Annotated in this window: 58 protein-coding genes (2 of these 58 cut by a window edge); 28 read left to right on the forward strand and 30 right to left on the reverse strand. The window is 72.3% G+C overall.

The genetic code is table 11. The annotated features are described in order from the left end of the window. Positions 1-1,249, forward strand: the 3' portion of a protein-coding gene (locus tag ACIPYW_RS05110) for a glutamyl-tRNA reductase (protein WP_290133270.1). The gene continues 71 nt to the left of window position 1, outside the view; the window shows 1,249 of its 1,320 coding nt (coding positions 72-1,320); the start codon falls outside the window, past its left edge; its stop codon occupies positions 1,247-1,249. 26 nt (positions 1,250-1,275) lie between these two features. Then, positions 1,276-1,674, forward strand: coding sequence for an NUDIX domain-containing protein (locus ACIPYW_RS05115; protein ID WP_400411367.1), 399 nt, complete (start codon positions 1,276-1,278; stop codon positions 1,672-1,674). A 15-nt stretch (positions 1,675-1,689) separates the two neighbouring features. Here the strand turns inward: ACIPYW_RS05115 and ACIPYW_RS05120 are convergent, their stop codons facing one another. Continuing rightward, a complete protein-coding gene (locus tag ACIPYW_RS05120) occupies positions 1,690-1,962 on the reverse strand; it encodes a hypothetical protein (protein WP_290133272.1) in 273 nt (90 codons plus the stop codon). 113 nt (positions 1,963-2,075) lie between these two features. Between ACIPYW_RS05120 and ACIPYW_RS05125 the strand changes: the two genes are divergently transcribed. Both ACIPYW_RS05125 and ACIPYW_RS05130 read left to right on the forward strand, forming a co-directional pair. Then, positions 2,076-2,735, forward strand: a complete 660-nt coding sequence (locus tag ACIPYW_RS05125) for a DUF4232 domain-containing protein (protein ID WP_400411371.1) — start codon at positions 2,076-2,078, stop codon at positions 2,733-2,735. Positions 2,736-2,754: 19 nt separating this feature from the next. Further along, positions 2,755-3,168 (forward strand): GNAT family N-acetyltransferase, encoded by a 414-nt coding sequence (locus ACIPYW_RS05130; RefSeq protein ID WP_400411374.1) that lies wholly within the window; start codon positions 2,755-2,757, stop codon positions 3,166-3,168. A gap of 81 nt (positions 3,169-3,249) precedes the next feature. Here ACIPYW_RS05130 and ACIPYW_RS05135 read toward each other — a convergent pair whose 3' ends face one another. From ACIPYW_RS05135 to ACIPYW_RS05145, 3 genes are all read right to left on the reverse strand, one after another. Then, complete coding sequence (locus tag ACIPYW_RS05135; protein WP_400411377.1) at positions 3,250-3,930, reverse strand: hypothetical protein; 681 nt, start codon at positions 3,928-3,930, stop codon at positions 3,250-3,252. A gap of 207 nt (positions 3,931-4,137) precedes the next feature. Further along, complete coding sequence (locus ACIPYW_RS05140; RefSeq protein WP_400411379.1) at positions 4,138-4,938, reverse strand: serine hydrolase; 801 nt, start codon at positions 4,936-4,938, stop codon at positions 4,138-4,140. 158 nt (positions 4,939-5,096) lie between these two features. Beyond that, positions 5,097-7,061: a M13 family metallopeptidase gene (locus ACIPYW_RS05145; RefSeq protein WP_400411382.1), complete on the reverse strand. Its 1,965-nt coding sequence runs from the start codon at positions 7,059-7,061 to the stop codon at positions 5,097-5,099. A 126-nt stretch (positions 7,062-7,187) separates the two neighbouring features. Between ACIPYW_RS05145 and ACIPYW_RS05150 the strand changes: the two genes are divergently transcribed. Further along, positions 7,188-8,525, forward strand: coding sequence for a uracil-xanthine permease family protein (locus ACIPYW_RS05150; protein WP_400411385.1), 1,338 nt, complete (start codon positions 7,188-7,190; stop codon positions 8,523-8,525). A 146-nt stretch (positions 8,526-8,671) separates the two neighbouring features. Further along, positions 8,672-9,982 carry an MATE family efflux transporter gene (locus ACIPYW_RS05155; protein WP_400412515.1) on the forward strand — a complete coding sequence of 437 codons (1,311 nt, stop codon included), beginning with the start codon at positions 8,672-8,674 and terminating at the stop codon, positions 9,980-9,982. A 264-nt stretch (positions 9,983-10,246) separates the two neighbouring features. Here the strand turns inward: ACIPYW_RS05155 and ACIPYW_RS05160 are convergent, their stop codons facing one another. Further along, the gene (locus ACIPYW_RS05160) at positions 10,247-11,368 is read right to left on the reverse strand and encodes a LacI family DNA-binding transcriptional regulator (RefSeq protein WP_400411387.1); all 1,122 of its coding nucleotides are present in this window, start codon (positions 11,366-11,368) and stop codon (positions 10,247-10,249) included. A gap of 104 nt (positions 11,369-11,472) precedes the next feature. On the opposite strand from ACIPYW_RS05160, the gene ACIPYW_RS05165 reads away from it, so the two are divergent. The 5 genes from ACIPYW_RS05165 (at position 11,473) to ACIPYW_RS05185 (ending at position 17,893) form a co-directional block, all read left to right on the forward strand. Further along, entirely contained in the window at positions 11,473-12,891 is a 1,419-nt protein-coding gene (locus ACIPYW_RS05165; RefSeq protein WP_400411390.1) for an MFS transporter, read from the forward strand. Positions 12,892-12,900: 9 nt separating this feature from the next. Beyond that, on the forward strand, positions 12,901-13,596 hold the full coding sequence (nucS, locus tag ACIPYW_RS05170) for an endonuclease NucS (RefSeq protein WP_400411393.1): 696 nt from the start codon (positions 12,901-12,903) through the stop codon (positions 13,594-13,596). A 144-nt stretch (positions 13,597-13,740) separates the two neighbouring features. Next, a complete protein-coding gene (locus ACIPYW_RS05175) occupies positions 13,741-14,397 on the forward strand; it encodes an HAD hydrolase-like protein (protein ID WP_290133284.1) in 657 nt (218 codons plus the stop codon). Then, positions 14,394-15,647 carry a CynX/NimT family MFS transporter gene (locus ACIPYW_RS05180; protein WP_400411395.1) on the forward strand — a complete coding sequence of 418 codons (1,254 nt, stop codon included), beginning with the start codon at positions 14,394-14,396 and terminating at the stop codon, positions 15,645-15,647. Before ACIPYW_RS05175 ends, ACIPYW_RS05180 begins: the two co-directional genes overlap by 4 nt. Before the next feature lie 161 nt (positions 15,648-15,808). Further along, the gene (locus ACIPYW_RS05185) at positions 15,809-17,893 is read left to right on the forward strand and encodes an ArnT family glycosyltransferase (RefSeq protein ID WP_400411398.1); all 2,085 of its coding nucleotides are present in this window, start codon (positions 15,809-15,811) and stop codon (positions 17,891-17,893) included. Here ACIPYW_RS05185 and ACIPYW_RS05190 read toward each other — a convergent pair. After that, on the reverse strand, positions 17,844-18,677 hold the full coding sequence (locus tag ACIPYW_RS05190; RefSeq protein ID WP_400411400.1) for an NmrA family NAD(P)-binding protein: 834 nt from the start codon (positions 18,675-18,677) through the stop codon (positions 17,844-17,846). The two genes, ACIPYW_RS05185 and ACIPYW_RS05190, sit on opposite strands and share 50 nt — an antisense overlap. Positions 18,678-18,729: 52 nt before the next feature. Continuing rightward, positions 18,730-19,410 carry a nucleoside/nucleotide kinase family protein gene (locus tag ACIPYW_RS05195; protein WP_400411402.1) on the reverse strand — a complete coding sequence of 227 codons (681 nt, stop codon included), beginning with the start codon at positions 19,408-19,410 and terminating at the stop codon, positions 18,730-18,732. On the opposite strand from ACIPYW_RS05195, the gene ACIPYW_RS05200 reads away from it, so the two are divergent. Then, positions 19,409-19,774 carry a VOC family protein gene (locus ACIPYW_RS05200; protein ID WP_400411405.1) on the forward strand — a complete coding sequence of 122 codons (366 nt, stop codon included), beginning with the start codon at positions 19,409-19,411 and terminating at the stop codon, positions 19,772-19,774. The two genes, ACIPYW_RS05195 and ACIPYW_RS05200, sit on opposite strands and share 2 nt — an antisense overlap. A gap of 114 nt (positions 19,775-19,888) precedes the next feature. Here ACIPYW_RS05200 and ACIPYW_RS05205 read toward each other — a convergent pair whose 3' ends face one another. From ACIPYW_RS05205 to ACIPYW_RS05215, 3 genes are all read right to left on the reverse strand, one after another. Further along, positions 19,889-20,335 (reverse strand): NUDIX hydrolase, encoded by a 447-nt coding sequence (locus tag ACIPYW_RS05205; protein ID WP_400411407.1) that lies wholly within the window; start codon positions 20,333-20,335, stop codon positions 19,889-19,891. 108 nt (positions 20,336-20,443) lie between these two features. Continuing rightward, positions 20,444-21,031, reverse strand: coding sequence for a TetR/AcrR family transcriptional regulator (locus tag ACIPYW_RS05210; RefSeq protein WP_400411408.1), 588 nt, complete (start codon positions 21,029-21,031; stop codon positions 20,444-20,446). A 164-nt stretch (positions 21,032-21,195) separates the two neighbouring features. Continuing rightward, positions 21,196-22,512 carry a carboxylesterase family protein gene (locus ACIPYW_RS05215; RefSeq protein ID WP_400411411.1) on the reverse strand — a complete coding sequence of 439 codons (1,317 nt, stop codon included), beginning with the start codon at positions 22,510-22,512 and terminating at the stop codon, positions 21,196-21,198. Positions 22,513-22,725: 213 nt separating this feature from the next. Here ACIPYW_RS05215 and ACIPYW_RS05220 point away from each other — a divergent pair, with 213 nt between their 5' ends. From ACIPYW_RS05220 to ACIPYW_RS05235, 4 genes are all read left to right on the forward strand, one after another. Then, positions 22,726-23,541, forward strand: coding sequence for a sugar phosphate isomerase/epimerase family protein (locus tag ACIPYW_RS05220; protein ID WP_400411414.1), 816 nt, complete (start codon positions 22,726-22,728; stop codon positions 23,539-23,541). Continuing rightward, positions 23,538-24,653: a Gfo/Idh/MocA family protein gene (locus ACIPYW_RS05225; protein ID WP_400411415.1), complete on the forward strand. Its 1,116-nt coding sequence runs from the start codon at positions 23,538-23,540 to the stop codon at positions 24,651-24,653. The genes ACIPYW_RS05220 and ACIPYW_RS05225 overlap by 4 nt, the downstream gene beginning before the upstream one ends. A 170-nt stretch (positions 24,654-24,823) precedes the next feature. Beyond that, positions 24,824-25,240, forward strand: coding sequence for a DUF1801 domain-containing protein (locus tag ACIPYW_RS05230; RefSeq protein WP_400411418.1), 417 nt, complete (start codon positions 24,824-24,826; stop codon positions 25,238-25,240). Positions 25,241-25,354: 114 nt separating this feature from the next. Next, complete coding sequence (locus ACIPYW_RS05235) at positions 25,355-26,227, forward strand: metal-dependent hydrolase (RefSeq protein ID WP_400411421.1); 873 nt, start codon at positions 25,355-25,357, stop codon at positions 26,225-26,227. 12 nt (positions 26,228-26,239) lie between these two features. Here the strand turns inward: ACIPYW_RS05235 and ACIPYW_RS05240 are convergent, their stop codons facing one another. The 6 genes from ACIPYW_RS05240 to ACIPYW_RS05265 all read right to left on the reverse strand — a co-directional run bounded on the left by ACIPYW_RS05240 (position 26,240) and on the right by ACIPYW_RS05265 (position 31,962). Beyond that, positions 26,240-26,848: a TetR/AcrR family transcriptional regulator gene (locus ACIPYW_RS05240; RefSeq protein WP_400411423.1), complete on the reverse strand. Its 609-nt coding sequence runs from the start codon at positions 26,846-26,848 to the stop codon at positions 26,240-26,242. Between the two features lie 90 nt (positions 26,849-26,938). Further along, positions 26,939-27,478, reverse strand: coding sequence for a MarR family winged helix-turn-helix transcriptional regulator (locus tag ACIPYW_RS05245; protein ID WP_400411426.1), 540 nt, complete (start codon positions 27,476-27,478; stop codon positions 26,939-26,941). A gap of 18 nt (positions 27,479-27,496) precedes the next feature. Then, positions 27,497-27,679, reverse strand: coding sequence for a hypothetical protein (locus tag ACIPYW_RS05250; RefSeq protein WP_400411429.1), 183 nt, complete (start codon positions 27,677-27,679; stop codon positions 27,497-27,499). A gap of 135 nt (positions 27,680-27,814) precedes the next feature. Then, positions 27,815-28,369: a hypothetical protein gene (locus ACIPYW_RS05255; protein ID WP_400411431.1), complete on the reverse strand. Its 555-nt coding sequence runs from the start codon at positions 28,367-28,369 to the stop codon at positions 27,815-27,817. 1 nt (position 28,370) lies between these two features. Then, positions 28,371-30,344 carry a primary-amine oxidase gene (locus ACIPYW_RS05260; protein ID WP_400411433.1) on the reverse strand — a complete coding sequence of 658 codons (1,974 nt, stop codon included), beginning with the start codon at positions 30,342-30,344 and terminating at the stop codon, positions 28,371-28,373. Positions 30,345-30,465: 121 nt separating this feature from the next. Further along, a complete protein-coding gene (locus ACIPYW_RS05265; protein WP_400411436.1) occupies positions 30,466-31,962 on the reverse strand; it encodes an APC family permease in 1,497 nt (498 codons plus the stop codon). Between the two features lie 193 nt (positions 31,963-32,155). Here ACIPYW_RS05265 and ACIPYW_RS05270 point away from each other — a divergent pair, with 193 nt between their 5' ends. From ACIPYW_RS05270 to ACIPYW_RS05285, 4 genes are all read left to right on the forward strand, one after another. Beyond that, on the forward strand, positions 32,156-33,682 hold the full coding sequence (locus ACIPYW_RS05270) for an APC family permease (protein WP_400411438.1): 1,527 nt from the start codon (positions 32,156-32,158) through the stop codon (positions 33,680-33,682). Continuing rightward, entirely contained in the window at positions 33,679-34,329 is a 651-nt protein-coding gene (locus tag ACIPYW_RS05275; RefSeq protein WP_290133306.1) for a helix-turn-helix domain-containing protein, read from the forward strand. The genes ACIPYW_RS05270 and ACIPYW_RS05275 overlap by 4 nt, the downstream gene beginning before the upstream one ends. A 111-nt stretch (positions 34,330-34,440) precedes the next feature. Then, a complete protein-coding gene (locus ACIPYW_RS05280) occupies positions 34,441-34,881 on the forward strand; it encodes an Hsp20/alpha crystallin family protein (protein ID WP_400412517.1) in 441 nt (146 codons plus the stop codon). A 12-nt stretch (positions 34,882-34,893) separates the two neighbouring features. Then, entirely contained in the window at positions 34,894-35,193 is a 300-nt protein-coding gene (locus tag ACIPYW_RS05285; RefSeq protein WP_400411441.1) for a hypothetical protein, read from the forward strand. A gap of 205 nt (positions 35,194-35,398) precedes the next feature. Here ACIPYW_RS05285 and ACIPYW_RS05290 read toward each other — a convergent pair whose 3' ends face one another. Further along, positions 35,399-36,280, reverse strand: a complete 882-nt coding sequence (locus ACIPYW_RS05290; RefSeq protein ID WP_400411443.1) for a manganese catalase family protein — start codon at positions 36,278-36,280, stop codon at positions 35,399-35,401. A gap of 32 nt (positions 36,281-36,312) precedes the next feature. Then, the gene (locus ACIPYW_RS05295) at positions 36,313-37,146 is read right to left on the reverse strand and encodes an SDR family oxidoreductase (protein ID WP_400411445.1); all 834 of its coding nucleotides are present in this window, start codon (positions 37,144-37,146) and stop codon (positions 36,313-36,315) included. A 191-nt stretch (positions 37,147-37,337) separates the two neighbouring features. Here ACIPYW_RS05295 and ACIPYW_RS05300 point away from each other — a divergent pair, with 191 nt between their 5' ends. The 7 genes from ACIPYW_RS05300 to ACIPYW_RS05330 all read left to right on the forward strand — a co-directional run bounded on the left by ACIPYW_RS05300 (position 37,338) and on the right by ACIPYW_RS05330 (position 43,629). Continuing rightward, the gene (locus tag ACIPYW_RS05300) at positions 37,338-38,024 is read left to right on the forward strand and encodes an SDR family NAD(P)-dependent oxidoreductase (protein WP_400411447.1); all 687 of its coding nucleotides are present in this window, start codon (positions 37,338-37,340) and stop codon (positions 38,022-38,024) included. A gap of 112 nt (positions 38,025-38,136) precedes the next feature. Next, on the forward strand, positions 38,137-38,649 hold the full coding sequence (locus tag ACIPYW_RS05305; protein WP_400411450.1) for a DinB family protein: 513 nt from the start codon (positions 38,137-38,139) through the stop codon (positions 38,647-38,649). Positions 38,650-38,842: 193 nt separating this feature from the next. After that, on the forward strand, positions 38,843-39,976 hold the full coding sequence (locus ACIPYW_RS05310) for a hypothetical protein (protein ID WP_400411452.1): 1,134 nt from the start codon (positions 38,843-38,845) through the stop codon (positions 39,974-39,976). A gap of 103 nt (positions 39,977-40,079) precedes the next feature. After that, the gene (locus ACIPYW_RS05315; protein WP_400411454.1) at positions 40,080-40,565 is read left to right on the forward strand and encodes an AAA family ATPase; all 486 of its coding nucleotides are present in this window, start codon (positions 40,080-40,082) and stop codon (positions 40,563-40,565) included. A gap of 253 nt (positions 40,566-40,818) precedes the next feature. After that, positions 40,819-42,027, forward strand: coding sequence for a sensor histidine kinase (locus tag ACIPYW_RS05320; RefSeq protein ID WP_400411457.1), 1,209 nt, complete (start codon positions 40,819-40,821; stop codon positions 42,025-42,027). Continuing rightward, the gene (locus ACIPYW_RS05325) at positions 42,024-42,767 is read left to right on the forward strand and encodes a response regulator (RefSeq protein WP_400411460.1); all 744 of its coding nucleotides are present in this window, start codon (positions 42,024-42,026) and stop codon (positions 42,765-42,767) included. The genes ACIPYW_RS05320 and ACIPYW_RS05325 overlap by 4 nt, the downstream gene beginning before the upstream one ends. Positions 42,768-42,873: 106 nt before the next feature. Continuing rightward, complete coding sequence (locus tag ACIPYW_RS05330) at positions 42,874-43,629, forward strand: SDR family NAD(P)-dependent oxidoreductase (protein ID WP_290133317.1); 756 nt, start codon at positions 42,874-42,876, stop codon at positions 43,627-43,629. On the opposite strand, the gene ACIPYW_RS05335 is transcribed toward ACIPYW_RS05330, so the two are convergent. The 9 genes from ACIPYW_RS05335 to ACIPYW_RS05375 form a co-directional block, all read right to left on the reverse strand. Beyond that, positions 43,614-44,456 (reverse strand): triose-phosphate isomerase family protein, encoded by an 843-nt coding sequence (locus ACIPYW_RS05335; protein ID WP_400411462.1) that lies wholly within the window; start codon positions 44,454-44,456, stop codon positions 43,614-43,616. The genes ACIPYW_RS05330 and ACIPYW_RS05335 overlap by 16 nt on opposite strands. Continuing rightward, positions 44,453-44,947, reverse strand: coding sequence for a ribose-5-phosphate isomerase (locus ACIPYW_RS05340; protein ID WP_400411464.1), 495 nt, complete (start codon positions 44,945-44,947; stop codon positions 44,453-44,455). Before ACIPYW_RS05340 ends, ACIPYW_RS05335 begins: the two co-directional genes overlap by 4 nt. Beyond that, positions 44,944-46,671, reverse strand: coding sequence for a dihydroxyacetone kinase family protein (locus ACIPYW_RS05345; protein WP_400411467.1), 1,728 nt, complete (start codon positions 46,669-46,671; stop codon positions 44,944-44,946). The genes ACIPYW_RS05340 and ACIPYW_RS05345 overlap by 4 nt, the downstream gene beginning before the upstream one ends. Beyond that, complete coding sequence (locus tag ACIPYW_RS05350) at positions 46,668-48,056, reverse strand: MFS transporter (protein WP_400411469.1); 1,389 nt, start codon at positions 48,054-48,056, stop codon at positions 46,668-46,670. The genes ACIPYW_RS05345 and ACIPYW_RS05350 overlap by 4 nt, the downstream gene beginning before the upstream one ends. Before the next feature lie 108 nt (positions 48,057-48,164). Next, the gene (locus ACIPYW_RS05355; protein WP_400411471.1) at positions 48,165-48,926 is read right to left on the reverse strand and encodes an SDR family NAD(P)-dependent oxidoreductase; all 762 of its coding nucleotides are present in this window, start codon (positions 48,924-48,926) and stop codon (positions 48,165-48,167) included. An 11-nt stretch (positions 48,927-48,937) separates the two neighbouring features. Beyond that, the gene (locus ACIPYW_RS05360; protein WP_400411473.1) at positions 48,938-49,891 is read right to left on the reverse strand and encodes a 3-hydroxyacyl-CoA dehydrogenase family protein; all 954 of its coding nucleotides are present in this window, start codon (positions 49,889-49,891) and stop codon (positions 48,938-48,940) included. After that, a complete protein-coding gene (locus tag ACIPYW_RS05365) occupies positions 49,888-50,904 on the reverse strand; it encodes a sugar phosphate isomerase/epimerase family protein (protein WP_400411474.1) in 1,017 nt (338 codons plus the stop codon). The genes ACIPYW_RS05360 and ACIPYW_RS05365 overlap by 4 nt, the downstream gene beginning before the upstream one ends. A gap of 116 nt (positions 50,905-51,020) precedes the next feature. Continuing rightward, entirely contained in the window at positions 51,021-51,737 is a 717-nt protein-coding gene (locus tag ACIPYW_RS05370) for a GntR family transcriptional regulator (protein ID WP_400411476.1), read from the reverse strand. 102 nt (positions 51,738-51,839) lie between these two features. Further along, entirely contained in the window at positions 51,840-52,931 is a 1,092-nt protein-coding gene (locus ACIPYW_RS05375) for a GNAT family N-acetyltransferase (RefSeq protein WP_400411478.1), read from the reverse strand. Positions 52,932-53,000: 69 nt separating this feature from the next. Here ACIPYW_RS05375 and ACIPYW_RS05380 point away from each other — a divergent pair, with 69 nt between their 5' ends. Beyond that, positions 53,001-53,360 (forward strand): hypothetical protein, encoded by a 360-nt coding sequence (locus tag ACIPYW_RS05380; protein ID WP_400411481.1) that lies wholly within the window; start codon positions 53,001-53,003, stop codon positions 53,358-53,360. Between the two features lie 104 nt (positions 53,361-53,464). On the opposite strand, the gene ACIPYW_RS05385 is transcribed toward ACIPYW_RS05380, so the two are convergent. The 3 genes in view from ACIPYW_RS05385 to ACIPYW_RS05395 are tightly spaced (at most 2 nt apart) and all read right to left on the reverse strand, a layout consistent with a single transcriptional unit that may run on beyond the window. After that, a complete protein-coding gene (locus tag ACIPYW_RS05385) occupies positions 53,465-54,352 on the reverse strand; it encodes an ABC transporter permease (RefSeq protein WP_400411483.1) in 888 nt (295 codons plus the stop codon). Further along, positions 54,349-55,257 carry an ABC transporter permease gene (locus ACIPYW_RS05390; RefSeq protein ID WP_400411485.1) on the reverse strand — a complete coding sequence of 303 codons (909 nt, stop codon included), beginning with the start codon at positions 55,255-55,257 and terminating at the stop codon, positions 54,349-54,351. Before ACIPYW_RS05390 ends, ACIPYW_RS05385 begins: the two co-directional genes overlap by 4 nt. Before the next feature lie 2 nt (positions 55,258-55,259). Beyond that, on the reverse strand, positions 55,260-55,293 hold the 3' end of the coding sequence (locus ACIPYW_RS05395; RefSeq protein ID WP_400411487.1) for a PotD/PotF family extracellular solute-binding protein. The gene runs 1,178 nt beyond the window's last position; 34 of the gene's 1,212 nt are visible here — the last part of the coding sequence; the start codon falls outside the window, past its right edge; its stop codon occupies positions 55,260-55,262.

Genomic DNA, 55,293 nt, shown 5'->3' on the forward strand with positions numbered 1-55,293 from the left:
ACCGACCGCCGCGAGCCGTCTCGTGACCGACTCCGACGTGTTGGACGGAGCCGTCGTCCTCGCCACGTGCAACCGCTTCGAGGCCTACCTCGACATCGCGGGGGACGACCGTGACTCCGCCGTCTCGGCCACCGTCGACGCCGTCGCCACCGCCAGCGACCTCTCCCCGACCGAACTCCGCGACTCCGTCCGGGTGCTCGGCGGCAAGGACGTCGTGCAGCACCTCTTCGCGGTGTCCAGCGGACTCGAGTCCGTCGTCGTCGGGGAGACCGAGATCTCCGGACAGGTCCGTCGCTCGCTCGAGGACGCCCGCTCGAACGGCACCACCACCTCGGACCTCGAGCGCCTCTTCCAAGAGGCCGCGCACACCTCCCGCGGCGTCAAGACCCGCACGCGCATCGGTGCCGCCGGACGGTCGCTCGTCCGCCTCGGCCTCCAGCTCGCGTCCTCCCGCGTCACCGACTGGGCGCAGACCCGCGTCCTCCTGATCGGCACCGGCAGCTACGCCGCGACGACCATCGCGGCGCTGCGCGACAAGGGCGCCGCGAACATCCAGGTGTTCTCGCCCTCTGGTCGTGCGTCCTGGTTCGCGGCGAAGCACGACCTCGTCGCCGCCCGAGACCTCCGCCAGGCCATCGGGTCGAGCGACGTCGTCATCACCTGCACCTCGAGCGAGGTCCCGGTCGTCGCACCGGCAGACCTCGACGACGGCGTCCGTCGGATCGTCATCGACCTCGGGCTCCCCCGCAACGTCGACCCCGCCGCGGCCGGTGTCGACGGCGTCGAGCTGCTCGACCTCGAGACCATCAGCATCCACGCGCCGATCAACGAACTGAACGCCGAGTCCGAGGCCCGCGCGATGGTCGACGACGCCGTGTCGCGCTTCCGCGCACAGGCGCTCGAGCAGTCGACCACCCCCGCACTCGTCGCCTTCCGCAAGCACGTGTTCGACATCCTCGACGATGAGATCGACCGCGCGAAGCGTCGTGACGGTGACCCCGAGTCCGTCGAGCAGACCGAGCGTGCCCTCCGCCACCTCGTGGGCGTGCTGCTGCACCGGCCCTCGGTCCGCGCACGGGAGCTCGGTCGCGCCGGTCGTGGCGAGGAGTTCGTCGGTGCGCTCGACGCGCTCTTCGGCGTGCAGCCCGCCCCCGAGACCGAGGTGCCGAGCCCGGTCGTGCCGCTCGCGGAGCGCACCGCGCCCGCCCGTGACGACGCGGACCGCACCGACGAGGCGGACGCGAGCTGAGCCTCCCGGCCGTCCCCACGCTGCGCGTGAGCGCGCTGCTCCTCGTGCGTGACCGGCGGGTCCTGATGGTGCGTGCGCGGGGGCGCGACGTCCTCTACCTGCCCGGCGGCAAGGCCGAGCCGCACGAGACCGACGTCGAGGCGGTACTCCGCGAGGCGTACGAGGAGACCGGACTGAGCCTGACGGCACAGGACGTCGAGCCGTTCGGGACGGTCACGGAACCCGCGCACGGGCAGGCGCCCGGCACGATGGTCGCGATGGCGCTGTTCACGGTCCGGCCTGGAGGCACGCTCGACTCCGCCACGCCCGTCGCCTCGGCAGAGGTGGACGAGGTGGAGTGGGTCACCTCCGCGGACGCGGACCGGTGCCCGCCCGCCGGTGTCGAGACGCTCCGGCGGCTGGTCGCCGCGGGCCTCGTCGACTGACGGGCGGGACCAGCGCTACTCGTCCTTGTCGGTGTAGTGGCCGACGCCCTCGGTGCCGGTCGGCTCCGGCTCGCCGGGGATGTCGCTCTCGACGTACTCACCCTGCTCGCCGTCCGGCGTCGGACGACCCTCGCCCGGGATGTCGCTCGACACGAACTCCCCGACGGGCTCGGTGCTCGCGACGTGCTGCTCGCCCGGGATCTCGCTGTCGGTGAAGGCCCCGGCGCGGGGTTCGACGCCGTCCGCGCGACCCTCGTCGCCGCGTGCCTGCTCGTGCTTGTCCGTCATGGCGGTCTCCGTCGTCCGTGGCACGGGCCCTCCCGTGCCGGTGACCGCGAGTGTGCTCGCGGAGGCTGGACACCGCCCGAGTCCGGGTCGCTCGACGGTGGTTGCGTGGGCCCATGCAGCGCAGCACCGTCCCCAGGGTCCTGTCCGTCGCCGTCGGGCTGGTCGCCGTCGGCGTCCTCGCCGGGTGTGCCGGCGGAGGAGCGGCGACGCCGAGCGCCACGGCGACGTCCACCGAGACCGTGACGGCCACGCCGACGCCGTCCTCGTCGTCCGCGTCGGGGTCGTCGGGCACCGGTTCGTCGTCCGGCACCGGGTCGTCGTCCGGCGAGTTCGCCCGGTGTGCCGCGTCGTCGTTGTCGCTCACCGAGCAGCCGGGCAGCGGCGGCGCTGCCGGGAGCACGATCATCCACCTCGCGTTCACGAACACGGGTTCGTCGACGTGCACGCTCCAGGGCTGGCCGGGCGTCTCGTTCGTCGGTGGCGGCGACGGCCAGCAGATCGGTGCCGCGGCGTCCCTCGACCGCTCGTCGCCGCACCCGACCGTGACGCTCCGCCCCGGACAGGTCGCGGTCGCGCCGCTGAAGATCGGGCAGGCCGGCAACTACTCCGCCGCGGACTGCTCCCCGGTGACGCCCGACGGCTACCGGGTCTACCCGCCCGGGTCGAAGACGTCGCTGTTCCTCAAGGACGAGGGGCGCCAGGCGTGCCGGTCGTCGGACGCGCCGCTGCTCAGCGTGCAGGCGCTCGTGCCGGAGGGTCAGGCGACCGACTGAGGCCTGCCACGATGGGCGTATGGTGACCATCGCGACGGACGTGCCGACCTCGGCCGAACTGATCGGCCTCTACACATCGGTCGGCTGGTCGGCCTACACCCGTGATCCCGACCTGCTCGAGGCCGCGGTGTCGGGTGCGCACCTCGTGGTGACCGCCCGCGTGGACGGCGTGCTGGTGGGGCTCGTGCGCACGGTGTCGGACGGGGCGACGATCGTGTACGTGCAGGACGTCCTCGTGCGCCCCGAGCACCAGCGGACCGGGGTCGGCCGGGCGTTGCTCGCCGAGGTGCTCCGCCGGTACGACCACGTGCGCCAGACGGTGCTGCTCACCGACGCCGAACCCGGGCAGCGGGCGTTCTACGAGTCGCTCGGGTTCGTCGAGGCGCACGACGTCTCGCCCGGGTCGCTGCGATCGTTCGTGCTGCTGCGCTGACGTCGCGCTGATGCTCGCTGCACGTGGAAGCGCCGCTCCCGGGGGTCCCGGGGGCGGCGCTTCGGTTGGTGGTGCGGGGTGTTACTTGATCTTGGCGGTGATGGTCGCGGTGCCCACGAGCAGGCCGCGCTTGACGGCGTCGGTGCCGAACGTCTTGTTCAGCAGGCCGGCAGCGTCCTCGGAGATGTGGACCGTGGTGCCGGTCAGGATCGCGTTGTCGCCCTCGAGCTGCAGCGGCTTGAGGGTGCCACCCCACAGCTCGAACAGGTACGCGTTCGCCGCGGCGACCTTGCCGTTGACCAGCACGTCACCGTAGAGCTTGGACGACCCCGGGTTCACCACGAAGTTCTCCAGCGTCACCGTCGTGTCACCGGCCTTGAGCGTCAGGCCCGAGTCGTCGTGGTTGAGCAGCCCCTGCACGTAGGGGCGGTACGAGCCGTCCGGGTTCCAGTACGTGACCGACCCGGCCGTGATCGGGAACGACACCGACCCGTTCTCGAGCTTGGCGTTGCCGGACACCCCGGGGGTGAGCTTCAGGGCGGTGAGGGCGTCGGTGAAGCCCGAGTCGAGCTTCACCGCCGTCGTGCCACCCAGCACCTCGGGCACCGACGCGACCGGCGCCGGGATCTTCGACGAGGACGAGGACACGGTGTGGATCGCGGGCGTCGACGCGTTCGCGGCGCCGACACCGAACGCGGCGCCACCGAGGACGAGCGCGCCGGTCGTGGCGAGGGTGATCGAGGTCTTCAGGCTCTTGCGCATGGTGGAATCCTTTGCTGTGGTCGCGCTCGGCGCGGCGTTCGATGGCGCGCCGAACTCACCCGATGACGGGTGGAGAACCAGCTGGTTGCGGCTGGTGAGCGCTCCGGGTGGTTCCCGGTCTGTGCAGGGGATTCGACGCCCTCGTCGGAGTGGATTGGAGCGAGTTCTGCCCGTTACCGTTCCGTGATGAGAGCCGATCGCGGCAAGTCAGCGGCGAGCGGGCAGGTGCACGGCCTCGAGCACCTCCGTGCCCATCGTGCGCAGGGCGTCCACGACCGCGAGGCGGCGCTGCAACGTCGCGTCGTCGAACGTCACCGTGACCGCGTAGCTGACGGAGGACGCCGGCCCGCGGAGGATGCCCGCCTCGGCACGGACCCCGAGCGACGAACCGGTGGTCGAGACCACCTGCAACCCGTGGTCGAGCGACCGGTGCGCCAGCGGGTCGAGCGCGAAGGAGCCCGCCACGAGGGAGAGGTCGCTCGACAGGGAGAGCCACCCGAGCACCCGGTTCGAGACGGCCTCGTCGACGACCTCGCCGAGCGCGAGCCCGCGGAAGAGCCAGCTGAGCTCCCCGGTCGCCGCCACCGAGGCATCAGGAGCGTCGTCCGGGCCCCGGCGGTCCCGGATGCGGTCGATGAGGGCCGTCCGCTCGATGCCGAGCGACTCGGCGCGCTCGCGGACGGCGTCGATGCCGACGGTCGAGAGCAGCGCGTTCATGGCCCAGGCGTCAGCGGTCGCGCCGACGAGGGTCGCGAGGTCCGACACCTGCATGGTCGACTCCTGCAGGAACTGCCACAGTCCGGCACCCGTCGCGGTGTCACGGGCCATCCGCTGCAGGCGGTCGCCGTGCAGACCGCCGTCCTCGAGCAGCGCAGCGACCTCGATGAGCAGCAGCACCCGCCCGAGGCTCGCGACCGGTTGGACCAAGGTGTCGTCGACCGCGAGCAGCGCCTTGCCGGTCGACGTGTCGATGACGGAGGCACTGACCCCCGCACCGTCCCTCGCCAACGCGCCCAGTGCCTCCAGGGTGGCTCCGAAGCGCTCGTCGGCACCGCCACGGTGCCGACCGTGCGCGCGGCCGCCGCTGCCACCGCGCGATCGGTCACCGTCGCCGGCCGACCCCTGACGGCGTCGCCGGGACGGTAGAGCCGCGTCCGGCTCGACCATCACCAGATGGCGACGCGCTCGGCCGGGTCGAGGTACATCGAGTCGCCCTCCGTCACGCCGAACGTGTCGTAGAAGCCGTCGATGTTGCGCACGACCTGGTTGCACCGGAACTCGTTCGGGGAGTGCGGGTCGATGCTGAGCAGGCGCGCGGCCTCCTCCGGACGGATCGCCATCCGCCAGGCCTGCGCCCAGCTGAGGAAGAAGCGCTCCGCACCGCTGAGCCCGTCGACCACCGGCGGCTCCTGACCGTCGAGGGACAGCAGGTACGCCTTCCAGGCGATCGAGAGGCCGCCGAGGTCGCCGATGTTCTCACCGATCGTCAGCGCGCCGTTGACGTGGCCGTCGGGGACCTCGGTCGGGACGAGGGCGTCGTACTGCGCGATGAGGGCCTTCGTGCGCTCCTCGAACGCGGCGCGGTCGGCCTCGGTCCACCAGTTCTGCAGGCGACCGTCGCCGTCGTACTGCGACCCCTGGTCGTCGAAGCCGTGACCGATCTCGTGGCCGATCACGGCACCGATCGCGCCGTAGTTCGCGGCGGGGTCGCGTCCGGCGTCGAAGAACGGGAACTGCAGGATCGCGGCGGGGAACACGATCTCGTTGAAGCCGGGGTTGTAGTACGCGTTGATCGTCTGCGGGGTCATGAACCACTCGTCGCGGTCGATCGGCTTGCCGATCTTGCCGAGCTCACGGTCGACCTGGAAGCTCGCGACGGCACGGACGTTGCCGATGAGGTCGTCGGCGGAGACCTGCAGCGCCGAGTAGTCGCGCCACTTCACCGGGTAGCCGATCTTCGGCGTGAACTTGTCGAGCTTGTCGAGGGCCCGCGCACGGGTCTCGTCGGTCATCCAGTCGAGACCCGTGATGCTCTGGCGGTAGGCCTCGACGAGGTTCGCGACGAGCTCGTCCATCTCGGCCTTGGAGGTCTCGTCGAAGTGCTCCTGCACGTAGATGCGACCGATCGCCTCGCCCATGGCGCCCTCGACCAGGGAGACGCCGCGCTTCCACCGCTCGCGCTGCTTGGGTGCTCCGGTCAGCGCGGTGCCGTAGAACGAGAAGTTCGTCGCGGAGAACGCGCTCGTCAGGTAGGCCGCCGAGCCGCGGACGACCTGCCAGCGGAGCCAGTCCTTCCACGCCGTGAGCGGCTCGGTGCGCAGCAGTCGCGCGAGCCCGGTGATGAACGACGGCTCGCGGACGACGACGGTCTCGAAGGCACCGGCCGGGGCGTCGATGGCCTCCCACCACTGCCGCAGGTCGATGCCTTCGGCGAGCGCCGCGACCTCGGCCCACGGGAGCTTGTTGTAGGTCTTCTGGCTGTCGCGCGTGGTGACGTTGTCCCAGTGCTCGGCGGCGAGGGCGGTCTCCAACCCGATGACGTTGTCGCTGCGGTCGCCCGCGTCGTCGAAGCCGGCGAGCGGGAACATCGCGGCGACGAACTCGCGGTACTTCGTGCGGATGTCGGCGAAGCGCTCCTCGCGATAGTACGACTCGTCGGGCAGTCCGAGGCCGCTCTGCTCGAGGAACACGACGTAGGACTCGGGGTCACCCGGGTCGTTGTCGACGAAGAGCTGGAGGAAGCTCGGCAGCCCGAGGCGCTCGAAGCGGCCGACCATGCGGACGACGTCCTCGACCGACTCGACCGTGTCGACCTCGGCGAGCAGGGGCTCGATCGGGCCGGTGCCCAGCTCCTCGAGGTGCGTCTCGTCGGTGAAGGAGGTGTAGAGGTCGCCGACCTTGCGCTCCTCGGTGCCCGGATCGGCCTGCTGCGAGCGCTCGACGATCTCGCGGACGGCGAGTTCAGCCGCCTCGGCGAGGATCGTGAAGGACCCGTACCGCGCCTTGTCGTCGGGGATCGGGGTGTCGGCGACCCACGTGCCGTTGACGTGCCGGTAGAGGTCGTCCTGGGGGCGCACACCTGCGTCGAGCTCGTCGGTGTGGATGCCGGAGGTGCTTGCGACGTCGGTCATGCCGTCCACGATAGCCACCGTTGCCCTGTGCGCGGGTGGGTCAGCCCGAGCGGTCACGAGCAGCGCTCGTCCACAGATCGGGTCGGTCCTCGTCACGGGCCTCGCGGTGCCACTACCGTTTCCCGCATGGGACTCCCTTGGAAGCTGCACGGCGACGGCCGCACCGTCTCGGCGACGACGATCGTGGCCCCCGACGAGCGCCTCGGCTGGGGACGGACCGTCGGCCTCGGCGTGCAGCACGTCGTCGCGATGTTCGGCGCGACCTTCCTCGTCCCGCTCATCACCGGCTTCCCGCCGTCGACGACCCTGCTGTTCAGCGGCATCGGGACGATCCTGTTCCTGCTCATCACCGGCAACCGCCTGCCGAGCTACCTCGGGTCGTCGTTCGCGTTCCTCGCACCGATCGGCGCCGCCACCAAGATCGGCGGCATCCCGCTCGCCCTGTCGGGGATCATCGTCGTCGGGGCGCTGCTCGCGGTCGTCGGACTCGTGGTGCACCTCGCCGGCGCCGGGTGGATCGACCGCGTGATGCCGCCGGTGGTGTCCGGTGCGATCGTCGCCCTCATCGGGTTCAACCTCGCGCCCGCCGCACGCGACAACTTCGTCAAGGCACCGGTCATCGCGCTGATCACCCTGCTCGCGATCATCCTCGTGACCGTCCTGTTCAAGGGCCTCATCGGGCGGCTCTCGATCGTCATCGGCGTCGTCGTCGGCTACGTCGCGGCGGTCATCGCGGGCGAGGTCGACTTCTCGAAGGTCGCTGCGGCGCCGTGGGTGGGCCTGCCGACGTTCACCGCCCCGGCCTTCGACGCCGGCCAGCTCGCGATCTACCTCGGCTTCGTGCCGGTCGTCCTGGCGCTGGTCGCCGAGAACGTCGGTCACGTGAAGGGCGTGGGACAGCTCACCGGCCGCGACCTCACCCCGCTCACCGGGCGTGCGCTGTTCGCGGACGGGGTCTCGACGGTCCTCGCGGGCATCGGCGGCGGATCCGCGACGACGACCTACGGCGAGAACATCGGCGTGATGGCCGCCACCCGCGTGTTCTCGACCGCGGCGTACTGGGTCGCGGCGATCGTCGCGGTCCTGCTCGGGCTCTCCCCGAAGATCGGCGTCCTGATCTCGTCGGTCCCCGCGGGAGTGCTCGGCGGAGCGACGACCGCGCTCTACGGCCTCATCGGGATCATCGGCATCCGGATCTGGGTCGAGAACAAGGTCGACTTCGCGAAGCCGAAGAACCAGCTCACGGCGGGGATCGCGCTCATCATGGGCATCGCAGACTTCACGTTCTCGTTCGGCGGCGCGACGTTCGGCGGGATCATCGTCGGCACGGTCGCTGCGATCGTGGTGTACCACGTGATGGACCTCATCGGCCGGGCCCGCGGGACGGACCCGGCGACGCCTGCGGCGTCGGACGCGGCCCACGCCGCGACCGGCGCGGTCCCCGCGGAGCCGCGCGCCGACTGAGACGCCGCCACGGGACGGACGGGAGGCTCGTGGCCGGCCCGCGCCGAGCCTCCCGTCCGTCCCGCGCGAGCCGCACGAGCCACACGCGCCGCGCGAGCCGCGCGAGCCGCGCGAGCCGCGCGAGCCGTCAAGATGGTCCGGTGCACCTGAGGACCGAGACCCGTCGAGTCGACCGGGACATCGTCCGGCTCGCCGTGCCCGCGCTCGGCGCGCTCGTCGTCGAACCGCTGTTCCTGCTCACCGACACCGCCCTCGTCGGGCACCTCGGCCAGACGCCGCTCGCAGCGGTCGGTCTGGCGAGTGCCGTCCTCCAGACCGTCACGGGGCTGCTCGTCTTCCTCGCGTACTCGACCACCCCCGCGGTCGCGCGGGCCCTCGGCGCCGGTGACCGACGCGGAGCCGTGCACGCGGGCATCGACGGCATGTGGCTCGCCCTCGTGCTCGGAGTCGTGCTCGCCCTGGTCGGCTGGCCACTCGCGGCACCGCTCGTCGATGCGTTCGGCGCTGCGCCGGAGGTGTCGGCGGCAGCGACGGCGTACCTCACGCTGTCGCTCGTCGGACTGCCGGGGATCCTGGTGGTGACGGCGTCCACCGGGCTCCTGCGCGGACTGCAGGACACGCGGACCCCCCTCGTGGTCGCGACCGTCGGGTTCGTCGCGAACGGGCTGCTCAACGCGGTCCTCATCTACGGCGCGGGCTGGGGCGTCGAGGGTTCCGCGGCCGGGACGGTCGTCGTGCAGTGGGCGATGGCTGCCGTCTACGTGGTGATCGCGGTGCGGGCAGCTCGGGCGTCCGGTGCCCCGCTGCGCCCCGGCGCCTCGGGTGTGGCACGCGCGCTCCGGTCGGGAGCGTGGCTGTTCCTCCGCACCGCCTCGCTCCGGATCGCCATGCTCGCGACGGTGTCGGTGGCGGCGGGACTCGGCACCACGGGGCTCGCCACGACGCAGGTCGGGCTCACGGTGTTCTCGACGCTGGCGTTCGCGCTCGACGCCCTCGCGATCGCAGGGCAGGCCCTCGTCGGCCACGGACTCGGAGCGCGCGATCCCGATCGGGTGCGGCTCGTGACCGGCCGGCTGGTGCTGCTCGGGATCGTGGGCGGCGTCGTGCTCGGACTCCTGACCGCGGCGGTGAGCGGCGTGCTCGGGCCGGTGTTCTCGGACTCGAGCGCGGTGCAGCAGGCACTCCCCGTGGTGCTGGTGATCGTCGCGGTGGGGATGCCGGTCGCCGGGTACGTGTTCGTGCTGGACGGGGTGCTCATCGGCGCAGGGGACGCGCGGTACCTGGCACTGGCGGGCGGCGTGAACCTCGTCGTGTACCTGCCGCTGCTGTGGTGGGCGGGCGGGACACTCGCGGGACTCTGGGCTGCGTTCGCGCTCGGGTACATCGGCGTGCGCGCGGTGACGCTCGGGGTGCGGGCGCACCGGCGGGGCTGGATCGAGGTGGCGCTGGCCCGTTGAGCGGCGGTGTCCGCGCGCGCTGGTGCGGGCGCGTGGGTGCCGTGACAGCGACAGATGTGCCGTGTCGCTTTCGCGAGAGCGACAAGATCCGCGCGGATCCCGGCGGCAGACTGTCGCTTTCGCGAGAGCGACAAGATCCGCGCGGATCCCGGCGGCAGACTGTCGCTTTCGCGGAAACGACGATCGCCGGCGGGCACGCGCGGACGGCGCACCGCGTCAGCGCGCGGGCCGCGCACCGCGTCAGCGCGCGGGCCGCGCACCGCGTCAGCGCGCGGGCGGCGGGGCCGTCGTGTCGCCGATGCGGAGCTCGGAGCGGAAGGCAGCGGGCTGCGCCGGAGCCCCCTCGAGCATGGCGATCGCCGCCCGGGCCGCGGCCTGGCCCTTCTGCACGAACGGCTGCACGAGCGTGGTCAGCTGCCGGATCGGGGTGCGGTGGAACAGGCTGTCGTCGACGGGGATGCCGTCGAACCCCACCACGCTGACGTCCTCGGGCACGCGGAGTCCGGCGTCGAGCGCGGCCGAGATCACCCCGACCGCGAGGACGTCGCTCTGCACGACCACCGCGGTGGGCCGAGGCCCGTCGGGGGCGAAGAGGCCGGCCCCGACGATGCGGCCCTCCTCGACCGAGCTGCCGGCCGCCTCGTGCGCCGGCGCGGACGGGAAGACCCCGCGGACCCCGCGCAGGCGTTCGAGCGAGGTGTGCGCGATGCCCTCGGCCTCGCGTCCGGGGCTGATCGGCCCGCGGCGGTGGGTGCCGTCGAGCGGCAGCGTCACGACGAGGACGTCGGTGTGGCCGAGGTCACGGAGGAAGGCAGCGGCGCGTCGCGAGGCCTCCCGGTTGTCGAGCTGCACGGGGACCGCGCCCTCGATGTCGTCGGCCTCGATGGCGACGACGGGGATGTTCCGACGACGGAGGACGGCGACCGCTGGATCGATCCGGACGTTGCACCCGATGAGCACCACCGCGTCCACCGGGGCGTCGACGAGCGGCCCCACCAACCCGGCGTCGTCGAGCGGGCTGCGGACGAGGAGCAGGGAGGTCCCCGCCTCGCCGGCCACCTCGGCGATGCCGTCGAGCGTGAGGACGTTCACCGGGTCACGGAAGGCGTCGCTCAGCCGCTCGTCCATCACCACGCCGATGACCCCGGACCGACCACGGCGGAGGGAGCGCGCACGTGGGTCGGGGCCGCCGTAGCCGAGTTCCGCGGCGGCCGCGAGGACGCGCTCGCGGGCCTCGTCCGAGACCGGGCCGGCACCGCTGAACGCCAGCGACGCGGTCGAGGGTGCCACGCCGGCGGCGCGTGCGACCGCGGCCAGGGTCGGGCGCGCGACACGACTGCCCGTCGTGGGTCGCGCCGCGCCGTTCGCGGTTGCCGGTTCGTCCATCGCCCGTTAGCGTAATCGTCATCGACGGTCGAATCGATTCGACCAGCGGCCCGACACGCAAGACGACGCGGGACCCCACCCAGCACGAGACCCGGAAGAGCACCATGACGACGACGTCCGCACGCACCGCACCGACCACCCGCGCGTGGATCACCGCCGTGTTCGTGGCCTTCACGATGTCCGGCCTCGCGATCGCCACGTGGCTCGGCCGGATCCCGAGCGTCCGCGACTCCCTCGGCGCGACCACCTTCGAGATGGGCCTGCTCGTGCTCGGCATGGCGGTGGGCTCGATCGGCGGCCTCACGTTCGCCGGGCACATCGTCGCCAAGGTCGGCGCCCGTCGGGGTGTGCAGGTCGCGTCGGTCTGCCTCGCGGCCGGGATCGTCTTCGCCGGGTTCGCCGTCACCTTCGGCTGGGGCTTCGCCGCGATCTGGATCGGCCTCGTCGCCTTCGGCTTCGGCAACGGCCTCGTGGACGTCTCGATGAACGTCTCGGGCGCAGCCGCCGAGAAGGCCGGTGGCCGCACGATCATGCCGCTCTTCCACGCCGCGTTCAGCATCGGGACGCTCGCTGGTGCCGGCATCGGCGCCCTGACCGAGGCGCTCGACGTCCCGGTGGTCCTGCACTTCGCGGTCCTCGGTGTGGTGACCTGCCTCGTCATGCTCGCCGCCGCCTCGCGCTTCGGCGACGAGCACCGGTACGAGGAGCACGAAGGCACCGAGACCAGCCCGACCCCGGTGCAGCTCACCCGCTGGCAGGTGTGGGCGCAGCCGTCCACGCTCCTCATCGGCGTGATCGTGCTCGGCATGGCGCTGGCCGAGGGGTCCGCGAACGACTGGCTGCCCCTCGCCATGATCGACGGCCACGGCCTCGACAACGCCGCCGGTTCCGCGGTGCTCACGGTGTTCCTCGCCGCGATGACCGCCGGGCGCATCGCCGGCAGCCCGCTCATCGACCGGTTCGGCCGTGTCCCCGTCCTCCGGGTGAGCGCCGCCGTCGCCGTCGTCGGACTCGGGCTGCTCATCTTCGTCGACGTCATCCCGATCGCGATCGTCGGCGTGGTCCTGTGGGGCCTCGGGGCGAGCCTCGGCTTCCCGATGGGCATGTCCGCCGCCGCCGACGACCCCCGCTCCGCAGCGCTCAAGGTCAGCGCCGTCGCGACGATCGGGTACGTGGCGTTCCTCGCCGGCCCGCCGCTGATCGGCTTCCTCGGCGAGCACATCGGGCTGCTCGGCGCCCTGCTCGTGGTGTTCGTCTTCATCATCGCCGCGGGCCTGGCGTCCGGTGCCGCCCGCGAGACCGGCGCGGCCGCCGAGACGCTGCGCAGGCGGCGGGCCGGCGGGGACCGCCGCGACGACGGTGCGCACGGGGCCGCACCCGACCACCAGGCACCCGACCACCACGCGGACGCGACGCAGCGCGGCGGAGGCGAGCCGCGCCTCCAGGCCGACCGTCCGGACCACGCGACGGACGACACGATGGCAGACCCGGCGTCGTCGGGCGGGGCACGAAGCGACCGTTAGGATCGCCGGGTGCGTCTCGTCATCGCCCGCTGCTCCGTGGACTACGCGGGGCGACTCTCGGCCCACCTCCCCCTCGCCACGCGCCTGCTCATGCTCAAGGCGGACGGTTCGCTGCTCGTGCACTCCGACGGCGGTAGCTACAAGCCGCTGAACTGGATGAGCCCGCCCTGCTCGATCGAGATGGGCGAGCCGAGCGAAGAGCAGGCCGAGGCCGGCATCAGGCAGGTCTGGACCGTGACGCAGAAGAAGACGCAGGACAAGCTCGTCGTCAGCCTGTACGAGGTGATCGCTGACGAGACCCACGACCTCGGCGTCGACCCTGGACTCGTGAAGGACGGCGTCGAGGCCCACCTGCAGCAGCTCCTCGCCGAGCAGATCGAGCTGCTGGGCGACGGGCACACCCTCGTCCGCCGCGAGTACATGACCGCGATCGGACCGGTCGACATCCTGGCGCGGGACGACGCGGGGGCGAGCGTCGCGGTCGAGATGAAGCGGAACGCGAACATCGACGCCGTCGAGCAGCTCACGCGGTACCTCGAGCTCATGAACCGCGACCCGCTGCTGCGTCCGGTGCAGGGCGTCCTCGCGGCGCAGACGGTGGCGCCGCAGGCCCGCACCCTGGCCGAGGACCGCGGGATCCGCGTCCTCGTCCTCGACTACGACGCGATGCGTGGCATCGAGGGCGGGCACACCCGCCTGTTCTGAGCGCGGGCCGGGCCCGGCTGACTGTCGAGACGCGCACGCTTCGTGGGACCCAGAACGGACGGCCGGGAGGCACGGCGCGGGTCCGCCCCGTCGGCGCGGCACCCGGACGGGTGCGTCCAGCGCCCCGGCTAGGCTGGGTGGGACATGACGCGCCCGTTCACCGCCATCCTCTTCGACCTCGACGGCACCATCAGCGACTCCGCTCCGGGCATCCTCGAGAGCATGACGCACACCTTCACCACCGTGGGCGTCCCCGTGCCGGACCACGCGACGCTCATGTCGTTCGTGGGCCCGCCGATCCTCGACACCTTCCACGACGCGATGGGCATGGACGCCGCGCAGGCCGAGCACACCCTCGCCGTGTACCGCGAGCACTACCTCTCGCACGGCGCCCTCGACTCGGCGATGTTCCCGGGCATCGACGTCGTGCTCCACACGCTCCACGAGGCCGGGCTGCCGATCTCGACGGCGACGAGCAAGCCGGAGACCCCGGCGACGTACATCCTCGAGCACTACGGCCTGACCGGGGACATCGACATCATCACCGGTGCGAGCGACGACGAGGTCCGCAGCTCGAAGGCCGACGTCGTCGCGGAGGCGCTGCGCCGACTCGACGCCCGCGGGTTCGACGTCAGCCGTCCCGTGCTGATCGGCGACCGCAAGCACGACGTCGAGGGCGCAGCGGTCCACGGCGTGCCGACGATCTTCGCGGAGTGGGGCTACGGCTCGCCGGAGGAGGCCGAGGGCACCGTCGCCCGGGCCGCGACCCCGCTCGACCTCCTGCCGATCCTGCTCCCGTGACGGGCGCCGTCCGCACCGGGCTCCGCGGGGCCGCGTGGCTGCTCCCCGCCGCCGTCGTCCTCATCGCCCTGAACTTCCGCGGGCCGATCGTCGCGACCGCCCCGGTCATCGGCGACGTGCGCGCCGACCTCGACCTGACCGCGAGCATCGCCGGTCTCCTGACGACCATCCCCGTGCTCTGCTTCGCCCTCGCGACGCCGTTCGCGAGCTGGGTGATCGCGAAGGCCGACCCCGAGCGTGCGGTGTCGCTCTCGCTCGTGGTCGTCCTCGTGGGCACGGTGGTCCGGTCGCTGCCCTCGTCGGTGGCACTGCTCGTCGGCACCGCGGTGATCGGCATCGGCATCACGATCGGGAACGTCGTGATCCCGGTGGTCATCCGGCGGGACACCTCCCCGGAGCGGGTCGGACTCGTCACGGGCGTGTACACCTCGGCGCTCAACGTCGGGTCGATGATCACCTCGCTCGGGACGGCTCCGATCGCCGCGGTCTGGGGCTGGCCGGTCGCGATCGCGATCTGGGGTGTGCTCGCAGTCCTCGCCGGCATCGGTTGGACGTACACCGTCGGGGCTCGGGCGGCCTGGCGTCGGCCGGTCGCGGTCGAGCCCGTCGTGGAGACCGGACCGATCGACCAGGTGCTCGGCACGGGGTCGATCCGGACCGTCGACGGCGGTGCGGGAACGACCCCCGTCCGTCCGGCTCGGCGGCTCATCACCTGGGGGCTCACGCTGGCGTTCGGCGGGCAGGCGTTCTCGTACTACGCCCTCACCGCCTGGATCCCGACGCTGCTGCACGACGAGATCGGCTTCTCGAAGGCGTCCTCGGGCGCGAGCTCGTCGGTGTTCCAGATCCTCGCCGTCGTCGGGGCGCTCGGCGTCCCGCTGCTCGCGGCGCGGTGGCGTCCGCGGGCGATCATCGCGCTCGTGGCGTTCCTCTGGCTCGCGATGCCGCTCGGGCTGCTGTTCGCGCCGCAGCTCTGGTTGCTCTGGTCGGTCCTCGGGGGCGCGGCGCAGGGCGGTGGCATCACGGTCATCTTCATCGTGATCGTGCGGATCGTGTCGAGCGACGCCGATGCCCGGCGGATGTCGGCGTTCGTGCAGGGCGGCGGGTACCTCCTCGGGAGCGCCGGACCGCTGGTGGCCGGGTCCCTGCACGGAGCCACGGGCGACTGGACGGCGCCGCTGCTCGTCGTCCTCGTGGCCGTGCTGACCCTCGGCGTCGCGGGCACGATCTCGGCGCGTCGGGTCGACTGACCGGTCCTCGGCGTCGGCTGAGCTTCCGGTCAGTCGAGGCCGTACGCGGGCTGGACGTTCCCCGGACGAACCGCACGTCGACTCAGCGGAGGGACCGCCTTCGCGGCATGCTGGCGGCAGCGTCGCGGCGCACCGTCACCCGGCAGCGCCAGGGTCCAGGGGTGGACACCCGACGTCCGGCCCGGTGGGCCGACCAACACCCCGCCGCGCGGGTCGCGCTGCTCCTCGTCCTGACCGGGTCCACTTTGTTGCTCGGGTGGAACCTCGCCCGCGGCGGCGATGCGCCCTTCTACGCGGCGGCCGCCCGCTCGATGTCCGGATCGTGGCATGCACTGTGGTCCGGGTCCTTCGACCCCTCGGGGACGGTGACGCTCGACAAGCTCAGCGGGTTCCTCGTCCCGCAGGCACTGAGCATCCGGCTGTTCGGCGACTCCACCTCGGCCCTCGCGCTGCCGCAGGTCGTCGAGGGACTCGTCACGGTGTGGGCGTGCTCGGTGGTCGGCCTCCGCTGGGCCGGTGCCGGGACGGGACTCGTCGCCGCCCTCGCCGCCGCGAGCACGCCGATCTTCGTGTCCGTGTTCGCGCACCCGATGGAGGACGCCCTGCTCACGGTGGCCCTCGCAGTCGCGCTGCTCTGCTGGCAGCGGGCGGCGATCACCGGGACCTGGTGGCCGCTCGTGCTCGCGGGCGTCGCGGTCGGGGTGGGCTTCCAGGCGAAGATGCTGCAGGCGTGGTTCGTCCTGCCCGCGCTGCTGCTCGGCACGCTGCTCGCGGACGCCCGGCCCGGAGGACGGTGGGGCGTGTGGGTGCGGCTCGGGCGGACCGCGGTGCTCGGTGCCGTGGCCGTCGGGGCCTCGCTCGTCTGGGTGGTCTGGCTCGCCCGGACGCCCGTCGGGGCCCGACCGTACGTGGACGGTTCGACGGACGACGACCCGTGGGCGATGGTGTTCGGCTACAACGGGCTCGACCGCTTCCGACCGGGCACGTTCCCGGGGTCGGTCGCCGTGCACCCCTCGGCCACGCCGGCGCCGTCCGGTGACCCGGGCCGGCTGACGAAGCTGCTCGAGCCGCACCTCGGCTCGCAGGTGTCGTGGCTGCTGCCGGCAGCGCTCTTCGCCGTCCTCGTCGGGGCCGTCGTGCTGTGTGCCCGGCGACGTGACCGGGCCGCGCCGGTGCTCGGCGGTGCGCTCGACACCCGCGCCGGTGCCGTCACGCTCGTCGTCGTGACGGTCTGGCTCGCGACCGCGGCCGCCGTGCTCTCGGTGGCCCGGATCCCGCACACCGCGTACGTCGCCGCGGTCGGCGTCCAGCTCGCGGTCCTCGCCGCCGTCGGCTGGTGCGGGGCGGTCGGCCTGGCGCGCTCCCGGTCCGCGTGGCTGCGCGCCCTGCCGCTCGTCCTCGCCGTCGGGCAGGAGGCGTGGTGGCTCTTCCTCGCGCACGGCGCCGGTGAGCCGACCGTCCTCGCCCACGCGGCGCACGCCGTCGCGAACGCGACCGTCGTCGCGGCGGTCGTCGCACTCCTCTGGCGACCACGGGACGCCGTGGGCGGTGTGTCGGGGCCGCGCCGTGCCTCCCGGGCGGTCATCGCGACCGCCACCGGACTGGCCCTCGTGGCGGGGCCGGCCGCCTTCTCGATGCAGGCGCTCGACGCCGCACGCGACGGTTCGGGTCTGGACGCGTCCGTCGGACGCACCGTGGGCGTCGAGCGGTACCACGTCTCCGCACCGGACTGGCGCGGCGGCGAACCCGCGACCTACCCGGCCGCGGTGCGGCAGCTCGTCGGGCTCGCCGGTCGGATCGACGGCCACCGTCCGGGGACGCCGCTCTTCCTCACCGACGCCTGGCGGTTGTCGTCCCTCGTGGTCTCGGCCACCGGTCTGCCCGTACTCACGGACGGCGGGTTCTCCGGGACCGTACCGGTCTTCACGACCCGGCAGATCCGCGAGCGGATCGACCACGGGCTGCGCATGCTCGTCTCGATCAGCGGCGCCCGAGCCGACGATCCGGTCCTCCGCGCCGCGCTGGCCGGCGGGTGCCGCACGGTCCCCGACGCCCGGCCCGGGCACCACGTGGTGCTCAGCACGTGGCCAGCAGACGACCTGCAGTGGACGGTGTGGCGGTGTGGACTCCCCGGTCCGTCGACCGGGCGGGTCCTCGTGCGCCCGGCGCACGGTGACGGACCGGTCCGGGCGTGGGTCAGGCCTGCTCGAGCACCTCGCGCAGGGACATCGGCCGCCGCCCGGTGACCCGCTCGACGTCGCCCGAGACGTGTGCGAGCGAACCCTCGGCGATCGCCGTGTAGGTGCTCACCCAGGCATCGGCCTGCCACGGTGCCGGTTCCCACCGAGCGCGGGAGGCGTACGCCTCGTCGAGGGTCTCCGGGTGGTACGTCACGGTGCGCCCGCGGACATCCGACACCGTCGCCGCGGCCTGCGCGAGGGTGATCGCGGCGGGCCCCGTCAGTTCGTACGTCCGGTCGAGGTGCGACGTCGGCGCCTGCAGCACGGCCGTCGCGACGCGAGCGACGTCGGCGCGCGCGACCGCGGCCATCGCGCCGTCCGCCGCCGGGCCGCGGATCACGCCGTCCTCGCCGACGAGGTCCTCGACGAAGTCGAGGTAGAACGAGTCACGGAGGAAGGTGTGGGCCATCGACGTCGCCCGGATCGCCTGCTCCGTCGCCCAGTGGTCGCGACCGAGCGTGAACGTCGCGTCCGCCGCCGCACCGACGAACGAGGTGTAGACGACGTGACGCACCCCGGCCGTCGCGGCCGCGCCGACGAAGGTGCGGTGCTGCGCGAGACGGTCCTCGGCCTCGGCACCGGAGACCATGAGGAGCAGGTCCACGCCCTCGAGCGCGGCGCGTGCGGCCCCGGCGTCGTCGTAGGAGGCGACCGCGACCTCGGTGCCGGCGAGCTGCGGCGCACGGGAGGCGTCCCGCACGATCATGCGGAAGGGCACGTCGGCCGCGGCGAGCGCGTGGGCGACGGCGCCGCCGATGTTGCCGGTGGCCCCGGTGACGGCGATGGTCATGGTCGGTCCTCTCGTGGGGTGCGGGGCCGGCCGGCCGGCGTCGGTCGGGTGGTCACGTCCGGACCGTCCTGGAGGCACGGCTCACCGTGGCAGCGACCCGTGCGGCGTTCACGCCGTCCACCTCCACCGCCCACGCGCGCGCTGCGTCGTGGTCGCGCCCGTGCCGCATGTGGCGACCGACCAGGCGGTCGACGCGGACCGCGTCGTCGACGACGCAGGCCCACGTCTCGGTGAGGAGCTCCGGCAGCGCGGTCCACGGCGACTCGGTGTCGAGGAGGTAGTTCCCCTCGGTCACCACGAGTCGGGTCGCGCGCGGCACGGCGATGCTGCCCGCGACGGGTTCGTCGATCCGGCGATCGAAGTCCGGGGCCCAGACGACCGGTTCGTCCGCGGTCACCAGTCGACGGGCGAGCGCGACGTACCCGGCGGCGTCGAAGGTGTCGACCGCTCCCTTGCGGTCGTGCCGGCCGAGGGCGTCGAGCGCCGCGTTGGCGAGGTGGAACCCGTCCATCGGCACCTGCACGGCCGTCCCCGCGCCGAGCCGTTCGTCGACCGCGGTCACGATGCGTCGGGCGAGCGTCGACTTCCCCGCGCCCGGAGCGCCGGCGATGCCGAGCACGACCCGGTCCGCGCCGCGTGCCAGTTCCACGGCTCGCTCGACGGCCTCGTCGACGGACATCTCCTGCTGCGGCACGGTGTCATCCTCGCAGGCGCGGTGGTTCACTGGCCGCATGGTCGATGCGACGAAGGCGTTCAGCGGGTTCTCGGTGCGCGACGTCCCGGAGGCGAGGGCGTTCTACGAGGGGGTGCTCGGCGTCCCCGTGACGGAGGAGTACGGCATGCTCTCCCTGCAGGTCGGCGGGACGCACGTGCTGGTCTACCCGAAGGGTCCCGCGCACGAGCCGGCGTCCTTCACCGTCCTGAACTTCCCGGTGTCCGACATCGATGCGGCGGTCGACGAGCTCACCGACGCCGGGGTCGTGTTCCTGCACTACGACGGTGTCACGGACGAGCGGGGCGTGAACCGGCAGGGCGGTCCGCTGATCGCGTGGTTCACCGACCCGTCGGGCAACGTGCTCAGCGTCCTCGAGGACTAGTCGGGATGTTGTATCCCGAGGATTGCGGCCCTCGGGGCTGACGGCCCCTGCGTGCGCTGGGGTGGCGGGTCGATGCGCCGCAGGTCGACCGGGAGCTCCGGTCCGCCCAGGCCGTCAGCGTGTGAGCGCACCCGCCCACGCGAGGGCGATCGGGACGAGGAGCCCGTGTCGGTGGTGGGGCAGCTCGGCGATCGGGATCCACCGGGCCTCGTCGGTGGATCCGTCGAGCTCGTCGCGGAGCACCCCACCGGTGACGGTGGCGCGGAACACCACCTGCACGGCCTTCATCGGGCGGCCCTTCGCTCCGGCGTGCATGCGCCGCTCCCCCGGGACCACGTGGTGCCGGATGCCGAGCAGCGGCCCGACCGTGGCGTCCAGCCCGGTCTCCTCCTGCACCTCGCGCACGACGGCCTGCTCCACGGTCTCGTCGAACTCGACTCCCCCGCCCGGCAACGTCCACGTCCCGGCCTCGGGGAACCGGAGCTTCGCGAGGAGCACCCGGTCGTCCTCGGTGATCACGGCGTACGCCGCGAGCCGGGTGTCGTAGTCCGTGTACTCCATGACCCGACCATGCCAGGAACGCGAGTGCGACTCGTTCAGCCGCGCCGTGCCTCCCGGCTGATGCGGCGGGACGACCGCGCGCCGCCGCTCACAGCGGTGTGACGGTGCTCACGCCGTCGCGACGGTGCTCCACCCGACCCGGAGCCGAGCGACCGCCCGGTCGAACGCACCCAGCACCTCGGTGTCGTCGCAGAGCATGGCCTGCAGCTGCAGGCCCTCGTACAGCGCGACGAGCTGCTCGGCGGCGTGCCGTGGGGACGCGCCCCGCGACTCGCGCCCGGCGACGACGTCGCGGGTCAGTCCGAGCGTGATGTCCTCGAACGAATGGGCGTACTGGGCGCGGAACCAGCCCTCGGCCGGGTGCCCCGGCGTGGACGCGGCACTGAGGAGAGCGATCCGCAGCCGGACGAGCGACGGCTCGTCGAGGCCGGCCTGCAACCGGGCACGGAGGTAGGCGACCACGCCGTCCCGCTCGGCGACGCTCCACAGCGCCCGGCGGCTCCCGTTGTTCCAACGGTCCATGACGGCCACGATCAGGAGGTCCCAGATCGGGTAGGCGCGGCGCACGTCGTCCTCCGTGAGGCCGGCCGCGCCGGCGATCTCGGCGTGACCCACGCTGTGGAAGTCACCGGACCGGTAGGCCTCGACGGCACCGGTGACCACACGGGACCGGAGGTCGGCGTCGGAATCGGGCATGCCGTCGATCCTGTCCCGACCGGCGGGTGCGGAGCATCGCCCAGTTCAGGGGGTCAGTCCGGGGCGCGGTGGCGCCCCCGCCCGTCAGCCGGCCACCCGTCAGCCGGCCGCCCGCGCGTCAGCGCGTCAGCGCGTCCTCGCGTCAGCTCGTCAGCTCGTGCTCGTCAGCCGCGGTCGAACGCGATCGTCCCGTCGTCCGGCTCCTCGACCTGTCCGGTCCGCGCGAAGTCGGCCCACACCTTCCGGATCCGGCGACCACGCTCCTCGACCGCCGCCCAGTCCCGCTCGGGCACGAACGCCGACCCGGCCCACGCCGCACGCCCCCCGAGCAGCATCGGCAGGTCGCTCATGTGCACCGCGCCGGTGGGGCGGGCCGTCGTGCCCCGGAGCAGGCGGTACGAGGTCGCCCGCCCGCCGGCTGCTCGGTGCCGGTCGCGGAAGCGCCGGACGTCCCGTCCGTAGATGACCTCGGACAGGGGCCGGACGAGCCACCATCGCACGAGGGAGCGCAGTGGGCGGATCCGGGTCACGGCTGCGAGCGCGGGGACGGCCCGGACGAACATCGCCGCCTCGTCGACCGCGGAGCCGATGAGCACGTCGATCCTCGGCGCCACCGCGCGCCAGGCGTCGACCGCCCGGCGCTCGGTCGGCAGCGGATCGTGCCCGTACTGCGTGCCGAAGGGCATGCCGCCGCGGAGTCCGAACGGCGCGCCCGCCCGGGTGCCGGCCAGCTGCCGCTCGAGGACGTCGTCGAGCGGTGTGGTCGCGCCCACGACACCGACGGCCCGGAGCACCGCGCGTGACATACGGGCTCGCCGTCGCGAGATGCCGAGCGGAGCGCTCTGGACGATCGCGCGACGGAACAGACCCTCGGTGCCGCTGCTGATCATGAGGTGCGCGATCGCGTCGCCACCGGCCGACTGCCCGAACAGCGTCACGGCGTCCGGGTCGCCCCCGAAGGACCGGATGTTCCCGTGCACCCACCGCAACGCCTCGACGAGGTCGAGCAGTCCGAGGTTCGCTGGCACGCGCTCCCCGTCGCCGAGGAACCCGAGGACGCCGAGCCGGTAGGTCACCGACACGACGACGACCCGCTGCTCGACCACGAGGTCGTGCGCATCGTGGATGGGCAGGTCGCCGCCGCCGATGACGTACGAGCCGCCGTGGACCCAGACCATGACGGGGAGCTGCTCGTCCGGACGCACGTCGGCGGGGAGGGTGATGGTCAGGCGCTGGCAGTCCTCGGCGACGGCGAGGTGCTGCATCGGGGGCAGCAACTCGTCCACGAACGCTGCTGGCGGCTGCGGCGCGACCGGGGCGGGGGTGACGGCGGCGAACGGTGTACCGAACGCGGGTGCGGGTCGGGGCCGGCCGAAGCGCTCGGCGACGGCGTAGGGGATCCCCTGCGCCCGGACGACGTCCCCGTCGACGCGGGCCTGGACGGTGCCGACCGGGGTCTCGAAGGCGCGCAGATCGGTCACGCCCTCCACGCTAATCGGTCACGTCCTCCACGCCAGCGCCGACGCCCGCAACACGGCGTCGAAAACTACCCACCGGGTGGTTTTTCCGGTAGCGTCGTCCTCGATCTCGCCGTGGAGCATCGCTCCTCTGCGGGCTGCGACGACCAGGGCCGCGACCACACCGTCACGGCGACCAGTGCCGCGACACCAGTCAGGACCGAAGGAGCCTCTGCAATGCCCACCACCTCTGTGCAGCTCTACTCGCTGCGCGACGCCATCGCCGAAGACCTCGATAAGGCCATCGCCCGGGTCCGCGAGATCGGCTACGAGAACGTCGAGCCGTACGCCTTCGTCGAGCGCGTCGACGACCTCGAGCGGGCACTGCAGGCCAACGGCCTCTCGGCGCCCTCGGGCCACGTCGCCGTGATCGACGCCGAGGACACCGCCCCGATCTGGGACGCCGCGAAGCGCCTCGGCATCCAGACCGTCATCGACCCGTTCATCCCGACCGACCGCTGGCAGACCGCCGACGACGTCAAGAAGATCGCGCACCGCGTGAACGAGCTGACCGCCGAGGCCGCCGGGCACGGCCTGCAGTTCGGGTACCACAACCACCAGTGGGAGTTCACGAACAAGGTCGACGGACGCACCGTCTACGACCTGTTCGTCGAGCAGCTCGCACCGGAGACCGTGCTCGAGGTCGACACCTTCTGGGCGACCGTCGGCGGCGCGGACGCCCCAGCGGTGCTCCGCTCCCTCGGTGACCGCGTCGTCGCGATCCACGTGAAGGACGGCAAGGTCGACGGTGACATCCTCACCGCCCTCCCCTCCGCCGAGAGCGCCCTCATCGTCCCGGAGGCGCTCCAGCGCGCGTTCGAGAACCAGAAGCCGGCCGGCCAGGGCGACGTCGACGTCGCAGGCATCCTCGCCGCCGCGCCGCAGGCCATCCGCGTCGTCGAGTTCGACGCCTACGCCGGTGACGTCTTCGAGGGCATCACCGAGTCGCTGCAGTGGCTGCGCGAGAACGACACCGCCGGGAGCGCCGCGTGACCCGCATCGGCGTCGGCATCATCGGTGCCGGCAACATCTCCGACCAGTACCTGACGAACCTGACGCAGTTCGCCGACGTCGAGGTCCTGTTCGTCGCCGACCTCATCCAGGAGCGCGCGAAGTCCCAGGCCGAGAAGTACGGCGTCCCGTCGTACGGCTCGGTCGAGGAGCTCCTCGCCCGCGACGACATCTCGATCGTGGTGAACATCACGATCCCGGCCGAGCACGCCAAGGTCGGCCAGCAGATCATCGCTGCCGGCAAGCACACCTGGAGCGAGAAGCCGGTCGCCACCACGGCCGAGGACGCGCAGGCGCTCCTCGCCGCGGCCGAGGCTGCCGGGGTCCGCTACGCCACGGCGCCGGACACCGTGCTCGGTGCGGGCATCCAGACCGCGATCCGCGCCATCGCCCGCGGGGACATCGGCACGCCGCTCACCGCGACGACGATGTTCCACGTGCCCGGCCCGGACCAGTGGCACCCGGACCCCGAGTTCCTGTACGCGCAGGGCGCCGGCCCGCTGTTCGACATCGGCCCGTACTACGTCACGACGCTGCTCCACGCGTTCGGCTCCGCCTCGCGCGTGCAGGCCGTGTCGTCGAAGTCGCGTGAGACCCGCGTGATCGGTTCGGGTCCCCGTGCCGGCACCGAGTTCCCGGTCGAGGTGCCCACGCACCACGCCGCGCTCATCTCGTTCGCCGACGGGCAGTCCGCGCAGACGACGCTGTCGTTCCAGCACGCCCTGCCGCGCAACGGCTTCGTCGAGATCAACGGCTCCGAGGGCACGATCGTGCTGCCGGACCCGAACGTCTTCGACGGTGACAGCACGCTGTGGACGCTCGGCAAGGACGAGCCGACGACCCTGGCGCACAAGGGATCCACCTGGGGCCGTGGCACGGGCGTCGTCGAGATGGCCCGCGCGATCGCCGAGGGCCGCCCCGAGCGGGCCTCCGGTGCTGTCGCGTCGCACGCGCTCGACGTCATGCTCGGCATCCGCGACGCGGCCGAGTCCGGCCAGGCCGTCGAGATCGCCTCGCGCATCGCGAAGCCGGAGCCGCTGCCCGAGGACTTCGACCCGGCAGCCGCGGTCCTCGCCGAGGGCGTCAACGCCTAGTCGCACCGCACGAGGAGGGGCCGGTTCCGTCAGGGACCGGCCCCTCCTCGTGTCCGCCGTCCGGCGTCGTCGGCCGGGAGGCACGGGTCGCGCCCGCCCCGCGGGCACCGGTCGCGCCGCACCGGTCGATCCGGGACACCGAACCCGTCCGGCTGGGGTAGCGTCGCCCCGTGGCGAAGACCCCTGCGATGACACCGACGTCGACGCCCCTCGCCGAGGTGCTCGACCGGGCCACCGGTGCCCGTCGCGCCGAGGTCGACGAACTGGTGACGCTCCACCGCGACCTGAGCGGGGCGGAGCCGGTGTTGTGGGCGGGTCGCATCCTCGGGTTCGGTGAGGTCGAGTACCGGTACGACTCCGGCCGCTCGGGCACCGTGCCCCTGCTCGCGTTCGCCCCGGGTCCGAAGCACCACACGGTCTACCTCGCCTCGGGGTTCGCCGAACGGTGGCCGGACCTGCTCGGGCAGCTCGGACCGCACCGGGCGAGCACCGCCTGCCTCTACCTGTCCCGACTCGAGGCGGTCGATCGGTCGGTGCTCCGTGAGTTGCTGGTCCGGACCCGAGGCGACGCACTATCGAACGGCTGATCCCGCCCCGGTATACGAGACCCGCGCGGTCGGCCCGCCTCCGACGGGTCGTTCGGCGTCCGCGCCAAGATGGGTGGACGCCGTCGACCGGCGGACGAGCAGGAGGGCGCGACCATGGCAGCACCGACGACCGACACCGAGGTCACCTACCCCGCTGGTGCCCTGACGAGCGAGGGGACCGTGCTGCACGTCGAGCCAGCGGGCGACGACCGGTGGGCCGTGTTCCTCGACCGCACCGCGGCGCACCCGGTCGACACCGCCTGGCCGGACCAGCCAGCCGACCGGGTGACCCTCCGGGGGCCCGACGCCCTGTACGAGGTGGCGGAGGTGCGGGTCGCCGGCTTCCACGACGGGAGCGTGCTCGTCGGGGACGCCCTCCCGGTGCGGACCGGCACGCCAGGGTGGGTGTTCGGTGTCGCGCACGTCGTCGCAGGGACCCCACCCCGGGTCGGCGAGACCGTCACGGTCACCGTCGACGCGGCGTACCGCGCGGCGCTGAGCATCGCGCACAGCGCCTGCCACCTCGCCGCCCTCGCCCTCGACGCCGCGCTCGCGGACCACTGGTCGAAGGCCGTTCCGGAGGACGCCCTCGGCCGTCCGGCCTTCGACGCGCTGGCCGTCACCCGGTCCTCGATCCACGAGTACCGGTCCGAGGACGTCTACCGGATCGGGAAGTCGCTGCGGAAGAAGGGCTTCGACCCGAGCGCGTTCGACGACCCCGACGCGATCGCTGCCCGGGTGACGGACCAGCTCCGCGCCTGGACCGCCGCCGGGGGCTCGATCCACGTCGACGCCGAGGGTCCCGGCCTCTCCGCACGGCGGCGGTGGACGTGCGCGCTGCCCGAGGGCACCGCGGCGATCCCCTGCGGCGGCACGCACGCCGAGTCCCTCGCCGACCTCGTCGACCCCGCGGTCACGATCAGCGTCGAGGACGTCCCCGGCGCGCGGCTCGTCACGATGACGACGAGGGTCACCGCGCCCCGCTGAGCCGCGGTCGCGTCAGCGCGCCGGGGGCAGGAGCCGCTCGAGCATGCGGAGCACGCGCTCCCCGTCGACGGCGTCCGGGTCGAGCAGCCACTGCACCTGCAGGCCGTCCGACGCCGCGATGCCGAGGCTCGCCAGGTCCACCGGGTCGAGGTCGTCGCGGATGCGCCCGGCGGCCTGGTCGGCCCGGATCCACTCGGCGAGCTCGGCGCGCAGTGCGGCGAAGCGCTCGCGCATGAACTCCCGGGTCGCCGGGTGCCCCTCCTGCACCGCGTCGGCCGACAGTGTCGTGTAGAGCTGCACGAGGCCGGGGACCGCCCGGTTCCGCACGGCGCTGTCCCGCATGTCGCCGATCGCCGACTTGACGCGCTCCGGATCGGCCTGCGACCGGACCTCGTGCTCGTGGTAGACCGCGAGCAGCAGTTCGTCGCGGCTCGGGAAGTAGTGCCGGAGCGCTGCGTGGGTGATGCCGAGCGCGTCGGCGACCGACCGGAGCGACGACGCGTCGACGCCCTGCGCCGCGACCATGCGGATCATCTCGTCGAGGATCTGCGCCCGGCGCTCGGCGCCCTTGCGGTACCCGCGTCGTCGCGGGACCGCGTCGTCGTCGGCCGGGGAGGTCACCCCGCCAACTTACCGCTGGAAGGTTTTCCGCGCGACCGGTCGTGTGCACGGGCCGGCGCACGATCGCGCGCCGCACCACGGCCTGGTCGCTCAGTCTGCGTCGGCGGGGACCGTGTACTCGTCGACCGGCACGGGCAATCCCTCCGCGAGCGCATCCACGATCGCCGAGAGCGTCCGTGTGAGCACCTCGTTGTCGCCGTCCGACAGCCCGTCCAGCACGCCCACCACGGCCTCGTGGAACGAGGCGTAGGAGAGACCGATCTTCGCCGCCGCCTGGTCGGTCGGCTCGAGGACCTGCTGCCGACGGTCCGTCGGGTGCGCGGCCCGTACGAGGTCGCCCGACGCGACGAGCCCGTCGACGAGCTTCGTCACGGACGCGTTGGACACCGACAGCATCACCGCGAGGTCCTTCGGTCCCATCGGCCGTTCGTCGCGGTGCGCCTGGAGCAGGTACCGGAGCGCGAGCGACTCGTTCTTCGTCAGCCCGGTCTCGACGCGTGCAGCCTCGATCTGCTGTTCCTCGGCGTGCTGCAGACGGAGCAGTGCGTCGACCGCGGTCTTGGCGGCGGCCGAGCGGGGCTGGCGGGCGTAGAGGTGGGCGTGCTCGCGGCGGACGACGGTCAACGGCATGCGGTCATGCGCTCCTGGTCAGACGAGGGGGGCCGAGAAGAAGTCGGCGTAGGACGGTTCGGTCTGCTTCGCGAGCAGCGACGGATCCTCGATCCGACGCTGGACGAAGGCGTCGATCACGGCCTGGTCGGTCAGGCCGACCCGGGGGTGGCTCCGTCCGCTCGCTGCGAGTCGCGGCATCCCCGTGTACGTGCTGCGCATGTCTGATCCCGCCTTCCTGCTGTGGTCGAGGTGTCCGTCGTGGACGATCCAGACTCTTTCACGAGGTGAACGGTTTGCGCAACGAACAGTTTCCATTGTGGACGATTCGCGCACTGAACCGTTCGGACGGTGCCGTCAGGACAGCATGCCGACAGCCATGACCACGACCGCCGTCCCCATCGTCACGGTCTCGAGCAGCGGGAGGATGCCCGCCCGGCGCCGGCTTCGCTCCTGTGCCCGTTCCCGTTCCCGGAGGCAGCCGCGGACCTCCGCGACCGTCAGGACGATGTACCCGGCGGTCAGCCCGGCGAGCACGACCGCCCACGTCGCAGCGACCGGTCCGCCGTGGTCGTGCATGCCGGGCATCGAACCGTCGTGCGACATCCCGACGCCCATCGCGCCCATCACCAGCAACCCGAGCGCCGCGTGCAGCCGCGCGGACCGGTCCGCACGCGCGCCGTTCCGCTGCGACCGGTCGACCGCGGCGAGGGCCACCGCCAGGACGACCAGGACCAGGAACCAGGCGGCTCCGGGGAGGACGCGGGGCGTCAGGAGGCCGTCTGCCATCGCGGCGACCATCGTGATCGCCGCGACGACGTCGACCGCACGGCCGGGACGCCACGCCCCGACCGTGCAGCACGCTCCGGCGGACGCCGGCAGGACGGCGACCAGTCCGAGGACGTCCGTCACGTCAGTGCCCGGTGTGGTGCGCGCAGTGCGCGTCCGTGGCGGCCGCCACCGCGGCCGGCACGTTCAGGGCGGGGTTGCGCGGGAAGAACCCGTACGGCTTCAGGGTGAACTTCGCGTAGTCGACGGGCATCACGGGCCAGTCCTCCGGGCGGGGGAAGTGCGTCGGACCGAAGGTGTGCCAGAGCACGATGTCCTCACCGTCGAGCGACCGGTCGGTCTGCACGTACCGCGCGACGCCGTCCCCGCCCGGGTTCTGGTGCACGAAGTCACCCGCCGCGTACTGCTCGGCGGGGTCGTACTGCGTGACGTAGAGGTGCTTGCGGGCGAACTCGGCGCGCGACGCGACCGAGGACGAGTCGTCGGCGAGCAGCACCGGGGCGTCCTGCGGGTACAGCACGTAGCCGGTCGGCCGGCCGAGGTGGTTGCGCTCCTCGGTGTTCGAGATGAACCAGGTCCGGCCACGGGACGCGTCCGCGAGCCGCCCCGACGTCGACTCCGAGGCGATGCGCGTCGCCCGCTTCGTGAACGCGTTCCCGTGCTCGTTGCCGGGTCCGACCGGCACCCGGACCGCGTCGATCTCGTCCACGGCGTTGGTGAGACCGTCCACGGTCATGTCGAGCCGCGCGGAGAACAGGTGCTGGTGGTACGGCGCACCGAGCCCGGGGGCGACCTCGGACGCGAACCCGTAGTCCGATCCGTCGGCGTCCCGGCCGGGGTAGGACGAGGTGAACAGGACGCCGGTGAGCTTCGCCTCGCACTCGATCGTGCCGTCGAGGTAGAGGTACCAGTAGAAGCCGTAGTCGTAGTTGCCGACGGTCGTGAAGAACGAGATCACGAGGCGGCGGGACCGGCGGACCTCGTGCGAGCCGGTGTAGATGTCCTCGTGCTTCCAGAGCGTGCCGAAGTCCTCCTCGTGCATGCAGAGCCCGTTCGTGATGGTCTGCGGGTTGCCGAGCTCGTCGGCGAGGACGGCGTCGAAGTAGCGGATCTCGCCGACGCAGTCACAGCCGAGCTCGAGGGAGTTCGTGAAGCGGCCGAACAGGTACTCGCCGGTGTCGAAGTAGTTCTGCCAGAACCGCACGGGCGAGGGGTCGCCGTAGGGCACGAGCATCTCGTCGATCGACGCGCGGTACACGATCGGGCGCAGCCGGTCGCCGTCCTGCCAGGAGAGCTGGCGGAGCACCAGTCCCTCGCGTGGGTCGAACCCGACCTGGAAACGCCAGTTCGCCCACTCGACGAACTCACCGTCGACCGTGAAGGACGGCCCCTCGGGCTGGGTGATGACGATCGGCTTGAGGTCGAGCGGCTCGCCCTGGAGCTCCGGGTCGTCGAAGTTGCCCGAGGTCGCGGGGACGGGCATGTCGGCGGCGTCGACGATCCGGGTGACGGTGCGGTTCGCCGCGTCGACGTACACCGAGAGCCCGTCGACGGGGTGTGCCCACACGTGGTCGGCGGGGTGGTCCTGCCGGAAGGCGAGCACGCGGAGGATGCGTCGGCCCTCCTCCTCGGGGAGGTCGTAGTACCCGGCCGACAGCGGGACGCACTTGACCTCCTCGACGGTGAGCCCGCGTGCCGCGAGGGCGGCCACCCACCGCTCGTCGGCCGCCGCGATCTCGCCGACGGCGTCGAACTCCTCGATGAGCACCGGGAGCTGACCGCGCGAGCCGTCCAGGACGTCGGTGCGCAGGACCGTACCGCCGTCGATCGACACGACGTTGTCGGTCGAGCGGCCCGTCGCCATGTCGAGCAGCATCACGCGGGCGCGCCGTTCCGGGACCGCGCCGGTCCCGGCCTGCCATGCCAGGACGTCGCGCTTGTGCGGCTCGGCGAGACCGACGTAGGCGAACCGGGTGGTGTCGGTCCAGTCCGGCTGCGCCGTCACGACGTCGCGGATCCGGGTGATCTCCGGGGCGGTGAGGCTCGCCAGCGGGTGGGTGGTCGAGGTCGCGGGGCCGGTCGGTTCGGTGATGGTCATGCGCGTGGTTCCTTGCGTTCGGTCGGGAGGCACGGTGTGGGTCGGTGGGTCGGCTCACGCCGACGGGGTGGTCGGTGCAGGTGGTCGGTCCTGCTGGCGGGACGCCGCCGGTCGGTGCCGCTCACTGCTCCGCTTCGAGGCGGTCGAGCATCAGCTCGTAGCGGTCACGTCGTCGCCGGCGCAGCACCAGGGCCTGGACGGTCCCGACGGCGGGGACGACCACCACGAGGCCGGTGAGCACGGTGCTCACGACGCCGAAGACGCTGTGCCCGGCTGCGTCCACGTCGCCGACGAGGGTCGGGAAGTTCGCCCAGATCAGGACGGCCGACGCGACCAGCCCCGCGAAGCCGAGCAGGGGCGCGACGATGGTGTTCCAGACGCGGAGGTCGGCTCGGTTGCGGCGGAAGTAGACGACGACGGCGAGGCTCGTGGCCGCCATGAGCACGGCGATGCCGAGCGTGGCGACTCCGGAGAACCAGCTGAAGACCTGCAGGACGGGGTCGAGGCCGAGGACGGCGAACAGCGCGGTGAGCACGACGGCGGTGACGGTCTGGACGACGCTCGAGGTGTGCGGGGAGGCGTGTCGTCGGTGCACGAGGCCGAGGCGACCGGGGAGCAGTGCGGCGTTCGCCATCGCGTGCTGGTAGCGGGTGATGACGTTGTGGAACGAGAGGACGCAGGCGAACATGCTCGTCAGCAGCAGGACGTTGAGGACCGCTTCGCCGACACCGCCGATGTACCGGGCCGCCGTGGTGAGGATGAGCGACCCCGGGTCCTCCGCTGCCTCGGCCAGCACCCCGTCCGGCCCCCAGGCCATCACGAGGGCCCACGACGCGAGGGTGTAGAAGACCCCGATGCCGATCACGGCCGCGTAGGTCGCGCGGGGGATCGTGCGGTCGGGGTCCTTCGCCTCGTCGCGGAAGATCGCGGTGGCCTCGAAGCCGATGAACGCCGCGATCGCGAACATCAGTCCGACACCGGGCGAGCCGGACACCACCTGCGACGGAGCGAACGGCGCGAGCGACAGCCCGTCGGCGCCGCCCCGGAACACCACGGCGGCCACGAGGACGAGCACGATGCCGACCTCGGCGACGAGCAGGACCCCGAGGACCTTGCTCGACAGGTCGATGTGCCGGTACCCGAGGACGCCGACGAGCACGACCACGGCGAGCGACCAGACGTACCAGGGCACGTCCGGCCCGCCGAGGCCCGCGACGGTGACGCCGATCAGGTACCCCATGTACGCGTGCACGGCCACCTGGATCGTCGTGTACGTCAGGAGGGCGAGCGTCGCGGCCCCCGCGCCGGCCGGACGTCCGAGTCCGTGCCCGACGAACGTGAAGAAGGCGCCGGGCCGCGGCAGGTGACGGGTCATCGCGGCGAGCCCGACGGAGAACAGCAGGAGCACCACGGCCGAGACGGCGTAGAGCGCCGGGAACCCGACGCCGTTGCCGAGCAGCATGCCGAGCGGGGCTGCGCCGCCGACGACCGTGAGCGGTGCGGCGGCCGCGACGACCATGAAGACGATCGCGGTGACGCCGAGGGAGCCGTGCATGGTCCGGCCGTGCGGGGCGGGGAGCGCTCCGAGTGACGCGGGGTCCTTCGTGATGCTGGACATCGTGGCCTTCCGGTTCGGGTGGCTTCGGGGGTCGGCACCACGGTCCCGCGCCGCCGTTGCGGCCACGTACCGCCGAGGTGAAACCCGGTCGCACCCGAACGGGACACCTCCGTCGCCGGCGTCCCGTTCCGCCGGTACCTGCCCGAAACACGACCGCCACACCGGGGCAACGCGCGGGCCCTACCGTGGCCGGGTGACCGCCCTCGACCGTGCGATAGCCCACCCGCCCCGGGTGCCGGGCGTCGGTGCGGGTTCACCCGTCGACGGACTCTCGCGACGCAGTGTCGGGCCGGTCGACGTGCTCGCGCAGTCGGTCTCCGCGGTGGCCCCGTCCGCCGCCGCGACCACGATCCCTGTGCTCGTCGCGTCCGTCGCCGGCAGCGGTGCGACGTGGTCGCTGCTGGCGGCGATGGCGCTCTCGTTCCTGGTCGGACGCACCGTGAACGAGTTCGTCCGCCGCGTCGCGGGCCCTGGATCCCTCTACACGTACGTGTCCCTCGGCCTCGGACCGGTCGCGGGCGTGGTGTGCGGTGCAGCGCTGCTCCTCGGCTCGGGGTGCATCGCGGCGTTCTCGCTGACGGGGACCGGCTACTACCTCGAGTACCTGCTGTCCCGGTTCGTTCCGCCCGGGGACGGCGGTGTGCTCGTCACCGTGCTCGTGGTCCTCGTCACGGGGGCCGTCGTGTTCGCCGTGACGGCCGTCGGCGTCCGGCTGTCGACCCGTCTGACGCTGCTCGTCGAGACGGTCTCGGTGGCGGTGATCGCGGTGCTCGTCATCGCCCTGCTGGCCCGGAGCGGACCGCCGGACCTCGGGGCGGTCGCACTCGGCCCCGTCACGCCGGCGCCGTTCTCCGTCGGGACCGCACTCGCCGTCACCGCGTTCGTCGGCTTCGAGAGCGCGTCGGTGCTCGGCGTCGAGGCCCGCCGCCCGTTCGCCACGATCCCGCGCGCGATCTCGTGGACCGTCCTGCTCGCCGGCGTCCTCTACCTCGGCAGCGCCGTGGCCCAGCAGTCCGGGTTCGCGGCGGTGGGAGCAGACCTCGCGACGAGCGCCTCGCCGGTGAACGAACTCGCCGTCGCATCGGGTGTGGGCTGGGTCGGGTGGGTGCTCGACCTCGCGATCGCGGCCTCGTTCGCGGCGTGCGCGATCGCGTCGACGACCGCGCTCGTCCGGGTGCTCTTCGCGATGGGCCGCGAGGGCGTGCTCCCCCGTGCGTTCGGTCGGACGTCCCCACGCTTCCGGACGCCGTTCGTCGCGGGGATCGTGGCGAGCGTCGTCCTGACCGCGGTCCCGGTCGCAGGACTGACCGCGGGCGTCGCGACGTGGACGCTCATGGAGACCGAACTCGCCGTCGCCGCACTCGGGTACCTCGTCGCCTACGCGCTCACCTGCGTCGCGGCGCCGGTGTTCCTCCGTCGGATCGGCGAGCTGACCGCCCGGGTCGCGACCGTCGCGGTCGTGACGGCGGCGCTCCTGACGGGCGTCCTCGTGGTCTACGCCGGAGTCGAGGCGACGAGCGACCGGTGGCCCGCCGTCGCACTGGTCGTCGGGGTGGTCGCCGTCGTCCTGCTCGCCTTCGCGGTCGTGACCCGACGGCGTCCGTGGCGGCGCGCGAGGAGCCGGGCCGTGTGGGACGTGCCCGTCGAGACGGACCTCCTGGGTGCCTCCCGGCTGCGCCCCGACGACCCCGACCGGACCGGCCGAGGCGACCGGCCGTGAGCGACCCCGGCCTGCGCGCACGCCAGCCGAAGGCGATCCAGAACGCCTTCGCCGTGCTCGAGGCCGTCGCCGCATCGGGACCGGGGACCACCGCGCAGCAGGTGTCCGAGGCACTCGGCATGCCACGGGCGACGACCTACCGGCTCATCACGCTCCTCGTCGAGGACGAGTACCTGGTCCGCCTGTCCGACCTGCGGGGCTTCGCCCTCGGGCACAAGGTCGCCGAGCTGGCCGGGCTCGGGGCAGCGCCGTCCCTCCCGCCGCTGTCACGCGCGGTGCGGTCCGTCCTCGCCGAGGTCCGGTCGAGCGTCCGCGCCGGCGTGCACCTCGCCCGGTACGACGCCTCCGGGCTGGCCGACGTCGACGTGGACCCCGACTTCCCGCTCCTCGACGAGCGGGGGCTCCGCGCAGACCCCGGGGCGAGCGCGATGGGGCGACTGCACGCGCACGGCGGCACCGAGGTCGTCCGGCAGGTCGGCGCGTTCCGGTCCGGCTTCGGGTGCCTCGCGGTCCCGGTCCTCGACGAGCACGGTCTGCTGGTCGCCGGACTCACGCTGTCCGCCGCGGCGCCCCGGATCGACTCCCCCGGCGACCTCCTGCCGCTCCTGCAGCGTGGAGCCGACCGCCTCGAGCCGCTCCTCGCCTGACCCCCAGCGTCCTCGGAGCGCACTGTTGGCACTCTCTGGGTTCGAGTGCTAGAACGGATGACAGTTGAGTCGAGGGGACTCAACGAGGATCACGTGAAGGAGTTGACGACGATGACGATGAACTTCGACCCGTTCCGCGAGCTCGACCGCCTCGCCGGATCCCTGCTCGGGAGCGCCGGCGGACCGCGTTCGATGCCGATGGACCTGTACCGCACCGGGGACCACTACGTCCTCGACGTCGACCTGCCGGGCATCGACCCGGGCAGCGTCGACGTCGACGTGGACGGCTCGGTCCTCACGATCCGCGCCGAGCGCACCCTCGGCGCCCCGGACGGCTCGCAGTGGATCACGCGCGAGCGGCAGCCCGGCACGTTCGTCCGCCAACTGACGCTCGGCGACCACCTCGACGCCGGACGCATCACCGCGACCTACGACAACGGTGTGCTGAGCATCACGATCCCGGTCAAGGAGTCGGCGAAGCCGCGCAAGATCGAGGTCGCGGTGGGCAGCGGGTCCCAGCAGCTCGCCGTCGGCGGCGGGGCCTCCGAGTAGGTCGGAGGCGCGATGGCAGCACTCCTGAACGCGCTGCTCGCGATCGGGGCCGTGACCGCCGCGCTCACCGCGACGAGTCTGGACAGGCGGGTCGCCCTCGTGCTCGGGGCGACCGGCAGCACGGTCGGCGCGTTCCTCGCGTGGGTGGTCGCACCGAGCGCGTTCTCCGGGTTCGTGCCGTGGGTGGCCGCCGTCCTCGGGACGGCGGCGCTCACGGCCGGGTGGAACGTCGTCCGGCTCTACGACGGCGTCTTCGCCCCGCCGCCGGAACCGGCGGACGAGACCGGGACGATCGCGACGACCGCGCGGTGACCGCATGACGGACGGGCGCGCCCCGCTCAGCGGCAACGCGAAGCGTTGCGCGGGGCGCGCCGACCGAGCCTGCGAGGGAGGGGCGCCAACCGGCACCGCGCCTCCCGTCCGTCCGCCCCGTCAGTCAACGAAACGCGCGCGTTCCGACATCGCACCGGTCGATCGACGGGTGCCACGTCGAAACGCGCGCGTCCCGTTCCGCGGACTACTCCTTGTTGAGCTTGTCCTGCACCGTGCCGGCCGTCTTCTCGACGACGTTCGGGAGCTCGGTCGTGCCGTAGAAGCGGACGTCCGGGTGCGTGGGCGGCGGCATCGGCGACGTGGTCGTCGGACCGTCGTGGTACGTGTACTCGCCCTTGCCGTCGAACGAGGGGCCACTCGCCCACGGGCCGTTCGCCGCCTCCTTGCCGTCGGAGAAGTTGAGGTACTGGTAGTTGACCTCCTGGTTCTCCTTCGCCTGCGGGAAGTTGCTCGGCACCGGGAAGTCCTCGATGCCCTTCTCGCGGAGTTCCGCGGCGGCCGTCGCCCACATGTTCTGGTGCATGGTGTCGCGCGCGAGCAGGAACGACAGGAGGTCCCGGACCCCGGCGTCGTCGGTCTGGTGGTAGAGCCGCGCGACCTGCACGCGCCCCTGCATCTCGGCGTTCGCGTTCGCCGTGAAGTCGGCGAGCAGGTTGCCGCTCGCGGTGATGAACGACCCCTGCCACGGGTTGCCGTTGCTGTCGACCGGACGTGCGCCGGCACCGGCGACGATGCCCTGCTGGACGTCCGTGCCACCGACGATCGCCGCGACCGTCGGGTCGTCCTGCACGGCGTCCTCGGTGATGCCGAGCGGGCTCTTCTCGAGCAGCTGCGCGATCATCGTCGCGAGCATCTCGACGTGGCCCATCTCCTCCGCGCCGATGCCGAACACCAGGTCGCGGTACTTGCCGGGCATGTGCATGTTCCACGCCTGGAACTGGTACTGCAGGGCGACGGTGATCTCGCCGTACTGACCGCCGAGCACCTCCTGCAGCTTGCGCGCGTAGACGGCGTCGGGCTTGTCGGGCGTGGACTTGAACTGGAGTTCCTGCTTGTGGAAGTACAAATCGTGCTCCTGTCTTCGTTCGGTGGTGCGGTTCAGAGGATCGGGGTGCCGCCGGTGACGGCGACGCGCGCACCGGAGACGTAGCTGCCGTCGTCGCTCGCGAGCAGCACGTAGACCGGGGCGAGCTCAGCGGGCTGTCCGGGACGGCCGAGCGGGGTCTGCTTCCCGAACTGCTCGACCTCCTCCGGAGGCATGGTCGAGGGGATGAGCGGCGTCCAGATCGGCCCGGGCGCGACGCTGTTGACACGGATGCCACGCGGGCCGAGCAGCTGCGCCAGCGCTGCCGAGAGGTTCGCGACGCCCGCCTTCGTGACGTCGTACGGCGCGAGGTCGGGCTTCGGGTCGTCCGAGTTCACCGAGCTCGACCCGATGATCGCCGAGCCGGGGCCGAGGTGCGGCAGCGCGGCCTTGACGAGGTGGAAGTAGGCGCTGAGGTTGGTCGCGAGGGTGTGGTCCCGCTCCTCGTCGCTGATCTCCTCGATCGTCTCGTGCGTCATCTGGTACGCCGCGTTGTTCACGAGGACGTCGAGCCCACCGAGCCGCTCGACCGCGGTGGCGACGACGGACCGGCAGTACGCGGGGTCGCTGACGTCGCCGGGCAGCAGGACCGCCGTCCGCCCCGCCTCCTCGACCCAGCGCTTCGTGTCCTGCGCGTCGTCCTCCTCGTCGGGGAGGTAGCTGATGAGCACGTCGGCACCCTCGCGGGCGAAGGCGATCGCGACCGCCTTGCCGATGCCGCTGTCCCCGCCGGTGATGACCGCCCGCTTGCCCGTGAGCTTGCCGGACCCGCGGTACGACTGCTCGCCGTGGTCCGCCGTCGGGCTGAGCTCCTGGTCGCTGCCCGGGGGCTGCTGTCGGTCGGTCATGTCGCCTCCTGATCAGTGGTGCGCGATCCGCTTCGTCCGAGGACCGCTCGGTTCGGCCGATGGTCGGCGCGCCGCACTGGGCGGCCGTCCGGGAGTGGCCCGATCGCGCGGCGGGTGTGGCCGGATCGCGCGGCGGGTGTGGCCGGATCGCGCGGGCACCGGCCCGACGGGCCGCGCGTAGCGTGGCCGGCATGGACCTGCAGCTCTCGGAACGTGTCGCGCTCGTCGTCGGAGGGAAGGGTTACATCGGTCGTGCCGTCGCCGCACGGCTCCGGGCCGAGGGGGCGACCGTCGTGGTGGCATCCCGGAGCGCCGGGGACGACGACGACAGCGTGTCGATGGACACCGCGTCGCAGGCGTCCGTGGACGCCGGGGTCGCGTCGGTGCTCGAGCGGCACGGGCGGATCGACGTGCTCGTGGTCACGGCGGCCCCGAGCGCGCAGACCCTCGACCCTGCCCGGGGGTCCGACCCGGAGCACGTCGCCGAGGCGATCGACGGCAAGGCGCTCGGCTTCCTCCGCGTCGCGAACGCCGTGCTCCCGCACCAGCGCGAGGCGGGCTTCGGCCGGGTCGTCGTCGTGAGCGGTCAGAACGCCTACATCGCGGGCAACATCACCGCGTCGCTGCGGAACACCGCGACGAACGTCGTCGCGAAGAACCTCGCCGACGACTTCGCCGGGTCCGGCGTCGCCGTGAACGTGGTCAACCCCGGGACCGTCACCGACGACCCCTCGTCGGAGGTGCAGCGCGGAGCCGGCGGCGAGTCGAGCCCGCAGCAGATCGCCGACCTCGTCGCGTTCCTGTCGTCGCCGCTCTCGGCGCTGAGCGGGGAGTCGATCTCGATCGCGCACCGGATGCTCGGCTCCGTCGTCGTCTGAAGCCGCGTCGCGGCGGACGGGAGGCCCGTGGCGGGCCCGCCCCGTGCCTCCCGTCCGTCCCGTGGTGCGTCAGCACCCTGTCCGTGCGCCCGGTGCAGGGTCAAGATGGGGCATGGACACTGCGGAGCAGGACGTGGTCGGACTCGTCGAGTACGCCGGTGGGCGGCTGACGGACCGGATGGAAGGGCTCTCCGACGACGAGTGGGCATGGCAGCCGATCGCCGGGGACGCGGAGGTCACCGTGCGGTGGCGGCTCGACCACGTCGTCGAGGTGCTCACGGCCAGCCGGAACCGCGAGTGGCTGGGGCTCGCGCCGTCGACCGGACCGATGCCGGGCACCCCGACGACCGCCGCCGAGGCGCTCGCGGGACTCGGCACGGCGATCAGGGTGTTCCTGGCGGCCGCGACGGAGGTGGGCGACTCCGCCTCCGAGCCGATGGGCGCCGTCGCTGGTCCGTACGCCGAGTCGACGAAGCGGTCGTTCGTGCTGCACGTGGCGGACGAGCTGATCCACCACGGTGCCGAGGCGGCGCTCCTCCGGGACCTCTACGCCGCGCGACCGGGCCGGAGCTCCCGGACCACGGAGACGGCCTCGGTGGCGAGCGACGCCGGGTACCCCCAGTAGTCGGGTCGGTCGGTCTCGGGCGGGGTCTCGTGGCTGATGTCGACCATGTCCGCACGCTGGTCGCCCGACATTTCTGCGGGAAGCCGCAGGTTTCCGTCACCCTCCTTTCAGGGGCTCCCCAAGTTGAGCACTGCTCTCCTAGGCTGGGCCGGCACTTCCTGTGCCCCTGCCCAGCATCCGAGAACGGATCGACATGTCTCCCACCCGAAGCGCGTCCCGTGGACGCGCTCTCCTCGCCCTCCTCGGACTCGGCATCGCGTCCGTGACCGTGCTCGCCGGCACCACCCCGGCGAGCGCCGCAGCGACCTTCACCACCCAGGCCCCTCGGGCGACCGGCGCGGTGAAGGTCGGCAGCACGATCACCGCGGTGTTCCCCACCTGGCGGCCCGCTCCGACGGCCAAGGGGTACCGCTGGCTCCGCGACGGGAAGGCCATCACCGGCGCGACGCGGTCCACGTACACGCCCGCGGCCGGGGACAGCGGGCACCGTCTCTCGTTGATGATCATCGGATCCCGGAGCGGGTACGCGAAGGCCACGCGGACGAAGGACCTCGGGGTCGTCGCGAAGGGCGATGCACCGAAGATGACCGTCGCCCCGAAGCTGACCGGGTCCGCGAAGGTCGGGAGCACGCTGACGACGACGAACGGCTCGTGGAACCGGTCCGGGCTCTCGGTGCGGTACCAGTGGCTCCGCAACGGCTCGGTGATCAGCGGCCAGACGAAGAAGTCACACACCGTGTCGGGCAGCGACTTCGGTGCAACGCTTGCAGCCCGGGTCATCGTCTCGAAGGCCGGCTACCAGGACGGCAGCGCGCGGACCACGGTGACCGCCAAGGTGACCCGCAGCGCAGCGTTCTCCGGCAACGGCACGTACGCCGTCGGGTCGAAGATCAAGCCGGGCACGTACTTCTCCGGCTCGACGAGCGGCTGCTACTGGGCGCGACTGAGCGGCGCGAGCGGCAGCTTCGAGGAGATCATCGGGAACTCCTTCGGGAGTGGTCAGCGCATCATCACCATCGCTTCGTCGGACCGGTACGTCTCCTTCTCGGATTGCGGATCGTGGTACCCGATCGCCAGCGCGCCCCGACTGACGAAGATGCCTGCGGACGGCGTCTTCAAGGTCGGACAGCAGATCGCTGCCGGCACGTGGCGGGCGTCGTTCACGGACGGCTGCTACTGGGAGACGAGCAGCCGCGCGTCCGGTCGCTTCGAGGACGTCATCGCGAACGACTTCATCGACGGCCGTGGGTCCACGACGGTCCGGATCGGCTCTGACGTCTCGGTCTTCGAGTCCTCCGGCTGCGGTACCTGGAGCAAGGTCGGCTGATCCTCGGGAGCTCGCGACCACGGACCCGTCACGAGAGTCGTGGCGGGTCCGTGGTCGTCGCAGCGGCGAGTGGTCACCCCGTTGCCCCGCTAGGCTCCCCGTCGTGGCGAAGGTGCTGATCACCGGGATGTCGGGGACGGGCAAGTCCTCGGCGCTGGAGCGGCTGGCCACGTTCGGTCACCGCGTCGTGGACACCGACGACCCGGGCTGGCGCGAGTACCACCCGTACCCGCACCCGTTCGACGAGGCACACCGCGGCGAGTGGCTCTGGGCCGAGGACCGGATGACGGCGCTGCTCGACGAGGACGACGGCCGGTCGCTCTTCGTCCAGGGCTGCGTCCGCAACCAGGGCCGCTGGTACGACCGCTTCGATGCGGTCGTGCTCCTCAGCGCACCGTTCGACGTCCTGCTCGAACGGGTCGCGCGGCGGACGACGAACCCGTACGGGAAGACCGACGTGGAGCGGGCGATGATCGCGGCGGACTGCGCCGAGGTGCTGCCGCTGCTCCGCGCCGGGTGCACGCACGAGCTCGACGCGACCCGGCCGCTGGACGACGTCGTCGCGGACCTGGCAGCCCTCGCGCGCTGAACCGTTCGTCCCCGCGACGGATGCGCTTCGGCCGTCCGCCCGATGCCCGGCGGCCCGGGATCGCCGAGGCTGAGGAGCATGGACTCCTCGATCAAGCACGTCATCGCCACCCTGTCGGTCTGCGCCGGGATCGTCGTCGTCACCGCGTGGGCGCTCGTCGCGATGTCACCGGTGGCGTGAAGCGCGGGGCGACCCGCGGGGCCGTCCCCACGCGCAGCCGGGTGACGGACCCCTCCGTGCGATGATCGGACCCGTGACGGAAGGGCGCACGTTCATCCGACCGCTCGCCACGCGCTCGATCGTCGTCGACGTGGTCTGGGCGGTCGTCGCGGCGCTCGCGTTCCTCGCCCCCGTCGACCTCGAGCTCGAGCACGCCAGCATCCTCGCCGTCGTCGCCGCGGCCGGGGCCATCGCCGTGCGACGCATCTCGCCGTCCGTCGCGATGCTGCTCGTGGTCGCGCTCGGCTTCGTGCAGGTGGCCGGGGGCGAGCGTCCGTCGCTCGTGGACCTCGCGATCTTCGTCGTCATCGGGACGACCGCGATCGTCGGGACCCGCGCCGAGGTCGTCCTCTCCGGACTGCTCGCGTTCGTCACCGGTGTCGGCGCGACGCTGTACCTGACCGTCACCGGGTTCCGGTTCGCCGTGCTCGTGAACGGGCCGCGCGACCAGGCCTTCCTGGCGATGGCGGCCCCCGCGGCGGCGCTGCTCGCGGTGTGGGCCGGCGGGCTGGCCGTGCGGGCGTTCCGCTCCCGCGACCGCGAGTCCGAGCGACGCGCCCACGCCGAGGCCGCGCGGTCCCGAGCGGAGGCCGTCGCCACCGAGGCCGAGGCCACCGCCACCCGTGCCATCGACGTCGCGGAGTCCGAGCGGATCCGAGCGGCGATCGCCCGGGACGTCCACGATGTCGTGGGTCACTCCCTCGCCGTGATCATCGCCCAGGCCGACTCGGTGCCGTTCCTCGCCGACGAGGCACGGGTGCGCGAGGTCAGCGCCACGATCGCCAGCACCGCGCGCAGTTCGCTCATGGAGGTCCGGCAGGTCCTCGGGCAGATCGACGGCACCGGGGACGCCGGTCCGGCGACGCTCGACGAGATCGTGCAGGGCATCCGTGACGCCGGGGTCACCGTGGAGCACACCGTCCGCGGCGTCCCGCGCACGTTCGGCCCCGACGCCGGCACCGCTGCCCGTCGGGTGCTGCAGGAGATGCTCACGAACGCGCTCCGGCACGGCGCTCCCGGCATGCCCGTCACCGTCCGGGAGACCTGGCGCTCCGCGGACCTCGTGCTCGAGGTCGAGAACGTCGTCGGCGGTGGTGCCACCGGGGGATCCGGCCGCGGGGTCGACGGCATGCGTTCCCGACTCGCCGCGCTCGACGGCTCCTTCGACGCCGCGGTCCTCGACGACGTGTTCGTCGCCCGCGCCCGCATCCCGATCGACATCCCAGGGGGGAACCACCGATGATCGACACGACCGACCACGCAGCCGCCGCCGACCCGGCCCGCGGTCCGGCCAGCACCGACGCGACGGGACCGGCGCCCATCCGCGTCCTGCTCACCGACGACCAGGCGCTCTTCCGCGCGGGGCTCCGTGTCGTGCTCGACGCCCAGGACGACATGGTCGTGGTGGGTGAGGCATCGGACGGCGCGGAGGCCCTCGCAGCCATCCCCGACGTCCGTCCGGACGTGATGCTGCTCGACATGCGGATGGCGGGCATGGACGGCGTCGAGACCGTCCGACAGCTGTTCTCCGGCGCGGTCGACGGCCCGATCCCCCGCGTGATCGTCCTGACGACGTTCGGCCTCGACCCGGCGGCAGCGACCGCGATCCGGCTCGGTGCCAGCGGGTTCCTCCTCAAGGACACGACGCCGCCGTTCCTGTTCGCGGCCATCCGCGCCGTGCACGAGGGCAGTTCGGTGATCGCCCCGAACGACCTCGCGCAGCTGTTCGGCGCCGACGTCGAGCGTGCGCCGAAGCCGCAACCGCAGGAGTTCCAGATGCTCTCCGACCGCGAGCGCATCGTGTTCGGTTGGGCGTCGCGGGGTCTGTCGAACGCCGAGATCGCCGCGAAGGAGTTCGTCACCGAGTCGACCGTGAAGACCCAGATCTCGAGCATCCTGGGGAAGCTCCAGCTCCGCGACCGGGTGCAGCTGGTCGTCTACGCACACGACCACGGGCTCGCGGGCGCACGCGACGAGGCGTAGCGGCGGACGCGGCGGACGCGGCACGGACGCACGTCAGGTGTCGCCGGGTACCGTCCCGGACACCGACCGAACGACGCCCGGTGCGCCGGGCAGAGAGGGGCGATCAATGACGATCGACCAGACGACGACCGTGGCCCGCGACCTGACGGACCGGACGGTGGTGGTGACCGGAGCGGCCGGCGGCATCGGCCGCGAGGTCGTGCGCCGCCTCCACGCCGCCGGCGCCGAAGTGGTCGCGGTCGACCTCCGGGAACCGACCGACGTCCCCGCGGGCGTGACGTCGGACACGGTCGACATCACCGATCCGGAGTCCCTGCGCGCGTTCGCGGACCGGGTCGGCTCCGAGCACCCCGGCCGCATCGACCTGGTCAACGCGGCGGGCATCGTCGAGGACGACGTCGCCGCGGCGGAGATGTCCGCCGAACAGTTCCGCGGGGTCCTCGACGTCAACCTCGTCGGGGTGTTCCTCACCTCGCAGGCCCTCCACCGGGTGATGGCGGGGCGCGGTGGAGCAGCGATCGTGAGCATCGCGTCGATGTCCGGCAACCACGTCGTGAACCACCCGCAGAAGCAGGTCGCCTACAACGTGTCGAAGGCGGGCGTCACCGCGCTCACGAAGACCCTCGCCGTCGAGTGGGGGTCGGAGGGCATCCGGGTGAACTGCGTGTCACCCGGCTACGTGGACACACCGCTCCTCGCGAAGAAGCACCACCAGTTCGACGAGTGGATGCGGGACATCGTGCCGGGGCGGTTCGCGCAGCCGGCCGAGGTCGCGGCGGCGATCCACTTCCTGCTGAGCGACGCGGCCTCGTACTGCCACGGGACCGAGCTGCTGATGGACGGCGGCTACTCGCTGCGCTGACCGGGCAGGGTCAGCACCTCGTCGAGGATGGTGGTGATCGCGGCCGGGTCGTGGGCGAACCGTCCGAGGAACAGTCCGCCGATCCGGCCCTGCCCACGGGTGAGCAGCCCCGGTCCGGCACTGCCGCCGTAGATCACCGTGCTGCCCGCGAGCTCCGGCCGCGACGCGAGGTGCGCCTCGAGCCCGGCGAGCACGTCCACGATGTGGTCGTCCGGCGCGGGCGCCGGCGCACCGATCGCCCACACCGGCTCGTACGCGACGATCAGCGGCCCGACGAGCCCGTCCACGGTCGCCGTGGCGAGCGAGCGGTCCAGCTGCGCGGTCACCTCGGCGATCGCGTCCGCACTGGAGGCTGGGCCCACGCCGGCCGGTTCCGGCGCGTCGCGGAGCTTGCGGAGCGACGTGGCGGCCGAGCCGGTGGGGAGGTGCGGCTCCCCGACGCACACCAGCGGCCGCAGGTGGTTGCGGTACGCCGCGTGCACCTTCCCCGCGACGTCCTCGTCGGTCTCGTGGAACAGGCTGCGCCGTTCGGCGTGGCCGATCTCGACGAGGTCGACGCCGATCTCACGGAGCTCGGCGCCGGAGACCTCGCCCGTGAACGCGCCCTCGTCCGCCCACGCCAGGTCCTGCGCCCCGAGCAGGACCGGAGCATCGCCGATGACCTCACGCACGGGCACGAGCGCCGGGAACGTCGGGACCACGAAGAGCTGCGCGGCCCCGGAACGCACGGCGGGGTGCCGCTCGGCGATGTCCACCACCCGCCGGACCCAGTCGAGGGTCCGGGCGTGGGAGAAGTACGTCTTGAGCGACACCCCGACGAGCGTCATGCGCGGTCGGCCCCCGTCGCGTCGATGCCCTCGGCCGCCGAGCCGTCGTAGGAGCAGATCGCCGCGACCTTCTCGGCGCTGGCGGAGGACGTGTCGAACTCGTACCCGAGCCACTCCTTCGCCAGCCGTCGTGCGAGTTCCAGCCCGATGACCCGCTGCCCCATGCAGAGCACCTGCGCGTCGTTCGACAGCACGGAACGCTCGACGCTGTAACTGTCGTGGGCGGTCACAGCTCGGATGCCCGGGACCTTGTTGGCGCTGATCGCGACGCCCAGCCCGGTGCCGCAGACCAGGATCGCCCGGTCGGCCTCGCCGTTCGCGACCATGCGAGCGGCATCGACGGCGACGTGCGGGTAGGCCGTGTGCCCGTCCGCGTCCACCCCGACGTCGGCGACGTCCGAGACCCGTTCGTCCGCGAGCAGGTCCGCCTTGATCGCCTCCTTGTACTCGAAGCCGGCATCGTCCGATCCGACCACCAGTCGCAGGGTCATCGTGCTGCTCCTTCCTCGATGACCGAGGCCACCGTCTCGACGATCAACGCGAAGGACACCGCTCCGGGGTCCCGCGTCCCCACCGCCTGGTCGGCGTGGGTCTTGGCGCGTCCCTTCCGGGGCACGAGGTCGGCCGTGGCGTCCGCCGCCTCGCGGGCAGCGGACGCCGCGGTGCGCCAGGCGTCCGCGGTCGACGCCCCACCCTCGACCGCGGCGCCGAAGGCCTCGTCGAACGGCACGAGGGCGTCCACCATCGTCTTGTCGCCGGGCACGGCACCGAAGGCCGACACCGCCGTGGTCGCGGCGTGCACCGCTTCCGCGAGCTGCGCCGACGACGGACGCGACTCGTCCCCGATGACGCGACCCAGTGCCTCCAGGGCGGCTCCCCAGATCGCTCCGGACGTCCCGCCGGCCTTGTCGGACCAGGCGTCGGCGGCGATCGCGAGGAGGCCACCGGCACCGACCTCGCGGTGCAACGCACCGGAAGCCGCCGCGTCCGCGGCGTGCGCCCCGCGCTGCATGCCGATGCCGTGGTCGCCGTCGCCAGCGACCGCGTCCATCTCTCCGAGTTCGTCGACGTGCTCGTCGACGACGCGGCGCGCTGCGGCGAGCGCCGCGGCGACCCGTGCCGCGACCTCCTGCGACTCCGCGCTGCCGGTGCCGACCTCGATGCCGTCGGACGCCTCGAGCTCGGACTCCGGCAGCCGCTCGGCTGCGACCGCACCCCCCTTGCGGAACGCGGGGGTGTCGGCAGGCGCCGCCCAGAGCCGTTCGAGTTCCTCGTCGAGCCAGAACAGGGTGAGCGAGACGCCCGCCATGTCGAAGCTCGTGACGAGCTCGCCGACCTCGGGTTCGACGATGACGACGCCGGCGTCCTCGAGCAGACGGGCCACCGAGCGGTACACGACGAAGAGTTCCTCGTACTTGACGCTGCCGAGGCCGTTGAGGATCGGGACGACCCGCGCGCCGGACGCCGTGACGCCCGTCGGGAGCTCGTCGAGCAGACGCGACACCAGGAGGGACGCGAGCCCCTCGGCCGTGGGCACCTCGGTCTCGTCGATGCCGCGTTCGCCGTGGATGCCCATGCCGATGGCCATCCGGTGTTCCGGGACCTCGAAGAGCGGCTCGGCGGCACCGGGGAGGGAGCACCCGGAGAACGCGACGCCGAACGAGCGGGTCCGGTCGTTGGCCCGCGACGCCACCGCGGTGACGTCGTCGAGGCTGCGCCCCTCCTCGGCGGCGGCCCCCGCGACCTTGAAGACGCAGAGGTCGCCGGCGATGCCGCGTCGCTCGGCGGTGCGGTCGGTGGGTGCGGACACGACGTCGTCGGTGACCCGGACGGTGCGCACCGGGATGCCCTCGCCCTCGAGCGTGCGTGCGGCGGCGTCGAAGTTCAGGCAGTCACCCGCGTAGTTGCCGTACGAGAACAGCACCCCGCCCCCGTGCTCGGCTGCTCGGGCGACCCCGGCGACCTGCTGCGCCGACGGGCTGGCGAACAGGTTGCCCATCGCCGCGCCGGCCGCCAGCCCGTGCCCGACGAGTCCGCCGAACGCCGGGTAGTGCCCGGAGCCGCCGCCGACGACGACCGCGACCGTGCCGTCGGGACTGGTGGTGGCGCGGGCCACACCGCCGTGCACCCGGCGCACCCACCGCTGGTTGGCGAGGACGAACCCATCCGCCGCCTCGTCCGCGAAGTCCGCGGGGTCGTTGAAGAGCCTGGTCATCGTGTCGTCTCCTTCGACGCACTCGTCGCCACGTGTGAGGTGTCGAGCAGATCATCCGCCTTCGCGCCTCGGAAGAACTTCGTGCAGAAGATCATCACGGCCGCCACGAACGCCAGGACACCGAGCGAGACGATGCCGAACGCGCCGCTGTCGGTCGGGACCACCTCGTTGATCGCGGTCCGCATGATCGGGGCCACGAAGCCGCCGAGGTTGCCGAGCGAGTTGATGAGGCCGATGCCCGCGGCCGCCGCCGCCCCGGTGAGGAACGCCGTCGGGTAGGCCCAGGTGATCGGGCCGACCGCGAGGAAGCTCGCCACGGCCAGGGTGATGAACAGGATGCCGAGGATCGGCTGCCCGTTCGCGCCCGCCCACGCCGACCCGAGGATCGACAGGCCCGTCGTGACGTAGAACATGGTGCCCCAGCGACGACGCCGTCCGACGGTGTCCGCCTTCGAGCCGACGAGGTAGCAGGCGACGAGGCCGACGAGCCACGGGATCGCGGCGACGAGGCCGACCTGCCAGCCGACGTCCTGCCCGAGGAGCGACGACACCTGCTGCGGCAGGTAGAACGTCGTGCCGTACACGGCGACCTGCAGGCAGAAGTAGATGATCGTGAAGTACCAGACGCGGCCGCTGGCCATCGCCTTCCAGATGCCCTTCGGGCCGTCCTCGTTCCGGGCGGTGTCCTCGCGGGCCATCGCCGCGGTGAGCGATGCCTTCTGCCCGTCGTCGAGCCACTTCGCCTGCTGCGGGCTGTTCGTCAGGAAGAAGAGGGCGGCGACGCCGGCGAGCACCGCGAGGATGCCCTCGCCGAAGAACATGACCTGCCAGCCGTGGAACGGGGTGACCTGGTCGCCGACGCTGATGAGTCCGCCGGAGAGCGGCGCGCCGATCATCTGCGAGAACGGCTGCGCGAGGTAGAAGATCGCGAACATCCGCACGCGGACCTTGTTCGGGAACCACTCGGAGAGGTACATGATCACGCCCGGGAAGAGCCCGGCCTCGGTCACGCCGAGCAGGAAGCGCAGGATGATGAACATCGTGTCGTTCGTCGTGAACGAGAACAGCGCGGCGACGATGCCCCACGTGACGGCGATGCGGGCGAGCCAGAACCGGGCCCCGAACCGCTTGAGCAGCAGGTTCGACGGGATCTCGAAGATCGCGTAGCCGATGAAGAAGATGCCGGCGCCGAGGGCGAACGCGGCGTCGGAGATGTTGCGGTCGACGCTGAGGGCCTCTTCGGCGAACCCGACGTTGGTGCGGTCGAGGAAGGCGACGAAGTACAGGATGACGAGCATCGGCATGAGGTGCTTCGTCGCTCTGCCGATCGCCGACTTCAGGGCGGGATCGTGGGTGGACCCCAGGGCGGGGCTGGTTGCGGACACGGTCGCTCCTTCGCGATCGGGTGGTCTGACTGGAGGCACGACTCACGACGAGCACACCGGCTCGCTCTGGTCGCGGGGCCGGGTCGGCCCAGTACGCCTGTGGGCGTTTCAGTGCATGTAGAGGCCGCCGTCGACGTTGAGCGTCTGCCCGGTGACGAACCCAGCGTCCTCGCTGATGAGGTAGGCGATCGCCGCCGCGATGTCCCGCGGGGTGCCGATGCGCGGGAGCACACCGTCGGCCGCCATCGCGGTCTTGCGCTCCTCGGAGAGCGTGCCGCCCATGATGTCGGTGTCGATCGGACCGGGCGAGATCGCGTTGACGGTGATCCCCCGGTGGCCGAGCTCGCGGGCCATGCCACGGGTGAGACCGATGACCCCGGCCTTCGCGACCGAGTACGGCGTCTTGCTGAACGTGCCGCCGCCGCGCTGGGCGGAGACCGACGACAGGTTGACGATCCGGCCGTAGCCGTGCTCGACCATGGACTGCGCTGCCCGGAGGCTCGCGAAGTGCACGCCGTCGAGGTTGATGCTCAGGACGCGGTGCCACTCCCCCTCGGGCAGGTCGAGGTACGCGTGCGCGGACGAGACGCCCGCGAGGTTCACGAGCGCCGCGATCGGCGGCAGCGCGGCTTCGATCGTGTCGAACGCCGCGCGGACGGCGGCCTCGTCCGCGACGTTCGCCCCGGCGCCGACGGCCTGGACGCCGTGCTGGTCGCGGAGGTCGGCGGCGACCTGCTCGCTCGCGGCCTGGTCGAGGTCGATGATGCCGACGTTCCAGCCCTGCTCGGCGAGGTGGTGGGCCGTGGCCCGGCCGATCCCGCGCGGGGAGGCGGCGCCGGTGAGGACGACGGTCTGCTGCTCGGTGCTCATGCTCGGTCTCCTCAGTGGATCGGGGCCGGGCCGAGGTCGTCGAGGAGCTTCTGCATCGCGACGTAGGCCTTGTTCCGGTAGGCGACCAGCTCGGGCGTGCGGTCGGCGGGCACGTCGAGGTACCCGGCGCCGGACTTCGTGCCGAGTTCACCGGCGTCGACGTGCTGCTGGAGCGACGGCGGCGTGGCGAAGCGCTCCGGCCAGCGGGTCTGCAGCGACTCGAAGCAGAACGCGTACACGTCGAGCCCGGCCATGTCGGCGATCGCGAACGGGCCGAAGAACGGCAGGCGGAACCCGAAGGTGGTGCGGACGATGGTGTCGATGTCGTCCGGGCTCGCGATGCCCTCGTCGGCGATCTTCGTCGCTTCCTCGAACAGGGCGTACTGCAGGCGGTTGAGCACGAAGCCCGTGGAGTCCTTCACCCGGGCGGACTGCTTGCCGGTCGCGGCGACGACGGTCTCGCCGACCTCGATCGCGTGCTCGTTCGTGGTCGGGTGCGGGATGAGCTCGACGCCGGGGATGAACGGCGCCGGGTTCGAGAAGTGCACGCCCAGGAATCGCTCCGGACCCACGACTGCCTCGGCGAGCGACTCGATGAGGATCGTCGAGGTGTTCGACCCGATGACGGCGTCCGGGCGTGCGGCCTCGCTGATCCGACGGAGCGTGGCGTGCTTGATCTCGAGCTTCTCGGGCACGGCCTCCTCGATGAAGTCGGCCGTGGCGACCGCTTCCTCGATGGAGTCGGCGGCGCTGAGGTGGGCGTCCACCCGCACCACGGCGTCCGCGGGGAACAGGCCGTCAGCGACGAACTGCTCGGTCTCGGCGATGAGCCGGGCGCGGTTGGACGCGGCGATCTCGGCCGAGACGTCCGCGATCCGGACGGTGTGGCCGGCGAGGGCCAGGACCTGGGCGATCCCGCCGCCCATGTAGCCGGACCCGACGACGGCGATGTCGAGTGTGCTCATCGAGTTGCTCCTTGCTTCGTCGCCCCGACCACCGAGGTGGCTCCGACCACCGAGGTGGCGAGGACGGATCGGATGTACTGCTGGTTGGTCGCGCAGACGCCGAGGCTGTCCCCGCCGTACTGCTCCGTCATGACGATGCCGCGGAACCCGTCGGCGACGGCGTCCCGGAGCACCTGGCGGTAGTTGATGAGTCCGGTCTCCATGGTGCTCGGCGCACTCGTCGCCCAGCTGCCGTCGCCGGCTTCGTCGCGCGTGTAGTTCTTGACGTGGAGGTAGTTCGTGTACGGCAGGGTCTTCGCGAAGAGCTCCTTCCAGTCCTCCACCGGACGGTGCAGACGGATGAGGTTCGCGACGTCCGCGTTCAGGCCGACGGTGTCCAGGCCGATCTCCTCGACCAGGCGGACCGCGCTGTCGGCGGTGCCGAGGTAGGTGTCCTCGTACAGCTCGAGTGCCATCGGCAGTCCGACGCTCGCGGCGTGCTCCCCGAGCTCCCGGAGGCGCTTCACCGCGGCGTCCCACACCTCGGGGTCGTCGGGATCCTTCGGGCCCGGTGCCGTCCAGAACCAGAGGGCCTTCCGCTGCGCCTCGGTGAACGGCTGGTGCAGGCCCGTCGAGAACACCTGCATGCCCCACTCGGCCGCGGCGTCGATGGTCCGGTGCGCGTACGCGAGGTTGTCCTCTTCGTGCCCGGGCTGGATGACGCTCTTCCGCTGCAGGTGCACGGAGGGGATGCCGACCCCGTGCGCCGCGGCGACCGCGAAGAGCTCGTCACGCCGGGACCGCTCGAGGTCAGCGGGGCGGATGTGGCTGTCGGCGAGTTCGGCGAGCGAGAAGCCCGCGGCCGCGATCTGTGCGAAGACGTCGTCCCAGACCTCGGCGGGCGCGTCGTGGAAGGCCGTCCCGTCGCGGGTGACCTGGGCGAACCCGTGCAGGCAGGCGGCGATCGGCCACGTCTCGTCGGTCCAGGTCGTCGGGTTCCAATCCTGGGTGACCCAGTCCTGTGGTGATGCCACGTGCATGCTCCTTCGCAGTCGTGCGGTGCGGTTCGGCCTCGAACCTCTTTCCTATAGGAAAGATACTCGGAAACAGCCGGAGCGCAACCCGACTCGCGCGATCGGGCCCCGTGCGGTCAGGCCCCGTGTGACGCGTCGGCGCGCGACCGGACCCGCACGTTGTCGATGTGCACACGCATCGCCGACACCGCCGCCGACGGGCTGATCGCGAGCGCGTCGAGGATCGACCGGTGCTCCGCCACCGCACGCGAGGTGTCGTCGTCCCCACCCCCGACGATCTGCCGCATCCGGTGCACGCGCGTGGTGATGATCTCGGACATCTCCTCGAGGAACGGGTTGTGCGTCGCGTCGAAGAGCACCTGGTGGAAGTCCCAGTCGCTGCGGAAGAAACGGGCCATGAGTTCGTCGGGCACCGTCCCGACCTCGTTCGCGGCGACCTCGGCGGCGACGTCGGACTGCACCGCGAGCGCGGCGTCGAGCCGGGTCCGGAGCGCCTGGACGTCCCCGCGCGCGGCGAGTTCGACGGCGCCGCTCTCGACGATGAGCCGGGCGTCGAACAGCGCCTCGAGCTGGTCGCCGGCGAGGGGCGGGGCGACGCGGTACCCCTTGTTCGCCTCGCGGGTGACGAGACCGGTCCGCTCGAGCTGGACGAGCGCCTCACGCACCGGCGTGGGCGAGACGCCGAGGGTCCGGGCGAGCCCGTCGATCGACAGGCGCATGCCCGGCTCGACGTCGTGGCCCATGAGGAACTCGAGCACGCGGTCGTACACCCGGTCGCGCAGTCCGAGCTGCGTGATCCGCTCGCTGCCGAACCCGGCCATGGTGCTCGTCATGGTCCGATCATAGAGAATCGACGATCACGGAAGGTGACCCGGGGCCGGACGGGAGGCCCGTGGCGGCGCCGCCACGGGCCTCCCGTCCGGCGCGTGGTCACGTCAGACCGCCGGCCGGTCCGGCACCTGCGCGAAGCGGATCGCACCGCGATCCCGCACGCGGAACCCGAGGTGCTCGTACAGAGCGATCGCACCCGTGTTGGTCGCCGCGGCGTGCAGCATCGGCGTCTCGCCGCGCTCCCGGATGCCGTGCGCGACCGCGAGCACGAGGCGCCGTCCGAGCCCTTGACCGCGGAACCCCGGGTCCGTGCACACCGCGCTGATCTCGGTCCAACCCGGCGGGTGCAGGCGCTCCCCGGCCATCGCGACGAGCCGGCCCTCGCGACGGATGCCGAGGTACGTGCCGAGCTCGATCGTGCGCGGGAGGAACGGACCGGGCTTCGTCCTGGTGACGAGGTCGAGCATCTCGGGGACGTCGTCGGGCGTCAGCTCGACCGCCTCGGAGTCCGGGTCGCCGAGGACCACCTCCCCGGTGAGCTGCACGCCCCCGGCGTCCTCCAGTTCGTGCCAGCCGGACGGCAGCACCGCGGACGGGTCGACGCGGAACCCGGCGCCGGGCCCCAGGAGGGCAGCGACGTCCGCCCAGTCCTGCTCGGCCGGGTGCACCGGGATGCCGACCCAGACCGAGACGTCCGGCAGGTAGCGCACGATCTCGCCCCGACGCTCGGCGAACCGGGCGTGGGCGCCGTTGAGGGACGCGAGCGCGGGGTTGTCGAGCATCCGCGTCGGAGTGCCGTCGTCGGCGGTCGTGAGGTCGAGGGTGCGGACGGCCGCACCGCGGGGGTCGGGTGCGAAGCCGCGGTCCTCGAGGAGGCGTCGGGTGCCGTCCGCGAGCCCGGCGGTGTCGACCACGAGCGCCGACGCGTACCGGGCGGTGGCGGTCGCGACCACGGCGTCGACGAGCGCGCCGTCGGCGCCGGGTGCGCCGTCCGCTCGGTCGTCCGTCACCCGCAGTTCGACCTCGCCCGGGTGCGTCAGTGCGCTGAGGTGCTCACCCGGGGCGCTCGACTCGACGACGATGCCGTCGCGGCGGTCGTGGCGGTCGTCGTCGTGGTCGTGGGTCCAGCGTTCGGCGCGCGGGTCGGCGGCAGCGGAACGGCGGACGGCGGACTCGGACACGGACGGGACGGTCATGGGTCCAGTCTCCGGTCGGATCGTGGTGTCCGACGAATCGTTGCGGTGCGTGACGGATACCCTGCTGGCGTGACCTCGCAACAGGCTCGTCCGCAGGTGGTGACCGTGTCGGTCGTGCTCTGGGCCGTGTGGCTCGTGGGCTGCGTGCTCGCGTCGGTGATCGGCTTCGTGGAGTTCCCGGCGAGCGCCCTCGTGACCGTGATCTCCGTCGTGCTCTCACTGGTGATCTGGGCGCTCGTCGCCTGGGCCGTGCTGCGGGTCTGGCGCGGCTCGGCGACCGCGCGCATCGTGCTCGTGGTGGTCGCTGCGGCGCGGGCGCTCCTGAGCATCGGCGACGGCGCCTCGACGCTCCTGCTCGTCGCGCTCTCCGTGGTCGCAGCGGTCCTGCTCTTCCTGCCGGCGGCGCGCCCGTTCTTCGTCCGGCGGTAGCGTCCGGTGAACCTTGGTCCCACGAAACGCGCGCGCTTCGACGAACCACCGGCCGATCGACGCGCGCAACGTCGGAACGCGCGCGTTCCGCTGACCCGCCCGGCCTAGCCCCGCGTCCGCGCCAGGCGCCGGTTCAGGGCGCCGTTCAGCAGCGCCACGAGGAGGCCCACCGCGAACACGAGGGTCCCGAAGCAGAGCACCTGCGGTGGCATCCCGGCCTTCGCGGCGCCGTACACGAACAGCGGGAACGTGACCGACGGCCCGGCGACGAACGACGTGATGACGTAGTCGTCGATCGACATCGCGAGCGCCAGCAGCCCCGCGGCGAGCATGCCCGGCGCGAGGAGCGGCAGCGTGACGAGCCGGAACGCCTGGAACGGCGTCGCACCGAGGTCACCCGCCGCTTCCTCGAGCACCTTCGACGTCCCGGCGATCCGCGCTCGGAGCACCACCACGACGTACGCGACGTCGAACGCCACGTGGGTGATGAGGATCGTCCAGAACCCGGTGCCGAGTCCGACCGACAGGAAGAACGACAGCGACGCCGACCCGACGACGATCGACGGCGCTGCGATGTCGGCGAAGACGATCGAGCTCACGATGCTGCGGCCGGGGAACCGGTAGCGCTCCAGGGCGAGGGCGAGCGGCAGACCGATCGCCACGGAGACGATCGCCGCCAGGAACGCGACGAGCACCGACGTCCCGAAGGCCGCCCCGAGCCCGGAGACGTTCCAGAGGTTCTGGTACCAGTACGTCGTGAAGCCGTTCCAGGCGAAGGTCAGGCGGTTGGTCGGAGCGTCGTTGAACGAGTACGCGACCATGGAGACGATCGGGACGAGGGTGATCGCGATGACGACCCAGTAGACGATCGCGAGCCACGGCCCGCGGCGCTGGGCCCCACGACGACGGCGCTGCGGTCGGGCGGCGGTGCCGGACGAGACGGGCGACAGGGGTGCGGTCGACCCCGGACGGGTCGGTGTGACGGCGGTCATACGAGGTCCTCGAGGTCGTCGGTGCCGGACACCCGGGCGTAGATGAACAGGATGATGCCGAGCACGACCATGAGCACGGTCGAGAGCGCCGCGGCGACGTTGTACTGCTGATTGCCGGAGTAGGCGTCCTGGATCGCCTGACCGATCGTGTACGTGTTCGTCCCGCCGAGGAGCGCCGAGTTCACCGGGTCGCCCACGCAGTCGATGAACACGAGCAGCACCCCGGCGAAGATGCCCGATCGCGACAGGGGCAGCGTGGTGTGCCAGAACGCGCGGAACTTCCCCGCGTAGAGGTCGTTGGCGGCCTCACCGAGCCGCGGGTCGATCCGCTCGAGCGCTGCGTAGATCGGCAGCACCATGAACGCGAGGTCGTTGTAGGCGTTGCCGAAGATGACCGCGCCGGAGGTCCCGAGGATGTGGAAGTCCTTCCCGGCGAGGCCGATCGCCTGCAGCGTCGTGACGACCGGCCCCTGCGACGCGAGCACGAACGCCCACATGTCGGTGCGGATCACGAACGACACCAGGAAGCTGATGAACACGAGCATGAGCAGCGGGTTCTTCCAGCGCGGCGACACCCGGAACGCGATGAAGTAGGCCACCGGGTACCCGACGAGGATGGTCGCGATCGTGGCAGCGACGCCGTACCAGAGCGACCGGAGCAGGAACGTCAGGTACGGCACCTGCGGGTCGACGAAGAGCGACGAGTAGATCCCGAAGTTCCACGTGAACGTGTACCCGTCGTCCGGGTTGCCCGACATGAGCGAGACGATGAGCCCCGACACGAGCGGGATGACGAAGAACACGCAGAGGTAGGCCGTGCCGACGATCCCGAGCAGGAACGGTACCCGGAGCCGACGACGCCCCGGCCCCGTGCCGACCCCCGCGATCGCGGCGGTCCCGACCACGGTCACGACTGCACCACCGCGTTGAAGATGCTGTTC

The sequence above is a fragment of the Curtobacterium sp. NPDC089689 genome (genome assembly GCF_044749145.1).
Lineage (GTDB): Bacteria > Actinomycetota > Actinomycetes > Actinomycetales > Microbacteriaceae > Curtobacterium.

Bases quoted from the DNA above. Each gene is read 5' to 3' on its own strand.
- ACIPYW_RS05360 (WP_400411473.1), bottom strand. From the start codon at position 49,891: ATGAGCACACTCGACATCGCCGTCGTCGGGTCCGGCTACATGGGCGGC.
- ACIPYW_RS05245 (WP_400411426.1), bottom strand. From the start codon at position 27,478: ATGCCGTTGACCGTCGTCCGCCGCGAGCACGCCCACCTCTACGCCCGC.
- ACIPYW_RS05295 (WP_400411445.1), bottom strand. From the start codon at position 37,146: ATGACCGACCGACAGCAGCCCCCGGGCAGCGACCAGGAGCTCAGCCCG.
- ACIPYW_RS05335 (WP_400411462.1), bottom strand. From the start codon at position 44,456: ATGACGCTCGTCGGGGTGTCGCTCAAGACGTACTTCTCCCACGCCCGG.
- ACIPYW_RS05130 (WP_400411374.1), top strand. From the start codon at position 2,755: ATGGTGACCATCGCGACGGACGTGCCGACCTCGGCCGAACTGATCGGC.
- ACIPYW_RS05260 (WP_400411433.1), bottom strand. From the start codon at position 30,344: ATGACCATCACCGAACCGACCGGCCCCGCGACCTCGACCACCCACCCG.
- ACIPYW_RS05385 (WP_400411483.1), bottom strand. From the start codon at position 54,352: ATGACCGCCGTCACACCGACCCGTCCGGGGTCGACCGCACCCCTGTCG.
- ACIPYW_RS05190 (WP_400411400.1), bottom strand. From the start codon at position 18,677: ATGACCATCGCCGTCACCGGGGCCACCGGCAACATCGGCGGCGCCGTC.
- ACIPYW_RS05165 (WP_400411390.1), top strand. From the start codon at position 11,473: ATGACGACGACGTCCGCACGCACCGCACCGACCACCCGCGCGTGGATC.
- ACIPYW_RS05250 (WP_400411429.1), bottom strand. From the start codon at position 27,679: ATGCGCAGCACGTACACGGGGATGCCGCGACTCGCAGCGAGCGGACGG.
- ACIPYW_RS05145 (WP_400411382.1), bottom strand. From the start codon at position 7,061: ATGACCGACGTCGCAAGCACCTCCGGCATCCACACCGACGAGCTCGAC.
- ACIPYW_RS05325 (WP_400411460.1), top strand. From the start codon at position 42,024: ATGATCGACACGACCGACCACGCAGCCGCCGCCGACCCGGCCCGCGGT.
- ACIPYW_RS05355 (WP_400411471.1), bottom strand. From the start codon at position 48,926: ATGAGCACCGAGCAGCAGACCGTCGTCCTCACCGGCGCCGCCTCCCCG.
- ACIPYW_RS05120 (WP_290133272.1), bottom strand. From the start codon at position 1,962: ATGACGGACAAGCACGAGCAGGCACGCGGCGACGAGGGTCGCGCGGAC.
- ACIPYW_RS05280 (WP_400412517.1), top strand. From the start codon at position 34,441: ATGACGATGAACTTCGACCCGTTCCGCGAGCTCGACCGCCTCGCCGGA.
- ACIPYW_RS05305 (WP_400411450.1), top strand. From the start codon at position 38,137: ATGGACACTGCGGAGCAGGACGTGGTCGGACTCGTCGAGTACGCCGGT.
- ACIPYW_RS05345 (WP_400411467.1), bottom strand. From the start codon at position 46,671: ATGACCAGGCTCTTCAACGACCCCGCGGACTTCGCGGACGAGGCGGCG.
- ACIPYW_RS05200 (WP_400411405.1), top strand. From the start codon at position 19,409: ATGGTCGATGCGACGAAGGCGTTCAGCGGGTTCTCGGTGCGCGACGTC.
- ACIPYW_RS05375 (WP_400411478.1), bottom strand. From the start codon at position 52,931: ATGACCGTCCCGTCCGTGTCCGAGTCCGCCGTCCGCCGTTCCGCTGCC.
- ACIPYW_RS05175 (WP_290133284.1), top strand. From the start codon at position 13,741: ATGACGCGCCCGTTCACCGCCATCCTCTTCGACCTCGACGGCACCATC.
- ACIPYW_RS05195 (WP_400411402.1), bottom strand. From the start codon at position 19,410: ATGCGGCCAGTGAACCACCGCGCCTGCGAGGATGACACCGTGCCGCAG.
- ACIPYW_RS05150 (WP_400411385.1), top strand. From the start codon at position 7,188: ATGGGACTCCCTTGGAAGCTGCACGGCGACGGCCGCACCGTCTCGGCG.
- ACIPYW_RS05330 (WP_290133317.1), top strand. From the start codon at position 42,874: ATGACGATCGACCAGACGACGACCGTGGCCCGCGACCTGACGGACCGG.
- ACIPYW_RS05265 (WP_400411436.1), bottom strand. From the start codon at position 31,962: ATGTCCAGCATCACGAAGGACCCCGCGTCACTCGGAGCGCTCCCCGCC.
- ACIPYW_RS05235 (WP_400411421.1), top strand. From the start codon at position 25,355: ATGGCAGCACCGACGACCGACACCGAGGTCACCTACCCCGCTGGTGCC.
- ACIPYW_RS05310 (WP_400411452.1), top strand. From the start codon at position 38,843: ATGTCTCCCACCCGAAGCGCGTCCCGTGGACGCGCTCTCCTCGCCCTC.
- ACIPYW_RS05210 (WP_400411408.1), bottom strand. From the start codon at position 21,031: ATGCCCGATTCCGACGCCGACCTCCGGTCCCGTGTGGTCACCGGTGCC.
- ACIPYW_RS05125 (WP_400411371.1), top strand. From the start codon at position 2,076: ATGCAGCGCAGCACCGTCCCCAGGGTCCTGTCCGTCGCCGTCGGGCTG.
- ACIPYW_RS05135 (WP_400411377.1), bottom strand. From the start codon at position 3,930: ATGCGCAAGAGCCTGAAGACCTCGATCACCCTCGCCACGACCGGCGCG.
- ACIPYW_RS05160 (WP_400411387.1), bottom strand. From the start codon at position 11,368: ATGGACGAACCGGCAACCGCGAACGGCGCGGCGCGACCCACGACGGGC.
- ACIPYW_RS05370 (WP_400411476.1), bottom strand. From the start codon at position 51,737: ATGACGAGCACCATGGCCGGGTTCGGCAGCGAGCGGATCACGCAGCTC.
- ACIPYW_RS05340 (WP_400411464.1), bottom strand. From the start codon at position 44,947: ATGACCCTGCGACTGGTGGTCGGATCGGACGATGCCGGCTTCGAGTAC.
- ACIPYW_RS05205 (WP_400411407.1), bottom strand. From the start codon at position 20,335: ATGGAGTACACGGACTACGACACCCGGCTCGCGGCGTACGCCGTGATC.
- ACIPYW_RS05285 (WP_400411441.1), top strand. From the start codon at position 34,894: ATGGCAGCACTCCTGAACGCGCTGCTCGCGATCGGGGCCGTGACCGCC.
- ACIPYW_RS05300 (WP_400411447.1), top strand. From the start codon at position 37,338: ATGGACCTGCAGCTCTCGGAACGTGTCGCGCTCGTCGTCGGAGGGAAG.
- ACIPYW_RS05220 (WP_400411414.1), top strand. From the start codon at position 22,726: ATGCCCACCACCTCTGTGCAGCTCTACTCGCTGCGCGACGCCATCGCC.